We start from the raw sequence: 57671 nt of genomic DNA on the forward strand, positions 1-57671 counted from the left end.
CCAGAGAAGCCAACAGAACCGGAGAAGCCAACAACTCCAGAGAAGCCAACAGAACCGGAAAAACCAACAGAACCAGAGAAGCCAACAGAACCAGAGAAGCCAACAGAACCGGAGAAGCCAACAACTCCAGAGAAGCCAACAGAACCGGAAAAACCAACAGAACCAGAGAAACCAACGAATCAAGAAAAGCCAGTTCTGAAACAAAATGAAAAGATGGTAGCGAGTAAATAAAGAAAAATGATTAGAAATAATAAAGTCTTTTAAAAACAAGGTCTAAAACCTTTGATACCACGATTAATTGGAACTAAAATAAAAAATAAAGTTATTCAAAAAGGAGGATTTACAATGAAAATTCCGTTTAATACCCATACTATTTATGTTACTTTGGATGATGATAAAATTTATGAATTAAAGAGTGATTATACAAAAGTTGAAGTCTCGAAAATTCAAAATCCTAGTAGAGAAAAACCTGTAATGGTGCTTTATAAAAGCCAATTTGACTGTGCAAAAGGTTATTTATTAAATAAAGAAAATCCTTTCAAAATTGATAAAGAAGATGCAAAAATTTATCATCAGATTGGCTTCATAAGTGTCGAGGAATTAAACGACTTTATTATTTTTTAAAGAACTTTATTATTTGTCTACAAAAAAATCAACTGATATTGCCAAAAAGGTACTCATAAAAAGAGTACCTTTTTAATTTGAAAGGGGTCATATAGATGTTTGTTAATAGTGCAAATTTAGTACAAATTTCAAGTCTAGATAAAAGTTTAATGGTGGTAGGTCGAGTGGGAACAGGGAAAACGAGGGAACTGAAGAAAATGGCTTTAAGTTTATCAAAAGTTTTAGTGTTAGATCCAACGAGAGAATACGAAGACGAAGAATTTGAGAAGAAAACGGGTCATGTGACTCTACAACACTTGGAATGTGAATCGAGTGAAGGGTATGGGAATTTTAAAATTACAGAAGATGTAATAAATAAAGCTAAACAATATGAATATGTAATTGTAGATGAAACCAATTATTTAAGTCAGGAAGATTTTATATACTTTCTTCAACAAATGAAGGATTCCGATATAAAAGTAATAGCAAGTTTTCAACAAATGCCAACAGATGAACAAATTACTAAGAAATTTGGATATGTCATATCTTTAGATGTAACGAATGACTTCGATAAGATAATAGAATATGAGAAATATAATTATGATTCGGGCTTCGGCTTAAAGAAGTAATACGTGTGGCTAGATTGAACAGAGGTGATTCTTTGATATGTATAGTGAAAAGATATCAATCAAATATAAATTAGCTGAAAAAGAAGTACTCATTCCATTGAGTGCTTTTTTGTTTGTTGGCATGTTTTTGATCGCTAATTTTTTACTCAACTTATCTTTAGAGCTGATAGAAACAACATTTAGTGATTTATTACATCCTAAACCATTTCATGTGGAGGTAGGATTTCTTTTTCGGATGCCAATTGCAGAGCATCCAATATACTACTTGCTTGTTTTCCTTGTAGTGATTGGAACTATAGCGAGAACAGTGTATAAATTGAAATCTTCCTTTAAAAACTTAAATAATCATGAGAAAGGATCTAGTCGTTTTACAACAGTTGAGGAGCTGAAAAAGCAGTACCGAGCTGTACCAGATCGAGAGGAATCATTTAAAGGTGGCGGTGGTGTAGTTATCTCCCGATTAGGTGACAAGGTATTTATTGATGATAGCCCGGTAAACAATTTAATCATTGGTACAACACGCTCTGGTAAAGGAGAAACCTTTGTATTTCCTACAATTGATGTCTATTCTAGAGCGGAACATAAGCCATCTTTAATTTTTAACGATCCAAAGGGGGAATTGTTCAGCGCATCAAAAGAAACGCTGGAAGAACGAGGGTATCACATTGAAGTTTTGAATTTATTAACTCCACTTGATTCTATGAGTTATAACTTATTGCAGCTTGTCAAAGATGCTTATAAAGATGGAGATTATTCAACAGCGCAAGCACTATGTAAAACACTCTCTCACACTTTGTATTATAAACCAGGTGTTAAAGATCCTTTTTGGCAAGATTGCGCTATGAGCTTATGTAACGCCATGATTTTAGCCATAACAGATAAATGTATTGCAGAAGGAACGGAAGAAAAAATAACGATGTATGCAGTAGCTAACATGCTATCGGAACTTGGTTCGAAAGAAATAATTATAGATCCAGAGGAACCGCCGAAAAATGCTTTAGATTTATATTTTGAGAATTTACCATCAGACAGTGTTGCGAAAATGCAATATGCAACTTCTAATTTCTCAAAAGGGCAAGCTAGAGGTGGTATTTTTACACAAACAATGAACGGTTTATCTATTTTTACATTTGATGAAATCGCTAAAATGACCGCAAAAAATAGTGTGGATTTAAAACGTGTAGGTTTTGGAAAAACAATAAAAGGAAAAGTGACACCTAGAAAACGAATAGAAATTGTATTTCCGGATGGCTCAAAGGAGTCTATCAAATCAGATATTACGGGACGTTTTGCATTAGATTTTAAGAAAGTAATAAAAGTTGGGGATACCATTCAATTTAATGAAAAAGGAAATAAGAAAAAGAAAACATCTATTTCTATTATGAAAATAGATGAAAAGACAGGTGATACAGAATTTAAAGTAGTAGAAGAAAATGAAGATATACAAGTAATAACAGTGGACTATTTCGATAAACCAGTCGCTATTTTTATGATTACACCAGACTTTGATTCTTCAAATCATGTGATTGCTTCTATTTTTGTAAGGCAGCTTTATTTTATATTGGCAAAGGGTGCATCCCTCGCTCGTGGAGGGAAATGTCACCGTGAAGTGGTTTTTTGCTTAGATGAGTTTGGAAATATGCCGAGTATTGAAGGAATGGCAAATATTATCACGGTTTGTCTTGGTAGAAATGTTCGCTTTAACCTTGTAATCCAGGCATATGCACAATTGAAAAATAAGTATGGTGAGGATGCAGATACGATTGATGGAAACTGTGGGAATACAATTTACATTCTAACTAACGATCAAGAAACCGCCGAAAAAGTTTCTAAAAAACTAGGGAATCAGACGATTAATCTATCTTCCCGAAGTGGGAAAGGTCTTTCTACTGATAAAAATAAAACGGAAAGTCTAGATCAACGACCATTGTTAACAGCAAATGAACTTATGAATTTTAAAGAAGGTGAAAGTGCCGTTATTCGTGTTATAAAACGTCAGGATAATAACAGAAAACGGATTAGACCTCGCCCAATTTATAATACGGGAGAAACAGCCTTAAAATACAGATGGGAGTACTTAGGCGTAGAATTCGATACAGATAAATCTATTTTAGATATAGATATTGATTCTCTACATGATGATGTAAATCCAAAATCACTTATTGTAGATTTTCTAGGACAGAGAAAAGCAGAACAAATTGAGAAAAAAACTTCAGAACCAGAAAAAGTACAAAAACAAGAAGCTTCTTCCCAAATAGAGACACCGCAGCCAGTAGAAGAACCAACAATGATGGGAATTGATGAAGAGATTCCGGAAGAGGCGTTTCAGCAGGAAGATAGCCCGTTTGATTCTCTCTCCATTGAAAATTGGAAGGAAAAAACGGTTAATGAATTTTTTGAATCTGATTTAGCGGTTTTGAAACTAGTTGATAAGTTCTTTTTAGCGCAATTAGGTAAATCAATAGATGAGGTTGAAAATCAAGAAATGGGCGAGTTTTACAGTGAATTTCAAATGTTAGCTCACAATGACCACATCGACAAAAGTGTGTATCAAGCAGTCGAAAACAAGATTAATCGAATCTTACGGGATTTAGAAGAAAAAGTAACAAGTTAGAAAGCACTCAAATAATTGAGTGCTTTTTTGATTCCAAACATAAAGGAGGAAGAGGGAATGTGTGTACCGACAATAACGGATAAAATGCAATTGATTTTAGATAGCTACTCGCCATTTGTGACAGAAGAAAATGAGGTAATTCTTGGTCTAGAAGATGCGGTTCTTTTCCTTTCAGTAGATCGGGAACAAAAAGGGAAATTGATTATTCGTATCGACAGATTAAATGAAAGAGTGAGTTGGACAGCAAAAGAAGTATTGGGACAATAGCAAGTATGAGAGGAGGGTAAATCGTGAAAGATGAAGAGATTTTAAAGGTTTTAGAAACGTTCTCGGATTATCTTCAAGTAGGAGACATCGTGAATTATGTATTACGTTGGCTAGGATGGTTTCTAATTGTAGGCTTATCTTTAGTTGTAGATGCTTTAGAAGGTGTGACAGATGCCATACTGGGGATTAAAGGATTCTTTAATTCACCGGAAATACAAAATTTTGTTGATATGTTATATCCATTGTTTGTTGTTCTTTTAGCCATATCGTTTTTATATATTGGCTATATGTTCATTATGAACAAACAAATGAACCGTTCTCAAATTATCATCAATATTTTTATAACATTGAGTGTACTTTGTTTATTAAGTACTGGTATGACAAAGGTTGATAAGTTCACCGATGATGCCATAGCAGTTGTAAAATCAGAACAAAAAGGTTCCTTAAGTGATGAAATTATTAAGAAGAACATAACGGATATTGCAGTAATAGACCAAAATGGATGGAAAAAGAAAGAAGATCTGAATCCGAAAAATAATATTCCAGAAAAAAATATTAGACAAATAGATATTACAGAAAAAATTGATTCCGATTTCAAATTTACAAAAGACAAGGATTTATCAGATGGTGGTCAAAAAATCCTACAGAATAAAAGGGTGATGGATGCGTTAGGAGTTGCATCTTTAGCTGAATTGAAGGATGGATGGTTTGATTTCTTTCCAGAAAAGTATTATCGCTGGCACTGGAACTTTTGGAATATATTCTTTACTTTACTGATAACAGGATTAACTTTGTTATTGGTGAGTATTAAACTAGCTAGGTTATTTTATGAATTAGCATTTAACTACTTGTTAGCGAACATATTAGCACCAGCCGATGTTGCGAATGGTCAAAAGTTAAAAGCTGTATTATCTAATATCCTCAATATATTTATAGCAACGATTATGATATTCCTATCTTTGAAGCTATATCTAATTGGGACGGGATTTGTCCATGACAAATTAAATGGTGTACCGTATCTGATTGCATTAGCGGCATTTAGTATGGCAGTTCTAGATGGTCCGGCAGTCGTAGAAAGGTTATTTGGAATAGATATTGGATTAAAGAGCAGTTGGGGCATGTTAGTAGGTGGTTTCGCACTTGGTAAAGGAATTGGCAGTCTCGCAAATTCAAAACCTATGAAGAGTCTCGGAAATATGATTGGAAAAGGAGCGAAAGGTGCAGCAGAAGGAACGGGTGTTGCAGCAGTTAAAACAGCAAGTGCGGCAGCGATGGCAACAGGTGGCGTGGCTGGTCTTATAAGTGGTTTGAAAAAAGGGAATGAGTCTGAAAATAAAGAGTCCTTGCAAGATCAAATGAAAAAAGCGGATCAGAAAAAAGTAAATGGTAATGATTTAGCAAAAAAAGAAAAAGAAAAAGGTAACTTAAATAAGGAAAAAGATAAAAAGAATGGTGGTACGCCATCTATTCAAGAAGACATGAAAAAAGGAGGGAACGAAACCCCTGGGGTAGCAAATGGGCAAGAATCAGGAACAACAAGTCTTCAAGATGAAATGAAAGAGGCTGGAAAATCAAATGGAGCAAGTGAAGGAGTTCAAACACCAGAAACAGTAAGACAAGGAGCAAATGAAGGAAATCAAACATCAGGAACAGTAAGACAAGGAGCAAATGAAGGAGTTCAAACACCAGGAACAGTAAGACAAGGAGCAAATGAAGGAAATCAAACATCAGGAACAGTAAGACAAGGAGCAAATGAAGGAGTTCAAACATCAGGAACAGTAAGACAAGGAGTAAATGAAGGAAGTCAAACACCAGGAACGGTAAGACAAGGAGCAAATGAAGGAAGTCAAACACCAGGAACAGTAAGACAAGGAGCAAATGAAGGAAATCAAACACCAGGAACAGTAAGACAAGGAGCAAGTGAAGGAAGTCAAACACCAGGAACAGTAAGACAAGGAGCAAGTGAAGGAAGTCAAACACCAGGAACAGTAAGACAAGGAGCAAGTGAAGGAAGTCAAACATCAAGCCCGGCACCAATGGAAACATCAAGACCAGTACCAAGCGGAAGTAGTCCGGCACCAGTAGAAGCATCAAGACCAGTACCAAGCGGAAGTAGTTCGGCACCAGTAGAAGCACCAAGATCAGTACCAAGTGGAAGTAGCCCGGCACCAATGGAAGCGCCAAAATCAGCATCAAGCGGAGATAGCCCGGCACCAATGGAAACACCAAGATCAGTACCAAGTGGAGGAAGCCCGGCACCAATGGAAACACCAAGATCAGTACCAAGTGGAGGAAGCCCGGCATCAGTGGAAGCACCAAGATCAGTACCAAGTGGAAGTAGCCCGGCACCAGTGGAAGCGCCAAAATCAGCATCAAGCGGAGGAAGCCCGGCATCAGCCGACATCGTAACGGTGACACATAGTAGCCCAATTATTCCTTATGAAAGTGATAAAGAAGTGGCAGCAAGTAGAAGCCAGGAAACACGGACATTAGGACAATATACAACCGAAAAGGTTAAAAATACTACATCATCGGTAAAACAAAAAGTAAGAGGAGTACAAGAACGAATTAATACTTCTGAAACGGTACAAAATACAAAGCGTTTTTATCAAATGGGTCAAAATACGGGTAAAAGTTGGAGAGATATTGTAAACAAAAATAAAAAGAATACGGATAAAAAATAAGCGTAATCGTACGCTTATTTTTTATTGTCGAAAAGGAGGGAATCCCGATGAGAAGCTATCGGATTCCGAAGGAAATCAGTACAGAATTACGGATTAATAAAGTGCTTTATTTAATAGATTTCTTTTTATTAATTGGTTTATTAGTTGTAACGATGATTCTTAGGAACTTCGTACATGAGTCCTTTCAGTTACCATTTATTCTTTTCATGGTAGCTATTGCAATTATCATGATTTGGCGACCAAGTACGAATCCTCAAAAACGAATGTATGAAGTATTGATTATTACTTTGCTAAGAAGGAAAGGTGCATATTGCGCCATTGATAACGATCAATAAGGGAGGGATCACATATGGCGTTATTCAGCGAAAAAGATGTAGAGAAAGAAGAGCCAAAACAATTAGAAAAACCGAAGAAAAATGCATTTCGATTTAACGAAAAAAACGTAAAAGAATCAATTTCTGAACCAAAAGAAATTGTGAAGGTGGTACCCGACAAAAAGAAAGAAGAAAGAACAAAGGCAGAACCAAAAGTAAAAAAACAGAAGAAAGAAAAGCCAAAGAAAGACACTTCGAAAAAGAAAAATCCAAAACTGTTAGGTTTTTTATCTAGAAAAAAGAAAGAAGCGCCACCAAAGGTAAAGAAAAGTATTGCGGAAATTATGCAAATTGTAGACATGACGGAGGATGGCATATTTGAACTGAAAAATGAGGAGTTTTTAGAAATTCTTCAAGTCGAAGGTGACGATATGTTCTCTAAGAATAGCGATGAACAAGCATTTGTCATTTTCTCACATGCGTATTTTTATCAAGCCTACAAACAGTCCATTAAACTCGTTTTTTTAAACTTTCCATGTCAAACAACCGAACAACAACGTTATATAGAGAAGAAAATTAAAGAATGTACCAGTCCTTTGTATGAACGAATTTTAAATCAAAAGTTAAAAGAACTTCAGTTTTTAGAATGGGGCAGAACCAATCGTGAAGCCTTCTTATTTATTTATGGAGAAACGGAATTAATCGTAAAAGAACGTGTAGATGCAGCAAAACGATATATCAAGCGCTCTACTGAACTATTAGAGGTGGATGAAGAGAAAAAGTTAGAGCTTATGTTTAAATTGTTTAATCAAAATGCAAAATTAGGAACGAAAAATATATGGTAGTAAGGGGGCAATAATATGTTTGCGTTCAAGAGTAAAAAATCTAAAAAAGAAAAACAAGAGGAACTAAAAAAGAAGAAAGGCTACAACCCCTTTTTAGTGGCTAGAGTTCAGCCACAAGGGGGAATTAGTTTTAAAGAAAGTTATTTTCAAACAGGTGATGGATTAGGTACTTGCATTCATGTCTATGATTATCCAACAGAGGTAAATGATTTTTGGTTAGAACAAATTATGAATATGCCGAATGTGATCACAACATTAGATGTCATGAGTGATAATCGAAATGAAGTTGTTGAATCGATTAATAAATCTATGAGTGAACAAAGTGTTCGGCATGATACAGCGAAGGATAATATAGATCGGATCGATGCGAAAAATGAATTTTTAGAGCTGGAAGCTCTCTATACGGATTTGAAACAAGGTGAGGTCATGAAACGTATTCACATTCGTATTTATGTTTCCGCTAGAACAATAGATGAGCTAGAAAAACAAGTAAAAGAAATCCTGGAAACATTAGAATCTTATAACTTTCGAGGAGCTGTCTTTTTAAACGAACAAGAGTATGAATGGGATGCACTCGTAACGAGCTTTGATACACAAAAAAATTATGTGAACCGAAGAAAAGGGAAAGAAATTCCGGCAGTCAGTTTGGCTGGTGGGTGTCCGTTTCATTATTCTTATTTGCATGATCCATACGGTACGTATTATGGAACAACGAAAACAAAAGGAAATGTTATTTTTGATATCTTCCATAAAGACAATCAAAGAAAGAGTTATAACGGTGTAATGATTGGGAAGTCTGGTGCGGGGAAATCAACATTGTTAAAAAAGAAAAGTGTGGATTATGCAAGTAAGGGTCATTTTGTTCGGATATTTGATGTTGTAGAAGAGTTTACAGATACAGTGAAAGAACTAGGAGGAAAGACCATCTCATTAGACGGTTCTCAAGGTCAAATTAACCCACTTCAAGTGTACAAAACAGCAGAACTTGAAGAAGTTAGTTTCACTCAACATCTATCTAAATTGACAATTTTTTATCGTTTCATTGCGCCAGAAGCAAAAGATGATGAAATTAAAGAATATGAAAATTTGCTTCGTAAATTATATATTCGTATAGGATTATGGAATGACGAAAAAGGAGCGAAAAATGAAATTACAACAAGAAAATCAAAAGAATATCCGATTTTCTCTGACTTTTTAATGTTTGTTCGTAAAGAATTATATCAAGATGTAGAAGCTAGAAAGCATCATGATAATTTAGGAGACAGTAGAATTCATCGTTTAGAATTAATTGAATTAAATCTTACAAATTTAGTAGAAGCATATGCAGAATTATTTGATGGTCATACTTCAATTGAAGATTTCAAGAAAGAACAAGTTGTATCCTTTTCCTTACGGAATATATCCAGCTTTAAACCAGAAGTATTCCAGGCACAGATCTTTAATGTGTTAAATCTCCTTTGGGATGAAATGATTTCAAATGGTGCGCCTCAATTAAAAGCCTTTAACAAAAAGCAACTTGCTTTTGAAGATGTAACTCGTTATTTTATTATTATTGACGAGGCGCATCATATCATCAACACGAAAAAAGAAAGCGCTCATGCGCTACAATTTTTAACAAAACTTAGTCGTGAAGATCGAAAATACTTTGCAGGTCTTTTATATGCAAGTCATACAATTCGAGATTTTGTACCGGAAGGATCTTCGCAAGAAATGATTGATGAAATTAAAAAGCTATTTGAACTTACACAGTACAAATTTATTATGCAGCAAGATAATAACAGTTTAGATATGTTGAGAAAAGTATTCGCAGGACAGTTAAGTGAAAGTGAAATTGCAGCGATACCACATTTGCCAACAGGGGATGTCATCTTAAGTATTGGGGCTGTAAAAAACATTCACTTCCATGTAGAGGTAACGGACGAAGAATTAATGTTATTCGGGGGAGGTGCTTAATACCATGCATCTAGTTTTGAAGGTTATACCAAAGAAATGGCTCATCACTTTAGCGCTACTTGTGATGGGTCTTTTTTCTTTTCTTTTACTTGGAGTGGTTAGTATTTTCATAGCAGCAATGGGGAGCGATAGTGGAACAGACACAGGTGATATTACGTATACAGGTGAAGGGCAAGTCATGAATGTTTCGCCCGAAGTTTTAAAATGGGAGCCAACTATTCGGAAGCATGCGAAAGCCTTTGGTGTAGAACCGTTTGTTGCTTTAATGCTTGCACAAATGATGCAAGAAAGCGGAGGACGTGGTAGTGATCCGATGCAGAGTTCCGAAGGCGCATTTAATACGAAATATTGTAAATCACCAAACTGTATTACAGATCCAGATTACAGCATATGGGCTGGCGTACAGGAGTTTAAACATGCGATAGAAAGAGCTGGTGTAACGAGTCCTGGTGACATGGATCATATCAAAACAGCCCTCCAAGCGTACAACTTCGGAACAGGATTTTTTGATTTTGTGAACTCAAATGGTGGTAAATATACAAAGGAATTAGCGATAAAATTCTCACAGGAACAATACAAAAAAGTAGCCCACACGGGTATGTATCATTGTCTTAGACCAGAAGCCGTACCGTATCAAGCGTGTTATGGCGATATCCTGTACGTCGATGCGGTTTTGAAATATTATCAACCGGGTTCTGTCGTTTCTGGTGGTGGAGGAAATCCAGGAAGTGGAGGAAGTAGCGGTTCAAAAGTTGCCGATGTAGGTCGTCAATGGATAGGACGTTCTACATATGTATTTGGTGGAGGACGTAACACAAATGACATTGCAAGAGGGATTTTTGATTGTAGTAGTTTTGTACGCTGGGCATTCGAACAAGTAGGAATGTATACCAGCCCAATAGGAGAGGTAAGTACGGAAACATTAAATAGAATCGGTACAAAAGTATCAGCGAATGACATGAAACCGGGTGATGTTATTTTCTTTGATACCTACAAACATGACGGACATGTGGGCATTGTAATTGATAAGAATACTTTCATTGGTTGCCAAACAAATAAAGGTGTTTCTATTGAAGATTTAAATAATCCGTATTGGAAAAAGGTCTTTTCTGGTCATGTAAGAAGGTTCTAAAAACCGAAAGAATAGGAGACTAAAAGAATGAAAGATAAACGGAAATCCTTGTTTATTGTGTTTGTCATTTTAGTTGTAGGTGTAACAGCTTTTAATATCTATTTGAGCAAAAAATCAATGAGTGATGGCAAAGAAAAGCAGTTAAAACTTTCAAATGAATTACTAACAAAGCAAAATGAAGACTTAAAAAAACGATTGGATAAGGTACTTCCTTCCGCACAAGAACAACAGAGAAGGGCGTATTTATCGACAGCCGAAACGTTTATACAATTATCATTTCATCGAGAAAAAGAAGGCTACAGTGAGCGAAAAGAAATAGCAAAATCCATTATGAGTGAAGAACTATTACAACAATTTTATCCAACTGATAAATACGAATTAGGAGATACGTATAAAACGAAACCAATAGAAATGAAGTTTTATTTACAAGAAAATGAACCCGATAAAGAGGAGGTAAATGTGTTAGCAGAATTTATAAATGTCACGACAGATTCAACGCAAAATCGAGAAGAAAAAGTAAACAGTGTGTTACGAATCATCATGAAAAAAGAAAATGAAACATGGCGAGTTACAAGTGTGGAAGAGTTAAATATGAAAGTTTTATAACCAAAAAGGTGGGGTGAGAATGTGATAGGAGCGATTGGTAAGAAGAGTGAAAGAATCAATCTAAGAAAAAATAAGTCGTGGATCTACTTAACAATTATCAGCTTTCTATTTTTGGGTTTTTTCGCTTTCTTGACATCAAAAATTTACATGCCAAACGATGAAAAACTATTCCATACAGAGACAAATAAAGTAATTAAGTTGTCGGGTATGGGGAAATTGATTGTAGAGAAAAGGGAATACAATCCACATAAAAACTTTATACAAATTTACTTTCGATTAGAAGGATATGAGGAAACAGGATATACATTTAAAGCACAGCAAAAAGCAAATCCAGGTGTTCAATTACCTGTCAAAGTATTGTACGAGGAGAACGGAAAATACGTAGTAGAAGTGAAAGACATATCTCCGAATTGGGGAGCGTTAGCATTCGATATTTACAATAAAAATGGTGAGAAAGAACAAATGGATATTCGTAAATTTACACTAGATGTGAACGAATATGAAGAAGAAAATGCAGCAACCAAAAGCCCGAATAAATTAGTTCAGACGATTTTTACCGATCAAAGAAAAACAAAAGCGAATGACGAATTGATAGCTGAAGATAAAAAAACATATGAGCTAGATTTTATAGAAAGAGACAAAAAGGATATCGAAACAAAGATAAAAAATTATGGGAAAGCAATTAAACTGGAAGAAGAAAATGCGAAGACAGTTTATGAAAAAGTAAAAGAATTACAAGATGAAATGAAGTACCAAACGGAAGCAGAAAAAACGGAAACACAATCAAAAATAGCATCCTTAGAATCAAAAATAAAATCATCAGAAAAGAACGTTGAATTGTTTAAAGGCGAACAAAAAATTGCACGAGAAAAGATCGAAAAATTAGAGCAAAAGGCACAAGAAATAAATAAAAAGTGAAAAAAGTCATGTCGTCAGTGAGTACTCACCAGTGAAATTTGAGTACTTATTGAGTGCTCATCTGTTGGTTTTTGTATCGTCAGTGAGTACTCATCAGTTTAATTTGTGTCATCAGTGAGTACTCACCTTGCAGTTTTTCTTGTTCCCATCGTTTTGCTAGGCTCCGCCTAGCTTCACACCTTAGGTGGGAACAAAAACCCCTTATGCTCTTCTCACTATTTTTTGATCTCTACCCAGAATTGCAGAAAGGAGAGGGAAAAGTGGAAATTAGAATAAGAGAAGTAGATCCAATTGCCGTAAAGAAAATAGATGAAATGGCAAAGCGGAACGGATTATCCCGGCAAAAATTTTTGAAAGCTCAAATTGAAATGTTGGCATTTTTTCAGCAACAAAATAAAAGGGAAATGGAATTGGAAAATCTGATTGAAAAGAACATCCATATGATGAGTGATTGTTATAGCGCAATGGAAAAAATGAATGAGTTTATTCAAATGATGATGCAGGATGTTGAAAATGAGTAATACCGTCCCTGTTCAATCATCAGTCACACCAGGTGTTGTTTTGAAAACGAAATTTGTGTTACCAAGTTCCGATGCGTTTCAGAACTATATCGAGTATGTAGATCGAGAGGAAGCGAAAGGTGAAGTGAAGCTGAATCCGAAAATGTTTGAAACGTATCAAGATTATATGGGGAATCCAGAAAAGACATCGGCACTGTTTACAGAACATGCAAACCGTTTAACAGAAAGGGAGAAAAAATCCTTAAAGGAAATGTTTAAAACCGCTCACGAAAATGGAAGTATCATGTGGCAAGATGTCATTTCTTTTCATAATCCTTGGTTAGAAGAACAAGGCATTTATGATGAGAAAACAAAAACATTGGATGAAAAAAAGTTGATGGATGTAACACGGCTTGCGATGAAGGAAATGCAAAAAAGAGAGGGATTGGAAAAGAGCTCTATTTGGTCGGCAGCCATTCATTTTAATACAGATAATATTCACATACATGTAGCAACTGTTGAACCATTCCCAACGAGAGAACGTGGTAAAAGAAAGCCGAAAACATTAGATGCGATGAAGGGAAAAGTCATAAATAATTTGTTAGATCGTAAGCTGGAACAAAAACAAATTAACGATTTAATTCGAAATAACATGGTGGGAAGTAAAAAAGAGGATTCCGTTTTTAATTGGCGCAATCAACATTTGAAACCGTTGTTTTTACAAATCTATAAACAGTTACCAAGTGATAAAAGACAGTGGCAATATAGCTACAATACCATTCAACCATTAAAGCCAGAAATTCATGAATTAAGCAGGCGATACATTCAACATCATCATAAAAAAGATTACGAACAGTTTCTCCAAAAGTTAGATAAAGAAGTGCAAGTTTTTAAAGAAGCATATGGGGAAGGGAAGTATGATAAGAAACAATATGAAAATTATAAAACGAATAAAATCAATGACCTGTATAAAAGAATGGGGAACGCTTTTTTACAAGAAATGAAAGCATATGATAAAGAACAAAAGAGAATCCATCACATGAAAAAATCAAAGCCGTTTCGAAAATTTCAGCAGAATGTATCTATTCAGTACTCTATGAAAAAAGTGGAGGGTGCTTTTAAAAGTGAATATGAAAGTTGGAAGAACCAAAAGTACTACGAACGTATGCAAAAAGAAAGTGCATATCAAAACGAGAGGGGTTATTAAATGAGTACAATTAGAAGGCAAGTAACGATGGATCAAGCGACAGAAGATTATATAAAGGATTATATGGAAGAACACGGAATTCGATATACAGGCGAAGCGATGGGAAGAATTTGCAAGGAACATGAAGCAGCCAAAAGTACAGAATGGTCACTAAATTATATAACGGAAGTAGTATCGAATAACTTACACGATGTGTTAAAAAGTGAGCTAACAAAAATACGTCTTGGTGCAAATAGTGCGGATAGAAATACACAAGTTTTAATTGAATTATTAAATGGTTATTTCTTTTTAGAGGGTGTAGATAGCATTATTACGACTGATAAACAAGAGATGGAAAGTGTGAAGATGGCAAAAGAAGTCGTAGCGGAACGCATCAGTAATGCACGACAAAAACGTTTAGATCATGAGGCATCAAAGAACAATGTAACGTAAGCTACATTGTTCTTTTTTATAAAAAAAATAGGAGGTTTTAAGGATGTTATTATTCCATGAAGATATCGCATTAGGAGTCATTAAAGAAATTGGAGAAGATGATATTGTGTTGCTTGTAAAAGAGGAAGAATTAACAATTAAAATTACAAGAAAACAAGTGAGAGAACTAGCAATCCATGTTATGAATCAAGAAAATATGTTAGTTCCGGTTAATGTAAAAACTCATGAGCTGTTCTTTGATACATCTGAAAGATGGAATGAAGAAGAAATGGAGGAATTGCAAAAAGTGAGTGAAAGGGTAGGCGAAGTACATGGGTGAAAATTATAAGAATAAGTATCAAACAAAATCATCGGAAGAAAAGAACGAAGAGGTGCAAACTTTAACAAAAAAGATAGGGAAAGCACAAGAAAGTACATTAGAAAAATCGAAAGAAACACCTAATCATTTAGTTACAATTGAAGTGTTAACGAAGTATATGCAAGATGAAGAAGTTGCAAGAATCCACATGATGGATGCTGTTACGAAAGATATAAATTATTTGTCTGTATGGAATCAAGATAAAACAGATTGGAACGATTTATATGTTTCCCTAATGGAGAAGAACGGGAAGCGTGAAAATGTCTATTTAGATAACATTTTGAAACCAGATTTATATGAAAAGGTTCAAAGTTCTATTTTTGATGGAAGAGGAAATTTATCATTTGTTATTCATGAAAAGGATGCAAATATGAGTCTAGATGAACTCGTAAAAGGTGAACGATATGGAATCTTAGCTGATAAAGAGAAGGAACAAAAAGATCACTCATTTAATGAAAAAGCCGTGGAATTGTATAAAGAAATGAAAAAGGAAGGATATGCACCTATTGCCTCTTTAGATCAACAAATTCAGCCTTCAAAAGAAAAAGAATCAACTACATTAGATAAGGATTTAAGCCGGAAATACGAAGCATACAGACGTTCACAATATGAAGAAACACCAGATAATATTGATAGTATTGTCACTCGTGTAAAAGCTGAAGAGCGATATTATACAACAAAGTATGTTTCCATTGATAATGAGTTGGTAAGCCAGGAACACGTAGTAAAATTAGAAAGCCAGGTGGATGAGAAGCTTGGAAAAGAAGGAATAACGGTGAATCAGTCAATAACTTCAAAGGACATGGATATAGATAAAAAAATTCAGCCATTGAGCGGAAAACAAACGAATAAGAAAAAAGAGGAAAAGAGCCTGGAGTCCGGTAGTGTAGAGCAATCAAAGGCTACAAAGAAATCAAGTAGAAAAAGAGAAACAATGGAAATGGAACGATGAAAAATTTTATAGCTAGAAGAACAGATTAAATCATTTTTTGTTACTCAATTGAGATAACGGAGAGTAATTTTTTTATATCTAAAAATGAAATGTATCAACTATACGTAGCAAAAGAGGACTAGGAAACGGAATAGTCCTCTTTTTTATTTCATTTTATAGAGTAAAGGGGGGATTCCGTAATGGCATATGTCAGTGCGGAGGATGCGATGGAAGCAAGAAAAGTTGACTTGATTTCATATCTGGAAGCAAAAGGAGAAACGTTTAAGAAAGAAGGAAACTATTATCGCCATACGGAGCATGACAGTCTCATCATCAAAGGGAATCAGTACGCTTGGAATAGTCGAGGGGAAAAAGGATATGGAGCGATTAGCTTTGCAATGATGTACTATGACATGACATTTCCACAAGCTGTGATGGACATTCAGAAGGGGGACTACAAAGAGTTTGATCGTTCAAAAGCTGAAGAGGAGCGTAAAAAAGAGCAACAGCCATTTAGTTATCCAAAACACTTGGAAGTAAATAAGCAAACAGAGATAAAGGAATATCTAATTCATGAACGGAAAATAGATCCTCGCCTGGTGAATTGGCTGATTAAAAAGGATTTCATCGCCCAGGATAAGAAAAATAATGTGGTGTTCAAATGGAGGGAAGAAGGAGGCAAAGGGCAAGTCATTGGAATGAACCGTCAAGGTACGGTCAAAATGGAGAATAAAAGGGGTAGTTTTAAGCAAATTGTCCCGAATTATGAAAAAATCAATGCCGGTTTTACGGTTGATGTAGGTAAACCGGATAAGATTTATTTTTATGAAGATCCAATCGACATGTTATCTCATTGGAGCATTAAACAAAATAATATCCAAAACGCTCGCTTGGTTTCTATGCATGGATTAAAGTCAAAAACAGTGATTCAATCTTTAATGGATGCGAAAAAAGAAGGACACGATATTAAAGAGGTCATCATGGCAGTTGATAACGATAAGGCTGGAAAAGACTTCATTCAGACAATGAAATGCTTTGTAGATCTTAAAGAGGATATTCCAACAAACGAAAAGGATTGGAACGATGTCCGAAAGAAACAAATGAGTGAGCAACAGGCAAAAGAAACCGCCCAACCAAAGAAAATGAAACCAATTAAAGAGGTGGAGCGAAGTGTCTAATCTACCAGAAATGCCAAACATATTACAAATTTTGATGTATGGTTTTATCCTTTATGTTCTTTTTCGTATTTGTAAATTTATGTACCGGAAGATTCAGCAGCGAAGAATATTAAAGCGAATGGCTAAGTCCGGTATTCGCTATATAGACAAAATGGACGGCCATCAATTCGAAGTATACCTAAAATCTCTCTTCCGAGAGTTGGGTTATTCTCCAACAGTCACAAAGCAATCAAATGATTTCGGAGCGGATCTGGTATTGAAGGGGAAGAATCGTATTGTAATCCAGGCGAAACGCTACGGAATGAAAAATAGAGTCGGCATCAGTGCCGTACAGGAGATATATGCAGCGCAAGCCTATTATAAAGCACACGAGGGCTGGGTTGTAACAAACAGTGTGTATACAAGGCAGGCGAAAGAATTAGCGGAAGCTTGTCATATAAAACTTATAGATCGTGTAGAACTTCAGAAATTGATTAATAAAATCAATCCCGAATATTCGGCTGAAGATGTGTATCAAGGGATAAAACCTGCAGAACGGAAATGTCCCACATGTAGACATGATTTAGTGGTTCGTAATTCAAATAAAACAGGAAATAAGTTTTTTGATTGTTCTCAATATCCTACATGTACATATACAGAACCAATTAATACATGAGCTGTGATGAAAATCCAGCTCTTTTGTTATTTTTAGGAATTAACTTGAAAAAATCATACTCTCATCAAAAAACGGCTTCTCAGATTTCGATATAAACAATGTTTATTTAAAAGATAATGACATAAGACCTAAATAACAAAGGATACGTTGTAGGCGAAAATAATCAGTTTAAAGTGAGTTAGGGATGTTATAAAGAATTTTTTATAAAACATCTGAAAAATAAATAAATAACCTTGTAAGGTTGATTGTTTTGCTATAAAATAACCTTATAAGGTTATTTTATAAAGGTAAGGAGTGAGAATATTGGAGAATACAGTAAAAGAAATCATTGATGATTTAGAGTATCTGTTTAAGAATGGAGAAATTGGCATGGAAGTAAGTAATTCGGCTTACTATCAGAGGTTTTGTAAAGTACTGGATGCAACAGAAATACACTATGATTTACACATTCATGAATATGATGAGGATTCCCTAGTTGTTAAATTAGTATAAAATACAAATGTTTAAGGGGTTAATGTTCTTAAAGTATAAAAAGGGAATAGGGAGGAAAAAGATATGAAAATCGGTGCATCTGAATGGCTTTCTCTTAGTAAGGATATTAAACTGAAGTTGATCCGTTTGGCTGTCATAGATAGTAAATATAAACAAGCAAAATAAAAACCCTTCATTTGCTTAACAGCAAACAAAGGGCTTAGTTAATGAGTGACTGAAGAAGAAGGAAATCTAGTCCATTTCCTTCTTTATTTATTGTAACATAAAAGGAAAAGCACAAACAAAGGAGGTTTCCCATGAAAGAAATTGATAAATACATGACACCATCTGAAGCAGCTTTTTATTGGGGGATTCCTCGTGAGACAATTAAGAATAAATATAGCCCCTCTCTAATGAACGAGAAGCAATTAGATGAATTAGAGCGCATGCTACAAGAAGGGTTAGTGAAGTACTTTTTGCATCCTGAAGGGAAGCGTAAGGAATGGATTATAAGCCGACAGGCAATGTATGAATGGTTTGGAGAACCAAAGGACAAATAAGAAGGGATGATAAAAATGTAAGGAGAAACATTTTCGCTGTGGGAGGATTTAAGAGTACATTTCTTTTAATTATTTGGTTTTGGATCGTTATGTTTTTGCTATTTGGTGAAAGCTTGCTACAATAGAAGCAAGTCCAATAAGAAATACCCTTAGGCAGCTCTCATAGATTTATGGTCTATGGGGGCTTTAAATTACAACCCATAATAATTTCACGTACCGTATTAAATAATTAAAAACATACCAAAACTTAACAAAGGCGTCACTAGTATCTCGTTTTTACTAACTCTCTAAACAAATATTAATCAAAAACTTAGAAGTATCATGAATATGTTGTATATGATTAGGCGATAATGTCTACTACACCATTTCCTGATAAAATTCAAGGTTCTCTTCATTATTTTTTTTCAATTCGCTTGAACTCTTTGAAGTTCTTTGTTATATTTAACGTAGTTGTTATGTTGCAGACTAGCAACTACATATGCACAGACAAGCTCACGAGTTAACTAACAAGGATACTTTGTAGTAAACTGACCTACAAGGTTAACTAACGAGGATGTTCTGTTGTCAGCAGACTTACACAGTTAACTAACAAAATTCAAAAAGAATACCCTCCGCAAGCGGAAGGTATAAAATCAAAGGCCGGCAAGCCTTACAGACTATACTTATTATCTTTATCTTTATTATTAAATATTCGCTTACAAATGCCGGCAAGCATTTGAAAAGCGAAAGTAATCATTACAAACAGAAAGCAACCAATTACAAACCAGATAGTTGTTTTCAAACCAAAACAGAGATATAAACAAAATGCAATCCAACCTAGCAATATACCGATTACACCAAACAATTGAAAACGGGCTTGACCCCAAAATATTGGTACTGTAATCACACACCCAGTGTTCCATACTGGGCACAATGCATTATAAACTGAATACATACTCGTAAATGTTAAACCCAGAAGCGTAGAGAATAAAGCTTTTAACACATCAAATTCGGTAATTGTAGCAAAAAACAATGAAATTTTTGTAATAATCATTTGCAAAACCCTTTCTAAGTGAATTTTTTTAAGCTTTGACCATTTGCATCTATATAAAACGGACGGCAATCCGTGAATTTTAGTAACACAAAAAGCCCGCACAATAGGCTTTATTTTTTTTGCCTTCGAATGGAAAATTATTCATATGTAAAAAATGCTGTCTCTATAAATAGACCAAATTTCATCACCATTCGTCAATAGTTTTTTTTATTTTGCGAGAAAAATGTCTTCTTCTTTATTATAGACGATTCGATTTCTATTTTCAGAAAAAAATATCTATTTCTAGAAAAAATATTCTTATCTATAAGTATAAACAATTCTTCCAAAAAATTAACACTGCTTTAGTAGTACCTTGTTCTACTAATACTACGTTAAATAATTTATTAAATTATCCTTTATTGTCTTGAAAAAAATTGATGTTCCTTCGGTTAACTATCTTTCTACTTACTATTACTACCTAATTGTGTTACTTTTTCCTTAATTTATTCCTTCCATCAAAGAAAAACGTATTGTTTCTGTATATAACCCTACTAATCATGTGAAAAACAAGTGGTACAATAAAAATATTTAATATACTTTCCTAGAACGTGAAAGATTAAGCCGTTTAATATTCTTTCATTATAACCAAAAACACAGGTAACACACACGTCCATTCCAACATCTTCTTCAAGATAATCTTGAAGAAAAGAGTCCTTGTTTTTCTAAAGTGGATTGTTAAATTATATTTAAAAATAAATACATATGTACTTAATTAGAAATATTGAGTATGTTGAATTTAGCTAACCCCTTGTATAGGGTTATTTTATGGGGGATTAAGTAATATACCGTACACCCAATCTAGGAGCGCATATATGTTTAAACTAAGATAATGCCTCTACTTCTTTACGAGCAAAAACAAGGGGTTAATCGAGAAGCGTGTAAAAACGTCCATATTTTAGACTCTATCTCTTTTAAACAAACTTACCATCTTTTCCTTAAAATATTCTACATCGTTATTTGTTCCTGATAACTCAAATTTTGATACAATAGGCACTTCATATTTAGCAGAAATTTTGTCAGCACTTGCACCGAACATGTCTCCCCAGTTACGATTGCCGCTTGCAGATACACCTTTTAATTTTTCATTATTGCGCTCTAAAAATTCTAAAACACGTTCTGGTACATTGCCAAAACCTGTTGTATACGTAATTAAAATAAAGTCTTCATCTATTACTAGATCTTCACCAATTTGAACGGCCGGCATATTTAATTTGTGAATGAAACGCTTCACGTTTCCTGTCATAGAATCATATGCAACTAACATTTCCGACCCTCCCTTTTCAATCTATACTCTCTGTATGTTGTTTCTTGATTTATCCATATATTGTATTACGTTTCAAAATAAGACACAAGATATATGTATAAATTCTTTCTTTTTTTAACTTTTACTTTTCGACAAGACCGTCGATTTTTTTCAATACAATGACTATGAAACATCATTCTAAAACTCATGTAAATAAAGTGCTTTTCAAAAAAGTTGTCAACGAATTTAACCTTATTTTTAAAAAAGTTACCAATATATTTTGTCATAAAACGGCAAATGCTGGAGGAATATATTTCTCCAGCATCACGCAAAAAAGAACAGACATGAAACGATAATCTGTTCTAAAAAACGATTACATTTATCAATTTTACTTTATTAAATATTATACATATACTTCCGGTTCGCGTTACATACTAAAAGATAGCTATTATAGAAAAAGATTATTATTATGGAAATTCAACTTATTTATGAAAAGTTTATTCAGAGTGCTCAAAACGCAAAATATCTTTTACAAATATGTGATGCGAATTCTCATCTTTCCTTCTATCTACTCATATGTATGTTGAACTTGTACAGTTACTTTAATTTCTACCGCTTGTGTGTAGAGATAATAAAGTTGTTTAATTTATAATAAAGTCCTTTAAAAAATAATTAAGTTGTTTACTTCTTTTAGGATTAACGAAGTAGTTTAATGGAAGAAGAATTTATAGTAAGTGTTATAATAATCAATAACTTAAACAAAGGGGGAAGCATTTTTGCACAAACTCAATGCATTAATACCAGAGCTATCAGTTTCAGATATAGAGCAAAGTTTAAATTTCTATTCGGAAATTCTCCTGTTTAAAATTGAATATCAAAGACCAGAGGATAAGTTTGCTTTACTGTCTTTAAATGACTGCCAGATTATGATTGAAGAAGTAAATGGTCATTGGAGTACTGGGGAGTTATCTTATCCCTACGGAAGAGGAATTAATTTTCAAATTATCATAAATGATATTGATCCACTATATAATAGTTTGAAAAAGAACGAGTATCCAATTAAATTTGATATTCAAGAGAATTGGTATAGAGCTGATACTAAATTAAAGGGACAAAAAGAATTTTTAATTATGGACCCTGATGGTTATCTATTAAGATTTGTTCAAAATTTAGGTGAAAAAGATGTTGAGGCAGATTAAGCTATGTAAAATAGGATGAAAATTTAGTAAATGGAGCAAGCTACTTTTTTCAATAAGAGGCATTAGTTGAAGAAGAATTAACCAACTTTATTATTTTTATAAATTACAGGCTACAACAATTAAATTTAATTTTAAATAACTTTAAAACCACCTACAATTTAATTTAGTAGGTGGTTATTACATTTCTTAGACTAAAATTAAACAACTTTATTGTCACTGAACAGCTTGCTCATAGGGCTCACCATACATGCCCATCAACTTAAGCTCAAAAATAAGATAAACTTACATTTACATAAATGAAGAAATTCTTAAAATGTGTGTTTTCTTTAAAAATAAGCATACGAAATAAACCCTAACGGGTTTCATTTTTTTACTTATGCAGCTTTCTTTTGCTTTTTCAATCCACTATATTCATAGATAACACCCATGATATCAAAGACAGTCTTCTTCTCATATCGATGAGATTTCCGCCCATTTTTCTGTAGAAGGTAGAACAAGCGAATCAGAAGATTTGTTATCTCTTGGGGTTCTTTTTGTATGGCTTGATATAAGAGAAATAGATGATCTTGTATCATCCCTATCGCTTTATATTCATTTAATTCTTTTTTCTTCTTTTGTAAAAGAAGTTGGCGCATTTTAAACATTGTAGAGGAACATAGGAAAATAGCGATTAGCTTTCCATATAGTTGGCACTCTAATCGCTCCTGTTTTACATTACGATAATGGTCTATTTTAAAGAGTGATTTCCACGTTTTAAAGACAATCTCTATTTGCCAACGTAAAGTATATAACTCATGTACCTGTTCCATCGGAACCCATTCCCAAGGTGTATTCGTCACGTACACGTTTAATCCCGCTATCATTTTACTTTTCTCTGAGTACGTTCTATTTTTAGATTTTTCTTTTTCCGCGATCTTCGCTCGTCGTTTTTGGAGTTGTTTTTCTGTTAATCGATTAAAAATAACGCGTGCAAACAGTTGTTGTTTATCACCAATATAAGCATTTTCTAATTCAAATGTTTCTCCAGGCTGTAGTTGTTTCAAAATCTGTTTCACATCAATTTGTATGTATTCCGATTGTTTCTTAATTGTACCGTTTTTAAAGTATTCTGGGTTTGGATTTTTCACATATACATTCGTGTTTAATTTCAAACGAGAAATATAGTATGTACCTCGTTGATCCATTTGATCTAAGTCCTCCAATGAAAAGTAACCTAAATCGCGAATACATAACTCTCCTGGTCGTAAGGTATCTAAGCACTCCGTACCAAATGTTTTGTCATTATTTTTGCCTGGTCCCACTTGAAAATTAAGAAATTGCCCGCTATGTAAATCATATTCTAATTGAATTTTGATGCCCGCTGTTTGGGCGCATCCTCCAGAGCCCGGATATATATTCTTTAAAGCATTTGGCACTTGAAATACGGTGGCATCTAGGATACGGATTCGCTCAAAATAAGAGAAAAGTTGGTTAGGAATTTGTGTTTGTTCACATATTTTTTGTTGTAACAGTAAAGAAAAAATATGTTTTAAAAACAAAACTGCTTTTGTATTTAAACGTTTATTTAAGCCCTCAGGGCTGAGTAAAGTTCCTGTCGCTGCATGAAGCCTACTACATAATCGAACCAAGGGATCACTTGCTACTCGTTGACTGATCCAAATGCAAATAGTAGCTAAGTCTGAACCAGAAAACTTACGTTTTCGTTTTATAAATCCGATTTCTCTTGCAAGTTCTTCTAAGAATACAGGTGTAACATATCGTTGTAATTCTTCCGCAAATGATTGTAATTTATCTTGAATCGAAAAATGCATAAGAAAACATCATCCTTTCAAATTTTAGTTTATTTAGAAAGAATAACGTTTTTTAGTATTTGAGGGTATTAAAATCTCTTAAGCTGATGCCCATGTATGGTGACCCCTAATATTAAAACGGATATATGTAAAAAGTATTTGACACATATCCGTTTTTTATTTATCATATGATATGTAAAACATATTTTACATATCATCAAAAAAGATGAGGTATTTGAGATGCATAACCAAATTAAAAAGTTTAGAGAACATAAAGGTATTTCTCAAGGGAAATTGGCAGAAATGTGTAAGGTCAGTAGACAAACAATAAATGCTATTGAAAATAATAAATATGATCCTACTTTAGAATTAGCATTCAGTATTGCATTTATTTTAGACTCTACAGTGGATACACTCTTTATTTATCAAAAAACTTATAGGAAATGAGGATAGTTTTATGAATATTATTATTGTAATAATTGCAGGGATTTTGGTTTCGTTGATTATAACATTTACTAAACGAATATCAGGTGATGAAACGGGATTTTCTAAAGAAGATGAGCGTCAAAAAATAATTTTAAAAGATGCTACACTAACTAGTTGGCAATTTATAATATTATATGCGTTCTTTAGATTAATGAATATTATCCCTTATTTTAATGAGTTAGTGAATCCTTCAAAAATACAATCTAATGTTTTTTTAGGTAACGGTGGGGATATCTTACTTATATGCTTAGTAGGATATGTTGTTGGGGCTTCCGTCTCATATTTCCGACATTCCTAATTGGGATACCGCCACATCACTATCAAGCTAACAAAATAAAATACCCCTTAAAATGAAAAAATACGCTTTCTTTCTGTAGATTTATAGGAAAGGATGGCGTTTTTTTTTACAATTGGGGGTAAAATAAATTCTTAAGTTGATGGGCATGGGCTCACCATATCAAAAAAAGAAAATTGTACGTTTAGACACACATTGGACAGATTTTAACCAGTTCCTTGTACGTTAAGGAACTGGTTATTTATTTTACAGGTGTTTTTGCCCATACTTTGAGAAAGCAAGCTACATGTAATTTAATCGGTATTCTCTGGTTCATAGTTAATTCAAATCTTCTATGTTGATAAAAGATGGGTTAAACCTTAGGAGGTAAATATATGGCCTACATGTATATTAAAATTTTTGCACCAGAACCATTTATATTGCGTGTTGTTCTTTAATTGTAACTGTTTATCTCTTCTTTCAAGAATACCTTTAATTCATCTTCTAAATTCATTTTCCTAATGAATTTATCATACAACTCAATAAGTCTTGCTACTTCCATTGACTGTTCTAATACCCGTGTATTATCAGCATTAATTTCTATAATATGATTATCCCGCCATTGTATCTCTTCTTCTAATTCTTTTATTATTGATTCTAATTCCTTTACTTTCCCCATACCCCACCACACTCCCAAATATTTAATTTGTGATTATTAAATTATAATATAAGTAATTCTCTTTATTATATATTTGTTGTTTCCTGTTACAGAATCCTTATGATAAGGATTCTTTTTTTATATGAAAAATCATAAATAAAAAAAGATAAGATCGGCGAAAACGATCTTATCTTTAGCACAAGGAGTAAACAAAAGGATAACCATCATATTTTTATTATAATTTATCTTTGGTTAATTTTGAATATTTGAACCATAATTAACAAGTATATCTATATTGAGAAATTTATTACAAAATTAGTTATAAATGATCCAAAACTCCAATGTAAACTTTTAGCCAAAAGTTTACTTTCATTTCCCCTTAAACGTTGACTTCCATTTGATTTCATTGAAATTATAAAAATAGACAAAAAAGTATACATTCAAATCATTGAAAATAAAGGAATTAAAAAACAGATGAATAAAAAGCAATATTTAATTGATGTACAACCAATTCGGAGCAAAGAACAGATCGAAGATATGAAATGGCCTCTTGAATATTTAGAAATAGAGTCCTGTTAACAGTTACAAGACTCTTATAAAGATTATGTAAATGTATACATGTAACAGAAATAATAATAAAACATATATAAGGCACCGATAGATCACTATAAAACTAAGGTTTTGCACTATCCATATAGCTAAAAAGACAGTATCCTTTCTGTATATTTTTACAAAAAGAATAGTGTTCTTTTCATTTTAAGAGTATTTTGTTTTCGTATCTTGATAACAATTTGGCTATCAGAAACGAACACACACGGTTTCAATAATTAACTTGTTTAAATATGGATGTTGAACGTTCGTTCGCTTATACTTAAAATAATAGGTCAGTTTAATGAATTATATTGATAGAGATTTATTTCATCTTACAAATTTGAGAAGTTTAAAGATTCTTAGACAATTTTATAAAGTCTACTTTAAAAATAAGGAAATCAAATGAATAAAATATAATTAACCATAATAGTTTCATGGCTGAAGAAATATAAAAAGTTTTTATGGTAAAAAAAGATAGAGGAGAAATTTTATAGGGAAGCAGGTAAATAATAATGAGTGATTATTTTGTAGAAACAAGTATAAGAAAGATTAAAGAAGCAAGTAAGAGTAATAAATTAGTCGTTTTTGTAGGTGCAGGGGTATCCGCAAATTCAGGAATCCCTACATGGGGAGAACTAATAGCTGAGATGTCTAAAGATTTAGGGGAGTTTGATAATAAAAACTCTACAGATACATATTTAAAGATACCTCAATTTTATTATAACGAGAGGGGAGAAAAGGAATATTTTGAGAAATTAAATGAAGTCTTTTTCTCTAGAAAGTATAAAACTAATCCTTTACACAATGAAATATTTAAACTTAATCCCACTCATATTATAACTACAAATTATGATACTTTACTAGAAGAAGCGGCTATTGAGGGAGGGCATTTTTACCATGTGGTAAAACATGATCTTGATTTACCCTATGATAATTTAAATAAAACAATTATTAAAATGCACGGCGATTTTGAAAACAGAAATATAGTTTTGAAAGAAGATGATTATTTAAACTATTCATCTAACTTTACATTAATTGAAAACTATTTAAAATCTTTAATTGCTACCAATACAGTCCTCTTTATAGGTTATTCTGTTAATGATCCTAATTTTAATTTGATATTTCAATGGGTTAAAAGTATTGTAAAGAATCATTTTCAACCGGCTTACCTCATTGAAAGTAGTAAAGAATATTCTAGAATGGAACATCACTATTATAAAAACCGTGGAATAAATATTATATATTATGATGAGATAAATTCTTTGCCACAAAATAATATTTTCGATGACTCAAACTGGAGGGGAAACAAACTATATGATGTAATAAAATATTGTACCACCTTTAATAACTCTAATGGCTTAAAGGGCTTAGAGTACATATATGATAAATTAAGATGCTTTGAGAAATTAAATTTTATTATGCCAGAGCAAATAATTAAAAGTTTGAATTTGAAGTCGATCAGTTATGACTTGTATGGTGATAAAACCATAAATTGTTTACATGATGAAAATATATTAACTAGCATATTTTCTAAAAGTGAACAGCTTCAAAACGATGATTTATTTAAGAAAATACGCTTAACATTTAACAAAGCAAATATTGATGGCATTTCTAAAGATAAACAAATACTATTTTATGAAAACGAAGGTAATGCATATCTAAATAAGATAATAAATGAAATAATAGCATCTGATAGTTTAATCGCACAAAAAAATCTTGAAAACCCTAATAACCTTATTTTAGATAGGGACTATTTTTCAATGCTGAAACAAGCATTTTCTTATTATGAATCGGACAACTTTTTAGAGGCATATAAATATTATAAAAGTATCTCTTTGAAATCTTTTTCTGATAAGGAATATTTAATTTACTACATATCCGAGTTTAATCGAAAGCATGTTGGGGATATGTTAACTAAATTTTATTTTGATATTATAGATCCAGAAACAAAGTTAGAAATTGAGGAACTAGATTTAGAAGAAATATATTTAAAATTGCCTTACAAAGAGAGAAAAAGTTTAGAGTTCGTAAAAGAAATACAAAATTTCAATTTGATATATAAAGTGCAAAATAGATTAACGAAAGAAGTGGAAAAATTAAAGAAAACAAAACTCACTATTAAAAATGGTGGATTTTCAATTAATAGTGCGTTGGATAGAAACTTTCATATAATCACTAATATATGGTTATTTATAAAGGCAAATTATTTGTGTTTAGAAAAATACAGTGAAGTTCAAAGTTTATACAAAAGATTTATTGAGGGCATTATTGCAAGTTACTGTACTAAATCTGAAAATAATTCAAAGGGAATTTTCTCAGATCTTAAAGTGGATAAAATCGATGAATTGAACTTATTTACAGTTTATATAATGGTAACCAAGTTAAAAACAAAAGATCTAGAAGCAATTTTTAATGAATACCATTTAAGACAGATAAATATAGAGCCAGAAGCATTAGATTATCTAATGCAACTATTAGATACAGTATTGAATAATATTATAAAAAATAAGGATAAACTCAAAAAAGCAAGTTACTTTTGTAACTTGCTGACATTGCTGTCAAAACTAAATTTAGAATTTAATCAAATAAACTTGATTGCTGAAAAGCTATTGCTGATTTTCAATGAGAAAATGCATGTGAATGAATTTAAGTACGTAAACAAATTTATAGTTTCAGGGGCCAATAGAGAATTGATAAGTCAAGAAATAGTTGTGAAGTATTTAGTTACATATTTGAAAATATATCAGCAAAATAACAGGATTTGGGAATTAGACACCGACCGTTTATATACAAATTTAACCAGGATATATACAAACAGTAACGAATATTTAATCGATACTTCTGTAATATCTGTTTATTTAGAATTAATTAATTCTAAATTTAAAGAAAAGGACTATGTTTCCCTTTATAAATTACTGAGTGAAATAATTTTGCCAATTATTAAAGGTATAACTGATACTCAACAAAATAAAGTGTTAGATATAGTACAAAATCTAATAAATGAAATAGAACATAAAAAAGATGATTTGCAACACAACGAAATTTCTTTCTACTACAGCGTACTAATAAAGGGAATTTGTTCTTCTAATGAAAAAATAAATGTTAAAATTTTAGAAGATACTGTTTTTAAAATAGAGAACCAAAAAAGTGAGTTTAGGGTATATCCAGATTCAGTTGAAATAAATTTAATTATTTTAACTGAATTGTATAGAAATGGATGTATTCAAAAAAAAGAAATTCAAGACTACCTGAATCAGTTCAAGGGATTTTCGGAGTATTTTGATTTAGTATTTAATAATATGGACTTAAATTTAACTGATATAAATTTAATTGCTAATTTAAACGATTTGGAAATTGAAGAAATAATGAATAGTAATAATGGAGTAAAAGAGCAAGTCTATAAATTGCTAGATAAAAATTTATTTGAAAACCAATCCCGGAAAATGAATACAATCTTTGAAAAGCTATATTCAAAAAAATTCACTTGATTGAACGAGTTTTAAATCAAAATAAACGGGATAATTTAAATCTTTAAATGATTAAATAACTAAAAAACCCTTCCATCAAATTAATTGCTAGAGGGTTTTTTAGTTGAGGAAAAAAATTAAAACAGAAATAAAAAACGTCATCTCAAAATTTTTTTTTATCCGTAATGTGGATTTAAAATAAAATCATACCGTTTATAAAAAGCTTTATATACTGTTTCTAATATATTTATAAACATTCATTCTCTTCTATTGAATAGAGAGTGAACTAATCCCTAATTCACTCCTAAAAAAACCTTTGAAATATTAATCATTTTATTATTAAAAATCCATTATTTTATCAAATTTATAATACAACTCTTGGTTCGCTGACATATTTCTAAAAGCTGCATTTTTTTGATAGGATTTATGAAGCAAAGCCTTTAATAAATTAAAACCTTTTTGATGATGCTCATCGAAAGAAATACACGCATTTCCGATATCATCCATAGGGATTTTCTTTATAAACTCAAATAATTTCCCTAAAATTCCTACCGTTACATCTGATAATTGAATGAAAATATTATTATGCGAATTTATAAATATATAATTATCCATCTCTACTTGATCTAGCTTTATTCCAGTCTTTTTAATTTCATTTTGTACATCAAATTCCTCATCAAATAAATGAAATGCATTTTTAAACATATATACAGACCGGGCATACAACACATAATATTCTTTAATTAGAATTTTATCCTCATTGTTAATTAAAAAGACAGGTTTTTTCTTTTTCCCATCCCTAAACGCTTCAATTAAATCTATTTTCCGCTGTAAACCATTACTACCTGGAAATTCAATAGGTAATAAAGGCTTTATACAATTAATTATCTCATCATAAAACGATGGGCTTAGATTAGCCCCTACATTTGGATAATTATACTTATCCAAAATCTCCATAAAGTTTTCTGTATTATTATAGACAAACTGATATAGAATTGTTTTTAGTTCAATGCCTTCCCAACCATTCACATCTAATGAATCAATAATATCTACTAAGGAATAGTATAAATGGTCTAACATTGAAAAGTGAATATAAATATTATTTTCTAAAAGCCATGCTATAAAATCATGCACTTTCCTATTATGAATACATTTTAAAAAATCACTTCCCTTTGGACAAATGTTATTAAATTTAATTTCTTTTAAGTTTGAACTAACTTTTAATTTTTTCTTGAGAGATTCAAATGAATCCTCTATATCTTTTATATTGTCTTTTTCTAAGAATACACCTCCCAAAATAAAATCTTTATCTTTATCATAGTTTAACTTTCCGTTCTTTATTTTTAATTTTCTACAATTATTTGTTTCATCATAATAAAAATTATAATCCACATCAAAATCCAAATTAGGATCAAAGCTTTTATAAGCTAGAATAGCCTCTTCTCTTTCCTTTGAATCTAAAAAATCCATGCTTACCTCCATATGTTTACTTTATTAAGTTATGTTACTAAATAGTTTCAATTTTTCCGTTTGCTGAATTCCAATTACTTTAGCCTCATTAGTTCTAAAGATAGGCTCAAGTTAGTCTAAAATTGTATTATCTATATTATTTGGATAACAAGAAATGGAATCTGAACAATTTAAGTATAGTACATATTGTTTATTCTGGGTTACTAATAGTTATTATGGCATCTATATAGGGGGTTATCATTTGCATTTTAGCAATAATATGAACAAAAATAGAACATTAAAATTTTATATTATAATATAATTAAATAGAATTCGTTATATACAAACAGGAGGGATTTCATTGGAAGGATTTGATGATGAGCTACGCCAAATTGATATGGATCAAAAAGAAGCAATACTAGTTATAAGGGCTTACAAAAGGTATTTAGCAAAAACAGATGAAGATAGGGAATATGGAACAGAAGTTATTGAACGTATTAGCAATAGTGATACTACTCGTGAGGATGCGGATTTTATTATAAGATGTACGGAAGTTATTGATAATCTTATCGATAAAGTTGTTGAGGAGAAAATAGCAAATAAAAGCTAATCTACTACTATAGGATAACCCTCCTAAAAAACATCTAGCATATAGACTACGGATTATCTCTAAATGAGCTTGTCGCTTTACGAATGAAACATTTGCATTTTTAGAACTATACATTATCTATTCCTGAACTAGTGACCCAATATATCACAGCGATAATTCACTCTTTGTTTTTTAACACTTTAGGTTCGGAACCTATCTTTGGAGTTATGATGAAGATGTACCAAGATTTTTCACGAAAATCTCTATTCAAAAAAATGATTAGTTTGGAGATAAAGCAAGCAAATTTGAGGAAAGGGATCTCTGCATACCATTTTCAAAATACTTTTATTTTAAAGATGATCCAGAAGCAATTAGGATTTAAAACTCACATATAATTTTTTAGTAGAAAAGGAATAAAAAAACTAGTTTGTTAGACAAACCGCTTTTTTTTACACTTCTTTCTTTTTGGTAAGTCAGGAGACTTCTTCATTGTGTCAATAGCATGCATGAGCGTGAAATATGGATGTTTTAAAATCATTTTCGGTCCGCTCTTTTTCATAATTTCCTTAACTAAACCTTTCATATCTGGTTTATAACAATGAATTTTGCAATTTTGACATGCTGGTTTCTTTTCTTGAAATGGACATTTTGATAAACGAAAATAAGCATAATCTTTTAATTTTTGACATTCTTCACATAGAGTATTTTGTTTGTGTTCGTTTTTACAATACATATCAATCATAATGCTAATTGTTTTCTCTTCACGTTCAATTCGATTCATAAATTGGCGCCTCCTGTATCAAAGTCTCTCTGCTTTGATTGTAAAACTTTTTAGAGAGTTTACTTGAATTTTTAATGACAGTTTTTCTAATGTTTATCTCTTTCCTAAGACTTAAATAGGGTTCCTTCTTTTCCTTGGGGGCTTCAGGTACCTAAACGACTCGAACAGCAAGAGTTCACTTGATTTTTCCACGTTATTAATTGATTCTATTGGAAGGTCAGGAGTATTTGAAGTTTACTGCTATATCAAATAATTCAGCCTTAGAGCACGCAATCAGCGTTTTGTTTTAGGGCCACTATACAATTTTTAAATTAATGAATATGTGGTGGTACCGCTTTTTATAAAATTGGATTTTTAGCGGAATGAATGTTAAGTTAACTTTACATTTTGTTAATTATGGTATACATTGAGGTAAGAGGTGGCGAACTTGACTATTTTTAACAAAGTAAAGGAAATTAGAGCTCGTTTTAATTTCACACAAAGTGTATTAGCTGAAAAAGTTGGAGTGACGAGGCAAACGATCGCAGCAATTGAAAAAGGGGATTACGTCCCTTCATTATTACTAGCATTGTCAATTTGTGATGTGTTTGATTTGAAGATGGAAGAAGTGTTTGTATTAAACAAGGAGGAAGAAGAGGATGAATAGATTGATGATTTCTTATGTAATTAATGTACTTATTATGGCACTAGCATGTTGGGTATTCATTGAACTTTATTACGGCATTATAGAACTTGCCAATATTATTGAAGTTAAGAAAGTAGCCTTTGAAGTATCATTAAATATTACACCAGTCTTGTTCTTATTAGTTATAGGTATTGTAATAACAATTTTTTATAAAATACAGAGGAAGAAATATAACGCCCTTTCATATCTGATGTATCCACTATTGTTTCCCCTAGAAGACGAACGTGAAAAGTTAATTACTGAAAGAGCTTGTCGTACAGCATTTGTTTCACTATGGTATGTGTTAATCATCGCAATTGGATTTTTAGTGCTTTCTCCTATTTTTAATATGTATATTCCAGGATATCCCTTATACATTGTATTTAGTGTTTTCTTTATTCAAATGACAGTTTTTTACTTATCTTTATACCGAAATAAAATAATGTAAAGTGAGACCCTCTCGTAAAAGCAAGAGGGTTCCTTTATATGCATGATTTATAGTGATTCCCTTAACAATTTTCTATTTTCTAACATATCATTTAATAGAATCTGTCCCATCATCATTGCAAAGTTATCCCTGGTTTTTGTATAGTAGTCATTAAGTTTTAATAGATAGTCTTTCCTGGGGACATAGGTGATTACAAATCCACGGTTTACTTCTTTAGGCAAAGGAATATATATATTTTTAACATCCTGGTTTGTATTGTTGGGATTTTTAAATAATAAATCATTTAGATTACTAAAAAATTCTTTTCCATTAGAGATAGGTTGAATTTTTTTAGCTATGTGAACACCATTATTATTTTTATTTGAATCTATTCCCCATAAAATTACACCACCAGAAGCATGAGAAAAAAACGATATAGCTTTTTCGTAATTCTTTTTATCATCTATTGAAAGGGTACTAGTTGTACAATTTTTTTTGCATTGAAATGTAAGGAATATATTCTCTTCTTGTTGTGTAATGATCATTTTTTGAATGTATGAAAATCCTTCTTGTTGAAGCTTTATAAAAATCTTCTTCGCATTCGCCAAATTAAACATTCTCCTTTTCTGCTTTGTAGCAAAATATTTAAAAGAGTAAATCAAAACAAGTAAACTTTGTATAGGAAATATATTTTTTAAAATTCTAATGCTTTTGATTTATTTTTTATTGTATTAATATCCTGGCATTGTTGGGAGAGCTGGGCACATTCATGAAAAGCAAAATGTTTACATCCTACACATTTCGCTTTATTCAAATGTCTTAAAGCACAGTTAATTGCTTCTCCTGTATGATCAAAAAAGTTCTCTTTTCCAATCTCAGCATATAATCCATTTTTAATTAGAGTTGTTTTCAACTCTGATTGAGCCCCTGAAATGAGAAGTACGCCACCTTGATTTTTAAAATGTTGGACAATATTCCTAAAGTAGGCTTCGCCTGTTGTGTCAATAAAAGGAACCTTGCCCATACGTAAGATTAGAATTTTGGGTCTATAATGAATTGTCGCTAAAATGTTTTGTTCGAATGTTTGCGCAGCTCCAAAAAATAATGGACCTTCTATTGTGTAAATACTAATTTGAGGGCAATCATGAGCATTATTTACCACATGCGGTAATAATTTTTCATTCTTTGTTGTATGATCAGGAAGCACTTTTGACATCACAAGCATATTACTCATACGTTTTGTAAACAAAATAATAGCTAAAATAAGACCGATTTCCACAGCCGTTGTCAAACTTGTAAATACAGTAAGGGAAAATGTTACTAGTAATACAAGAGAATCTCCGGTCTTCATTTTAAGTATATGAACAAAATGCTGTTGCTCACTCATATTCCACGCTACAACCATTAAAATAGGAGCCATACTAGCAAGTGGGATGTGGGAGGCGTATGGAGCTAGCAGTAGAAGCGTAAATAACACAAATACTCCGTGAATCACACCGGACATGGGTGAAACAGCGCCACTTTTAATATTCGTTGCTGTTCGAGCAATTGCTCCAGTCGCCGGAATTCCTCCAAATAATGGGGTAACAATATTAGCAATTCCTTGACCAATAAGTTCTTTATTACTGTTATGTTTACTATTTGTCATCCCATCTGCGACGACAGCAGATAAAAGGGACTCAATACCGCCCAACATAGCAATAACAAACGCAGGGCCAATTAAATGTTGGATACGCTCTATTGTGATCTCTGGTATATCAAACTGAGGTAGTGTATTTGGAATCGTACCATATGCTGTACCAATAGTAGGTACATGACCTGAGAAAAATATAGTTGCAATTATAGTCGAAATCAAAACACCTACTAATGAACCCGGTACTTTTGGCAAAATTTTTGGTGTTATGAGTATAACGAAAAAGCAAATCAAAGCAGTTACTACATTATAAAAATTAGTGGTACCGATATGAGTAAATATTTCTTTCAAGTTTGCTATAAAGTCCTCATGTTTTTTTATGCCTGTTAAACCTAAAAAACTAGCAATTTGTCCAGTGAATATAATAACAGCAATACCTGAAGTAAAACCAATTGTTACAGGACGTGGTATGAACTTAATTAACGAACCTAATTTAAAAATTCCCATAAGGCATAAGATAATTCCAGCCATCAAACCAGCGAGTAGTAAATTTTCATACCCATAAGTAATGACAATCCCTAAAAGAATGGGAACAAAAGCCCCTGTAGGCCCTCCAATTTGATACTTTGAACCGCCAAATAGAGAAATAAGTATCCCGGCAATACACGTTGTATAAATTCCATACTCTGGTTTTACACCAGAAGCTATGGCAAAAGACATAGCAAGAGGAATCGCAACAACTCCAACAATCAGTCCTGAAAGAAGATCTTTTTGAAAATGCCCTAATGAATATCCTTCAAACCTTCCCGTAAATAAACCTCTCATTACAAACCCTTCTTTTCTCTTTTTAATAAACTCGGATTACAACTATGTGTCGCATTCGTTTTATACAGGAGGATTTAATTTTTATCAAAGAAAACGACATCCTAATACTTACTATAAGTTTTGCTTAAATGACGTTCTAATTTTCCTATATCTCCACCTTGTTGTACATGGAATTGTAATCTTTCCGCTAGAAGTTCTCCAGCTCGACTATCTAGCTTCTTCGTATCAATAAACGTAGTGACTTTTACTTTATCTGGAGTAATATCTCTACGAAACATCTGTCCTGGAATTTCAGTCCAAAAACGATTCCATTCTTCTAATAATCCTATTTGATCAAACAAAAAGTTCTGAATGCCGCATAACCATGCTGTACAAGCTGTATTCCTTTTTTGACATCCAATACCATCTTGTAAATGTTGACATGAAAAGCAACAAGAATATCCACTTTTAATGCAAACATTACAAACGTGATGAGCTCCTATAGAGTGAAATATCTCAATTCCATGTTGGATGATATCTTCTCTTTTAGCCTCATTGCTCAATTTATTCCTCCTTTACCATTTCGTTTTCTGCTTCATCTAGCTCTTCTAACATAGAAATTGTATCAATTAAATGATTGTTAAAAATTTTCCGCGCAACCACTAATAAATTCATAATCATAGGATCTCGAAGGGAGTATAATACTCGTTTTCCATCTTTAGTGCCAACAACAATATTTTTCGCGCGTAATACACTTAATTGTTGAGAAACTGCAGAACCTTCTTTTTTAAGAATGCTTTGAATTTCATTTACACTTTTTTCACCTTCTGATAGAAGTTCCAAAATACCTATTCGTAAAGGATGCGATAAAGCTTTAAAGAAATCTGCTTTAAATTGTTGCATTTCGGTTCCCATTAAAACACCTCAAGTATATATTTACATTTAACATTTCAGAAGTATCCTATACATCTTCAAATGTTTGAATATGTATAGGATACTTCTAAAGCCAAGAATTATCAATACAAATTTAGAAACTTAAAATAGGTAAATAAATGGTTTTTGGTTGAAATTACGATTCTTTCTTTCGTACACAAAAATCCTATGTGTCCTAGACTATATTTCTAGATAAACCTTATACCTACAGGTTCAGAGGCTATTGAATAAGGGAGAAATAATGAATTTACATGAATAGACTCAAATAACATAAAAGCATTAAAGGAAAGAGGATTTACGGATTTATAAGAACGGAATATTTATGCAAGTAAAGGTGAGCTGTGAAAAAATGTAACAATCTAGTTATAGTATGACGAATAAAGAAAAGAACCCGTTAGTAAAAAACGGATTCTTTTCACTAGGTGTGCAAGAAATTCAAGGTGACTAGAATAAAATCACTTGTATTTTTTTAGGGCACGCACAAGTTTGAAAAAATATTTATTTGAACGTAAAAAGGGTTTATTCAAGATAAAGAAGCTTTTTGAAAAAGTAGGTGGACACCTAAAGGGAATTATTGAAAGACAAATTAATTTTGGTGGGTTACTTGAAGATTCGAGGGCAATTGTTATGCTACACATTGATAAATAGTAGGTTACTTATAAATTTCCTGAATTAGTAATTTTAGAAATTAAAGAAGATGTATAGACTTCATATCCCTAATTCGGATTCACTATATTTGATAGATTACCTGTATTTGTAAAAGAAATATTAAATACAAAGAGGTATTAAAACTACAAAAATAGAATATATAAATTTAAAGATAATTTTAAGGTAAATAAATCCATTAAAAGGTGATAATTTAGTATGTTTACAAAAAATTAGTAGAAATTAATAGTAATATTTTGTTTGTTGATGTGTATAGGTGGGATTAATGTTAAGAATATTCAATATTAATAATATTAATTTACTATAGTTTACAATTATGTAAAACTATAACCAGGATGAATTTTCTTTAAAACTTATCACTAATAAAGATTTAAAGAAGTTTTTGTTTCATTTTCCATCAAGAAAAAAGCCAATTTTTATATTCATTGGCTTCTTTTAAATCCATACTCTTTTTCATTTATAATTTTACCACATCATCAAAATTTGTATAGAAAAATAATTTAAAAATTCAGACTAAAACACCCGTTGTTATGAATGGAATTGTAGGATTGTTTGGAGTTGGGTTCAAAAATGAATAGACTTGTTCAAATGGGATGAATCAAATCTATTAGAATTAGAAAGCGTTGTCATTAGTGGTGTAATATTGGCAACTATTATACCGCAGAGATTGGAATTATGAATAATAGAGAAATGAGAATTTGTATTTTAGATTTGCAAGATCATCATACTAGTTGTGTACATAAATATTGTATTGATGATTGAAAAATTGGAAAAGCAGCATGTCAAATAGGAACGGAATTGATTTTTGATGAAAAGGCCGCTAAAAGAAAAATAAAATTGAAGTGGGATTACATTTGCTAGCAAGCGCTGGTGTTAAGAAGGAATGGATATGTATAAGAAATGTACATCAATTTGAATGTCAAATAAGTAGTTTACGTAAACAGCAAAATCAATGTGGCTTGTAAATAATTAATTAAAAGTTGTAATAGAAGTGATAAGGATAGAAGTATTAATGGCCTTATTATAAGTATTATCTGAGAAACTAGCAAGAATTGTAGATAACGTAGTAGGATGCGAGAATTTATCAAATAAAATGAGGTGAATGAAACATGAAAGTAATTACGAAAAAAGCACAAGTGATACCCTTAGAGGGGGAGGAGTTTTGTAATCTTCAAGCGGACGCAGAACAGTATAATGCGGAGAAGTGTAATATAGAAAGAGAGTATATCAAGCTAGAAAAAAAATCAGTTAAAAATCGAACGACAGAAGAAAAATGGGATGAAAGATGCAAACAAGCAGTTCAATTATTTAATCAAGGGACCGAATATCCAGACATTGCGAAAATAGTAGGGTGCAAAGTGAGTAGTTTGTATAGAGAGCTCAAGAAACGTGGAGTATTAGAAATGCCAAAGCAAGCGGCACCCTCTAAAACATTAAGGTCACCCATAATACCAGCAAAAACAAAAAAATCTAAGTTTGAACGATATAAAGAGTATTATATGTATAAGTAGAAGGATTAAAGGTTATATAGTTATGTATCTGAATAATAACTGCATCTTAGATTCTCTATTTTTGATTTTTCATAAATTACACTTTTAGACGTTACATTTAAATTCTTATCAACTCAGTTTTGGGGAATTAGCAAAGATATCAAAATATCAAAAACATACATTTGGATAAATATTAAGGAATTTTTGAGCACTTGCTCCTTAATTGTCGCTAATATGGTTAGTGCTACACACTCTTATGAAATGTATTAATCAAGCTGTACACCATATATAATTAATAGTTTTAATATATAGGTAAATATATATGATTTCTGCAAATGGAGGAGATATATAATGTTAACTGAATTACAAAAAAAGTTTTTCTTAAAATTAAAAATTCCCCCAAGAGAAAATGTGAAATTTGAAGATTTACATAGAATTCTTTTGCAGATGGGGCACTTATTACCTTATGAAAACTTAGACATCATGGAAGGAAATACGAAAGAATTTTCTAGAGAAAATATTGAAGAAAAGCTGCTTTTAAAGAATCGTGGTGGATTATGCTATGAAATTAATTCTTTATTATATTATTTTTTGTGTGATTGTGGATTTAATGTGTATCGAATAGCTGGAACTCTATATGATCCAAAAACAAGAAAGTGGAACCCTGATGATGGCCATGCACTTATCGTTTTACAACACAAATATGAAAACTATATTATAGACGCCGGTTTTGCATCCTATCTCCCTTTACATCCTGTTCCTTTTCACGGTGACAGCGTGACTTCTGTAACGGGTGAATATCGTGTTCGTAAACAAAATACGGAGAAAGGAACCCATGTATTAGAAATGAAAAAAGGAAAAAATGGAGAAACTTCACATTTTTTTGATTCGGATCTTAGTGATACCTGGTCTATCGGTTATGCTTTTTATTTAAATGCAATTAATGAAAAGAAAGTGAATGCTATACAAAACATGGTTATAGAGCATCCAGAATCACCAGTAAATAAGGCGAATATTATTTGTAAATTAATTGAACACGGGCATATTGCACTTACTAAGCAAAGTTTTACAGAAACCCGGCATGGAAAGAAAATTAAAAAAGAAATAACAGAGAAACAATATCATCAAATACTTAAAAATGAATTCAATATTTTTTAGACAAGTAAGATGTAGAAAGTAAACTATAAGATTTTCAACGCATTACGCCCTCATTTGTAGAAAAATGGGGGTTTTTAATTAATAAGTGCTTAAAAAGTTCTAAAATATTTTTATTTTTATGAATTTTTCTATTGTTAATAGGATAAATTCAGCGATATATAACTTAAATTTATAACGAAATACTATAAATGCTTATTGAATAACAGTGAAAATAACATCAAATATATCCATTTTATTAAAATAGTACTACATTCATGGAGAATTTGTTCAATTGTATATAGAGAGATATTATTTTAAATAGTTATTAATAACGAAAGAGGAGAGGGAAAATTATGTTCAATCAAAGAACAAGAAATGGCGTCAAAAAAATCCTAGCAATTACAGCAGCTAGTACGGTGTTTTCGATGTTTGGATCATCAATTTCTATCATAGAGGCGGCGTCTGCTCCAGGAGTTTATGTTACACCTAAAAATAGTGTTTCTTCAGATATTATTAGTATAGACTGGTCTCCTGTTCAAACAGCACCTTATACATATTGGGCTGTACATAACTGGAACCAGGGGGGAGAAGCTGGTGGGTATGCTGGATTCCAACAACAAAGCGGTTTTGATGAAAATGGAAAGCGTACTTTGCACTTTGCAGTTTGGGATCCTATTTCTTCTAAGGAAGCAATAAAAGCAGAATATGTATCCCCTACATCAGTTGCAAGTAATTTTGGTGGAGAAGGAACAGGTCTTAAAATTCAGACGACATATGATTGGAAGAATTATAATTGGTATCGCATGACAATGCGTTCTTGGCAAGAGAATGGACACACAAAATTTGGACAGTGGTTAAAAGATGTTTCAAAAAACCAATGGAAGCTTATTGGGATTATGGACTTTCCAGTTCCTAACGTTACATTTAACTATGGACAAACGCTGTTTCAAGAAGACTGGCTTGGTAATGGACAAGATGTAAGAGAGGCACGTGTAAAAAATGGATATGGAAGAAATATCTCAGATAAAAAATGGACATCTTGGAATACTCAATCAATAGAGGGGCAAGAGCCATTGAATAATAATTGGGATGGGGGAGCTACTTCAGAATATCTTTGGTTTAAGGCTGGGGGAGACTCTCGATCAACTATTGGAACAGGAAAAACATTTACGTTAAATCAACCTAGCCAACCTGAAATAGGAAAACTAGATTATGATGTAAAGTCTATGTATTATGAAAATGAAAAATTAAATATAACTTGGCAATTAAAAGATAGTAGTACACCTCAATTTAAGGGGAAAATTGAAATTTATAATAATGAAAATATGACGGGCCAACCGATTAACGTAATTAATGATATTAAATCTTACCAAAATGGAATCAGTCAATCTATATCATTACCAACAAATACTTATGCAAAAATTGTATTAACAGATATATTTGATCAAACTGTGGAAAAAAAGGTGAAAATCAAAAATGAATCTCCAAACATTTTAGAAGGGGATCGGTTTGCATGGTCGATGAAGGGTATAGGAGATTTTGAATTTGCAAAACTTGATTTAAATAAATCAACAGAAGAATTGCAAGTTAGTTTAATAGCAGGTACACCACACAATTATTTTGATAGCACGTATGCAAGTATTAAAGTACAGGATACATCAGGTAAAGTGGTATATAACAAAGAGATTTATGGGAATAACAAACAAAATGCTGAATCAAAAACAGTCCCAGTAAAAGTAGGCAATTTTATTGAGCTTACACACCTAGAAGGTGGAGAGAGAGCGACATTAACAAATCTGGATAATAATAAATGCGAAAGCTTTGATAAAAAAGTAATATATGAAGTTACAAAGGATGGCCTGAAGAAAGTAAATCAAATTGTTAATCCGAAACCGGACACAGAAGCTCCAACACAGCCACAAGGATTATATGCAAGCAATGTTGCATCAGACAGTGTAGAGCTAAAATGGAATCCTTCTACAGACAATGTGGGTGTAAAAGAATATCAAGTGTTACGTGATGGACAATTAATTCAAACAGTACAAGAAACACAGTTTACTGATCAAAACCTTACAGCTAATAAAGAATATAAATATACTGTAAAGGCTGTAGATACGGCTGGAAATATCTCGGTTCAAAGCAACATCCTTACAGTAACAACAAAGAGTCAAAATGTAACGTATGAAAAATGGGATCCTAAAAAGGCATATACAAAAGGAGATAAAGTAGAGTATCAAGGGAAATTTTATGAAGCGGTTCAAAGCTATCAAGGAAATGGGGATCCTACTTGGATATTTGCCTTGTCTTTATGGCAACCATTTAAACTAATATAAAAGTCTTTTACTTAAATTTTATATATTAATTAAGTGTTCGCAAAAATATGTTTAGATTTTAGCAGAAGATTTCAAAATTGTAAGGGAAAAACTTAAAAACTGTATATAAAGTAAATGGTAGTAAAAATACCAAATCTGAATTTTGTTAAGAAAATGTACTGAAAAAATTGATTATATCAAATGGGAAATAGCTTTATCACTGAGAGAAAAAAACTGTACACAGGGCATCTAAAAAGATACCTTAGCAATAACGACAATTAGGGAGAAGTATTAACTAAGGTATCTGGGTGGATGGTTGCATAGTAAATATGCAATTTTGAGCATTGTTGAATGTATTGGGATATTCAACAAGTTCAGAGTAACACAAAGTTTCTGTTAATTCAGCCGGTAAATTTGTCCAAAAATACGGGTCTATAAATCCACTTTTTATCTCTAGTGTGGATTTATAGATCCTAACAAACGTGTGATTTGAATTTAAAGTAATACCTTTAGAGACTTTTACTTGTCTATTATGAAAATTACACGATTTAGGGAAGTTTCTGAGCATATCGTTAAGATTAGACCACAGGATAAATATAATACTTAAATCATGAGAATCGACAATATCTATGCATATCTTGTCATAACACCAAGACTTTTGGTAACTCTTTATTAATTAGGGGAGAGGTCGTGTTTGATGAGAATGATAATCTGATTAGGAGGCATAGAGATGGAACTAACTAAATTGGAAAAGGTAATTGTTATTAGTACATTTGTTCAAGGGTTAGGTGAGGAATTCCTGGAAAATAGCAAGGAAACCCATTCTTTAAAACAACTACTTAGGGAGATAGAAAAGGTGTTTAATGATTCAACACCGGATCAAATGCGAGAAGCAGCTGAAAGTGTGTTAGAAAAATTCATTTATGATTTAATAAAAGAAAACAATCTTCCACTACTAAAAAATTAATTAAGGCTTAGTGCGAGAACGAGAGGGCAGTAAGGCAATGCCTATAAGGAATCGTTACCGTATCCCTATAAAAATTAATATCAAGCTTGCATAAGGAATGATATATAAAGAGTTTATTCTCTTTATATATGCCAAAAGTCAGTTACTTGTTTTCGAGAATCATGTTTTCTAACAATCTTCATTATTTTTTGCATTGTATTTGGTGATGGTACATAATCCTTGTCATTACACAGTTGGCCTAATGTATTTCTGTTTACTTTACTAGCTTTAGAAAAATCCTGAATTGAGTAATCGTAGCTAGCTAAAAATTTAGCTAGCTTTGTTCTATGTCTTCCAATACCTCTACCCCACACGCTAATCTCCTCCATAATCTTTTTTAATCATCCTTGTCCAAAATGCAAAAAACTATACGCAATTGCAAAGAAAAATTTGCATATTGTACAAGCTATTCACAATAAGATGTATCAAGGTTGCTACCAAATTAGCTATCAAGGTAACTCTACCAAATTTCTAAGTTTGTAAGCCCATGTATCATCAACATTCAAAATTCTGTTTATAAAGGGGGAATTTATATGTTAACTACATTTATCTCTTTAGGAGCTTTAGGAGTAACGACAATTGGAGGGGCGTTGTTAGAAAAGCATCTTGTGAAAAATGATCATGTTGCAGCAGCGAAACTTGTAAGTGATGGAATATATCATGGAATGAGGATAGGTGGAGTTTGTTTCATTGGGTATGTATTCATTCAAATTGTGGAGATGTTTTAAGGAGGAAATTACATGGGGATTTTAAAGGATTGGCTTCATAAACAAAGTTTGAAGAATCGACTTATAGAGGTATTTACAAAGGCAGGTTTATATGTAGACCATCAAACAAGAGGTGGAAAAGTACCCATTTATCCGAAGATACATGACATTTTTTCCTCGAAAGAAAAGGTTCGATACATATTTACCATTCCAAACGGATTAGATCCGAAAAATATTGAAAAGAAGTGGTTTTGCTTTCAACAAATATTAGGGCGTAATGTAGCAATTGAAGGTGATATTAAAAGGTTTGTACTTAATGTGTTTCTTTCGGATGCTGGGCTACAAGCATACAATTACAGTTATAAGAAGTGGCAGCCATTACTTATACAACATCATCTTCCTGTAATTGTGGGGCGTGACCAATTTGGAAATATGATTACGTATGACATGATTGCTTCAAACACGCCGCATCTTCTAATTGCAGGAGAGACGGGGAGCGGGAAAAGTAGTATGGTACGCGTTGTACTGTCTACACTTATTCAATATATGTCTCCTGATAAATTACATTTGTACCTGGGCGATTTGAAGAATTCCGAATTTCATTTCTTGCGAAGGGTGAAACACGTAAAAGAGGTTTGCATGGAAGAAATAGAAATGAAGATTATGCTGCAGAAAGTGTGGAAGGAAATACGCGAACGTAGAAAATTGATGGAAGAGTATGAAGTAGATCATATTGACGAATACAACAAATTAAATCCTGATAATCAGAAACCATATATCTTACTTGCTATCGACGAAGTGGTTATGTTGCAAGATGAAAAGGAATGTATGTCTATAGTTGAAAAAATATCGGCAGTCGGAAGGGCACTTGGAGTTTTTTTAATGCTAAGTATGCAACGACCTGATGCAAAAGTGTTGGATGGTAAGTTAAAGCTCAATATGACGGTTAGAATGGGCTTTAAATGTGATAGTACAATTAATAGTAATATTATGGGTACTCCTGGTTCAGAACGCTTGGAGCAATCTGGCCAAATGATATTAAAGTTAAATGGATTAAAGAAAGTACAATCTCCTTATTTAGAATTAAGTAAAGCCAAGAAGATAGTTGAACCTTATCGCGTTCCGAAAGAGAATATAAAGTTGCAAAACCTACCACAAGAAGAAAATCAATTATTCGGGGTGTTAGATTATGAGGAATAGAGACAAAGCCATACTAAACAATTTGAAGCGTTTTAGATGTATGTCTCGTGATGATATTATTGATTTGCATTTTCAAGGATTAAAGAACGCGGTTACATGCTGTAATACGGTGATGAAGCGATTAAGAAGAGATGGTCATGTGAATGCCAATATCTCGCAACAGCCATACATTTACTTCCCTCAATCCAGCACACTTCGCAAAACTAGCCAAAAGATTCCCCACTTTCTAGGCATATTAGATGTGTATAAACAGCTTATCTATTATGAAAAACCTAAACTGTTTAAAGTGGAGCCAAAGTACGGTAAAGAATTCATGGAACCAGATGCATTTACAATTTGGCGTAGATCTCCATTTTTCATTGAAGTCCAGAAGTCAGTTTACAGCAAAAAAGTTATGCAAGATAAAATAAATAGGTATGAATTATACTTCCACAGTCAGGAATGGCATAACGAATCTTGGCAGCCAAAAGAATCTAAATTCTTTCCATCAATACTTATAATTACTGAAAAGTATTATAATATCAGCTCTTTTAGCCTACGCATTTTTCAAGCTTCTTCAATTAGTAATTTCTTGAATAGCCTTGCTGTAAAAGCACAGTAACAGTCCCTAATTAGGTTTTTCTTTCTAAAGAGGTTTCTTAATTTACATCTACGTTTATTAGGTCATCATTGACTGAATTAGTTCATATATATTTTGCCAATGTGAATTCTAATACAGTTTCTGTTATTAATACAAGTAGCAATGCTGTTATAGCAACAATTTCAGTATATACATTCCTTAGTGGTATTTCTATAACACTAAATGGTTAAAAAGCTTTTGTAGTAATAGAAGTATTTTTCGGAATCTATTTCTTAACGATTCGCCTCTCATCAATAACATATGATAATTGATATTAATCAGTATCTTTTATTTGATACAATCGTTTGATTAGGCGTTCTTAAGTAGTGTTTGTTAACCTTCCGGGAACATAGTTACTTTCAGCGCATCGTCTCTTTAGTTACCGAATCAATTCCACATACTTTTGGTAGGAGGAATATTACCTGGGATTTCGAAAAATGTTTACATATCCTTATAACAATAATTGATATTGGATGTTTTCTACCTTAAAAGCTAGTTAGGCGATAAAAATAACATGAATGGACATAATAAGTTTGGTAAATTCATGTATTACTTTTTTAATCCTAGGTATTATATTGCTTATAAAAGGATGTGTTAGAAGTGAGAATTGGAGTAGTTAAAGAGATAAAAAAGGGAGAAGCACGTGTAGGAATGACCCCTGAAAATGTTCGGAAGTTAGTTGAAGAAGGGCATCAAATCTTAGTAGAAAAAGATGCAGGTATTGGATCAGGATATACAAATGATGAATATACAGGCGCAGGTGCAAATTTAGTAGCACAAGGAGAAGCTTGGGAAGTCGATATGGTAGTTAAAGTAAAAGAACCATTACCTGAAGAATATCGTTACTTTAAAAAAGATCTTATAATCTGGGGTTTTTTACATCTGGCTGCGTCGAAAGAGTGTGTCGAAGCACTGAGAAATGCTGGTACTACTGCAATTGCAGGAGAAACAATTAGCGAAGATGGTGTTTTGACATTATTAAAGCCAATGAGTGCAATTGCTGGGCGTCGTGCTGTATTCATGGGAGCATATTATTTAGAAAAACAACATCAAGGAGAAGGGATTTTATTATCAGGTATTGAGGGAATTCCTGCCGGAAATGTAGTTATTTTAGGTGGAGGAAATGCTGCAACTAATGCTTGTGATATGGCAATTGGAATTGGATGTAGTGTTACAATCCTAGAGGTTAATCAAGAAAGAATTGCATATTTAAGAAAGCAATACGCAACAGAAGAAGTAAATATAATTGAATCTAATACTGAAAATCTAGAGCGAACGATTAAAGAAGCAGATTTATTTATTTCAACAATTTTAATACCAGGATCTCGCCCTCCTAAAATTGTTAAAGAGTATATGGTTCAATCTATGAAGCCAGGAAGTGTCATTGTGGATATTGCAATAGATCAAGGTGGTACGGTAGAGACAGTCGATCATTATACAACTCATGATAATCCTATATTTATTAAGCATGATGTAATCCATTATGCAGTACCAAATATGCCTGGTGCTACTCCACGTACTTCAACTATGGCCTTAGCAAATGGAAATATTGAGTATTTACTAGAAATAGCTAAAAATGGATTGGAGAATGCAATCCAAAATAAACCGGGTTTAGCGACGGGGGTAAATATTTACAAAGGGACAATAACTTATGAGAATTTAGGTACAACACTAGAATTAGATTATAAGCCATTGAAAGAAGTGTTAATATGAGTAATGAGATTTTACCACTTAACATTGGGAATATAAAAAAAGCAAAAAAAATTTTAGATGGAAATGCTAGAAAAACGCCTTTGGTTAAATCTTTCTATTTAACCAGTAAAACCGGTGGAGAAATTTATTTGAAGTTAGAAAATATGCAGTTAACGGGTTCATTCAAGTTTCGTGGTGCATTTAATAAAATTTCCCAACTAACAAATGAAGAAAAAGAACGTGGTGTAATCGCTTGTTCAGCTGGAAATCATGCACAAGGTGTTGCATTATCTTCTCATTTACTTAAAATTCAAAGCAAAATTGTGATGCCAACCTCTGCACCGCAAGCTAAAGTGGATGCGACGAGAGGATATGGTTCTGAAGTTATTTTATACGGTGATACATTTGATGATGCAAAAGCGAAATGTGAAGAAATTATAAAAGAAACAGGCGAAACATACCTACATCCATATGATGATGTAGAAGTAATGGCTGGCCAAGGGACAATTGGGTTAGATATTCTGGATGATATGTGGGATGTTGATACTGTTATTGTACCTATTGGTGGAGGAGGAATTATTTCAGGAATTGCTGTAGCGCTGAAATCATTTAATCCCTCCATTAATATTATTGGAGTTCAAGCTGAAAACGTACACGGTATGAAAGCTTCTTATGATGCTGGAGAAATTGTATCACATTATAAAGCTCCAACAATAGCGGATGGTTGTGCAGTTAAAATACCTGGAAATTTAACCTTTGAAATTGTAAAAAACCTAGTAGATGAAATTGTGACTGTATCGGAAGAAGAATTAGAAGTAGCGATGAAAGACTTATTGCAACGCGGAAAGGCTGTCGTAGAAGGTGCGGGAGCATTAGCAACAGCCGCTCTTCTTGCAGGCAAAGTTGATAAATATGTACAGGGTAAAAAAGTAGTAGCGGTTATTTCAGGTGGCAATGTGGATTTAAAACGTATTTCAAGTGTATGTGAGCATTTCTTTGTTGCCAATGAAGTAAAATAACGATTGATGAATGTATATAATAAGTTGATATTGCTAAAAAGGAGCTAGGATGAAACATCTTAGTTCTTTTTTGTAATATCAGGATACTATTTAGACAGAGTTTGTTTAAAAACAAACTCTTATACAAGGGGTACAGCCACATCGCTATCAAGCTAAGCTTACGCAAAGTCAATTTTAAACGAGATTATTTCTTTTTTCTAAAGGACAAGTGTAGATGATTGAAAGATTTGCATACGAAATAAACCCTAACGGGTTTCACTTTTTTGAATTAAGCGGCTTGATTTTCAGACATGGTACAATTGTAAACGACACCTAATATATCAAAGACCGTTTTTTTCTCATATCGATGAGATTTCCGCCCGTTTTGCTGCAGGAGATTGAACAGGCGAAGTAACACCTTTGATAGCTCTTGGGTGTTTTTTTGTATAGTTTGGAATAAAAGAAGAAAATAGTCTTTAATCATATATATGGCTTTATACTCACTAAGCTCTCGTTTTTTCTTTATGAGAAGCAATTGGCGCATTTGAAACATGATAGAGGAACAGAGTAGAATTGCAATCAATTGACCATATAAATGGCACTCTAATCGTTCTGGTTTTATCTTTTTACAATGATGAATTTGAAAGAATGACTTCCACGTTTTAAATAAAATTTCGATTTGCCAACGCAAAGAATACCAGTCATGTACCTGTCCCATCGGGACAATATCTGTAGGGGTGTTTGTCATATATACATTGATACTACTGAGTCGTTTACTACGAGGAGAATACTTCATTCCTTTCTTTTTTTCTCTTACAGCTTGATCTTGTAATCGTTTTTGTTGCTGTTGTTTTGTTAATCGATGAACAATTACACGAGCGGGCACTTTGAATCTCTTGAGCAAATAATTGTAATTCGTTAGACACAGAAACAGACATAAAAAACGCCATCCTTTCCTATAATTCTACAGAAAGAATAGCGTATTTTTTCATTTGAAGGGAAAACTTTGTTTTATTAGTTTGATAGCGATTGAGTAGCACCAAAGCGTTTAAGAATAAAACTGTACAACAGTTACTTGTTAAGTATTCTATATTTCAGTTAAAAAGAATTTTTAAAAATCAGTACGTTTATAAATTCTCACCGTTAAGAAGTAAGAACAGATAAATATAAGCATGGTAACGATTGAAGCAAGTGCAATTAGTTGATTAATAGTAAATTGTGTAGTAACACTATATACAAGGTCAGTAATATGCACATATGCCTCAAGTGGTCTCCATAAAACAACACATACAGGGAAAATAATGGTGACAGCAGCCATCAAATATTTATTGGTGAAGCGATAGAAAAATGGTAAGTAGATAGACGTAAACAACATGACAGTAAGAACACTAACCATAATTGTCTGTGGAGTTTCAATTTCAACTCCATAATTCGGGGATGCAACTTGAATTACTGCTTGAATCAATAATGAAAATAGAACTACTAGAATTGTAAACAACACTGTACCGATATATTTTGACATAATAATTTTATTTCTACTATAAGGTAGGCTATTAATAAATTTGTGACTATTATTCTTTTCGTCGTAATAATGTAGATTTATCATATAAGAACCAGCCACCAAAACGACTATGAACCCAAAACTTCCAAACGTCCCTATAAAAAAGCATATACCAAGTAGATAGAATAAGATCATTAATTTTTGCAATCGAAAATCCTTTAATATTAAATTATACATATTGAATATTCCCCTTTTTTGTATAGTACATAATATCGTCTAATGTCGCTTCTTCAATTAATACATCATTTCCTAATTGCGTACGTGAACGGCTGGCGTTACTTGTGAGTGCTTCAAATCCCACGTTTGTTTCACGAATCCCGATTAATTGTTCTCTGATTTTCGGCGTAAGCAAGGATTTATCCCCTTTTACAGTTGCATATTCTTCAGAAATACTATGTATATCTTTCTCAAATACAATCTCTCCATTATGAATAAATACAATAAAATCAGCAATACGATCTAAATCGGTGGTAATATGTGTGGAGAAAAAGATTGTTTTATCCTGATCGACCATTAAATCATAAAGGATGTCTAAAAGTTCTCTTCGAAATACAGGATCGAGTCCAGATGTCGGTTCATCCATAAGTATAAATTCGGCATGGTGTGAAAGTGCAAACGCAAGGGAAGTCTTCATTTTCATCCCTGTAGACATCTCTTTCATTTTTATGTTAGTCGGTAACTCAAAGCGCTGTAAGTAGGATTGGAACTGATTTTCATCCCATTTTTTATACGCTGGAGCAATGAATTTTTTCAGTTGATGAATTGTCATATCTTCATAATAGATATTGTCATCGTATACGAATCCTATACGCTCTTTAATAGAAACTTGGTCCTTTTGATGATCTTTACCAAACACTGTGATTTCTCCACTATCCTTGCTAATAAGATCCATAATAAGTTTAATTGTCGTACTTTTCCCAGCACCATTTGCACCAATAAATCCCGTTACAAACCCCTTTTTGATGTTGAACGATGCATTTTTTAAAGAAAATTCCTTATATGTTTTTGAAACATTTTTCACTTCTACAATGTTCTCCATATTTATTCCTCCTCATAAATACGATTAATAATTTGTATTAACTCATCCCTTAATAAATGATTAGCCTTACTCTCTCGAACGATTGTACTGAACTTTTCACGTATTGGATCACTTGGTTCACCCGCACGTTGTTTCTTTGTTTGTTTTGCAACAAACGAGCCTTTCCCTACTATAGAGTAGATGTAACCCGCTTTTTCAAGTTCTTCGTACGCTCTTTTTGAAGTAATAACACTTACCTTCAAGTCTCTTGCTAATGAACGCATAGAAGGTAACGAATCATCTACTTTCAATGTTTCATTTGATATTTGTAATATAATCTGATCAATGATTTGTTGATAAATAGGCGACTTAGACTTATTAGATAGTAAGATTTTCATGATTCAACTCCTTGCCTCTTAAATGCTTATGAACACATTATACACAATGTGTACAATATATACAATATATACATTCGGAACGATGTTAATTTTTCATATAGGATACAGTCATATTGATATAAAGGCGTTATCCTTTCCTATGATTTCTCAGAAAGAATAACGCCTTTTTCATTTTAGGGGGGATATTGTCTTGTTAGCTTGATAGCGATGTGGCGGTACCCCTACAATTAAATTTAAGAAGGTATTGCAAGGTTAATAATTTATCTACAATGAGTTATTAATGTGGATTTAGCCCATTTTTTACATGTAGCTGGTTATTTTTTGATTGTTGTCGTACTTCGATTTGAATTACAGTGAGTTGCATTCATCCAAAAAACACCCCTGATTTCCTATAAATAATGGAGGTCATCAGCGGTGTTTATCGGTGTATAAAACTTCAATATTATTAATAAGTCTTCTTTTAAAATATAAATGGTTAAACATATGAAAAAACTTCGATTGTTATATCATCTTTTATTTTTGAAATACAGGTGCTATTTTATCAATGCGGTTTGTCCAAATTCCACCTGTATAATCGTCAGGAAGACGTTTTATATCTTCAAGCGAGTCAAATCCACTTGAAAATCCAAATCCATTTCCTCCTACAACAATAACTCGAGTATCAGCTTTATCCATTCGATTAAGAAAACGATTTGGCCATCCCCAAAGCCAAGGAGCTACTTTGTCTGGTATATGTAACTCCCCATGCTTCAGGCTTGAAGGCATGTAACCAGTCCACCCTAACGCCATATAAGTAAGAAGATCCTTTTTCATGGTTGCTTTAGACATTAATCGTAAACTAGGGATGCGCTCTTTTATCGCAGCAATTGGTTTATCGCCACCATATACAGTTAGTTGCTCAAGGCGTTTTGCTGGTAGTTTCTTAAGGTAAGCAGCCAATTGGATTCCTTCATTTTCATCATCACTTTTAATATGAATAAGAAAAGAGCGATCTGGAAAATGGTTAAGTACTTCATCAAGTGTTGGCATAAGATTAATCCCTTGACCACGAAAAGGGAATGTTTTACCACCATCAGCTGTATAACCATAACCAATATCAAGTGCTTGTAATTCTTTTGTTGTAAAATCTCTTGTAACACCTTTACCATTTGTACGACAATCAAGAGTCCAGTCATGAAAAATAACAAAATTATTATCTTTAGTTGGTTGAACATCAAACTCTACTAGATCAGCCCCAGCTTTAAATGCCGCTTCCATAGATGGAATTGTATTTTCTAAATAAGGATATTCAGGTTTATTTATACGTTCAGCTGTACATGTATCACCCTCAATCCCTTCCATGCTAAATGTTTGCGAAAGCCCTCGGTGAGCAAGAAGAAGAGGAGTCCTATCGGCCCTCTCAGCAAAAAAAGAACTGTTATTTACATAAACAAATACGAATAGGATAAGAATTATCCAAGTCGTTTTACGTTTTAGTAACCTTTTTATTTTATTCATTGTATTCTCCTCTTAAATATTAGTTGAAATGATTTAAACAATGTTCGTCATTTAAATACTGGTAGATGTTACAACCTATTTTATTTTATTGCAATGGATAGGATTGGTAATTGAAGGTTAGTAATTATATATCAATATAACTCTTCAGCGAATAAAGATAATTCTTTTTTATCCAGATTCTACATCCTTAAGTTAATGGATGTGTGGTGGGCTCCTATAGGGGCGTAAAGTACTCAAAACTATGAACGTTTCCGCAACATTCCCCTTTTCCTCTTCCGAATAAAATTTATAGGAAGATATAATAAAAGTATAACGATATAAGGGGCGTCTTTTATGAGAAAAGAGAAAAGACAAAGGCTAATTAAACAAGCGGTGAGAGAGTATGAAATAGATACACAAGAAAAGTTAGTAGAGCTGTTAGCAAAAAAGGGGGAAATTGTAACACAAGCTACTATTTCGCGAGATATTCGCGAATTAAATATAATAAAGACAGTTTCTTCAAACGGTTTAACTATATATAAAAACTTCACAGGAGATAATATACAAACTGATATGATGTTAAAGAAAAAGCTGGGAGAAGTTGTCGTAAAGATTGATTATATAAATCAATTAACTATTATTAAAACTTTACCGGGTAATGCACATGTTATAGGGGTGTTATTAGACTCTGTAGACTGGAAAGAAAAAGTAGGGTGTATTTGTGGGAATGATACATGTCTTGTAATTTCAAAATCACAATCAGATAGGGAGATTCTAGAAGAGAGATTAAAATTAATTATGTAGATAAAAAAACTACTAATACAGGATTTTATTTTGGTACAGAAATAAAGCAGCTTTTCCGGAGCCTTGGTAATAAATTAAACTTTTAATTAGGATACTTTACGGTATATTGAAATTAATTGTCTTCTTAGTTGTTGAAGATACTTAATATAGAAATGATGTTGGAGTATCGAGAAAAATAATTAATTCTAAATAAGAATTTTTAACGTAAGGTAGCTAAAATTTGAAAGTGAGTACAATTAATCGAAATTGCTAGTTATAAGAGAGGGTAAAAGTATCTTGTAAAGTAATGCATATAACATAGAAAGATATAAGAGATAGGTGAAATTTATGAATACAAGACAAAAAGAAATTTTATTTCTACTATTATCTGAATCTAACGACTATTCATTAGTACAAGACCTTGCGGATAAGGTGAATTGCTCTGAAAAAACAATTCGTAATGACTTTAAAATAATTGAGGAGCATCTTGCGAATTATTCAAGTGCGCTTCTTGTTAGGAAACCGGGATTAGGTGTGTACTTAGAGATTGAGGAATATGAAAAGGTGGACTTGTTTAATAAACTTTATTGTATTAATAATCGCACAAAGTATGAATCAGATGAAGAAAGAATTCTACAAATTGCATACAACTTATTAATGAATGTAAAGGCAGTTACTGCACAGGAAATGGCATCCCAACATTTTGTAAGTCGAACGACTATAAAAAAAGATTTAGATAGAATTGAAAAATGGTTACATCATTTTGATCTAACCATTGTTTCAAAACAGCGAGTTGGACTTATTATTGATGGAATTGAAAAGAAAAAAAGAAGAGCATTGGCTAGATTATCAGATTTGATTCGTAATTCTGATCTTACGAATCAATTTATTAAAGAACAATTTCAATATCATGAGGTTGAATTTGTTACGAACGAATTGAAAGCGTTACAAAAACGAAATACATTGTTTTTTACAGATGATACATTTGAAAGTTTATTAGTGCATACATTGCTCATGGTACGGAGAATGAAACTTAAACAACCTATTTTAAATGCTGAAAAGGAAATTAAAATACTGAAAGAAACAAAAGAATATATATGGACATTGGAATTTTTAAAACAGTTGGAATGTGTTTTTTCAGTTCATTTTACAGAAGAAGAAGTTACGTATTTAACAGCTCATATTTTAGGTGGGAAAATTCGTTATCAAGATAAACCAATGCAGGACAGCACACGTACTGAAAGTAATCCAATTCTTTCTATGGTTATACAGCAATTAGTTAAACGTATGTCACAGTTATATGAAATTGATTTCAGTAAAGACGAAATTTTAATTGAAGGGTTAACGATTCATTTATATACTGCATTGAATCGCTTAAGCTATGATCTTTCTGTCTCTAATCCGATGTTACACGATATAAAGAGAATGTATCCCTATGTGTTTAATGTATTGATACAAGTATTAGAAGAGATAAATGAATCTCTAAATATATATATTCCAGAAGAAGAAGCGGCTTATCTTACTCTACACTTTGAAGCATCTGTTGAACGGTTAAATCACCAGGAAAAATCTAAAAATGTAATTATTGTTTGCCATATGGGCATTGGCATGTCGCAGTTGTTACGTACAAAAATTGAGCGTAAATTTCGTCATATCCATGTTATGGACTGTATTTCAAAAGCTGATTTACAAAGTTATATAATGAAACATCGTGATGTGGATCTCGTTATTTCAACTACTAGTCTTTCAAGATTAAACATTCCTCATATAGTAGTATCCCCATTATTAGAGGGGCCAGAAGAAAAGAAGCTAGGGGACTTTATACAAAATTATGATGAGCCAAGTTATAAAGAACAAAAAGACTTTGTTATGCTCAATTATACATCTCCATTTTTAGTGTTTTTACAACAGGATATACAACATCCATATGAGTTAATTGAAAAATTAGCATATGCTTTGCATAGTAAGGGTTATGTAGATAAAGAGTATGCAGAAAATGCAATTATAAGAGAAAAAATGTCAGCAACAACGATTGGGGCAGGAATCGCAATTCCCCATGGCAACCCAAAATTTATTCAAGAATCAGTAATTGCAATTGCTACATTAAAGGAACCAATTGATTGGGGAGCAGAAAAGGTATCACTTGTATTTATGCTAGCAGTTAAAAGTGATGGACAAGAGGTAACGAAACAATTGTTTCAGGAACTATCCTTTATAAGTGAGCAACCATCCTTTATTCAAAAGCTTACGAAAGAAACAAATGTAATGAAATTTTTATCCTTTTTACATAATTAACCGAAGAGTGGAGGATCAAATAACCTGTTGTTTGCTTAGGTAAAAGATTTATTTTCCGGAAGTTACGGTAAAAAATGAAACTTTTGACGTCTTAATATTAATTTATAGTAAATGTAGGCGCTTAGTAAAAAGTGTGAGGAGGATTAAGAATGAAATTGTTGGCGGTTACATCATGTCCAAATGGGATTGCCCATACTTATATGGCAGCTGAAAATTTGCAAAAAACAGCGGATAAATTAGGAGTCCAAATGAAAATTGAAACCCAAGGTGGAATAGGGGTAGAAAATGAGTTGACGGAACAAGATATTCGCGAAGCAGACGGCATTATTATAGCTGCAGATAGAGTCGTAAATAAAGATAGATTTGTAGGGAAAAAATTGTTGGTTGTTGGGGTACAAGATGGTATTCGTAAACCAGGAGAATTAATTCAAAAAATAATCAGCGGGAATGTACCTCTTTATCATTCACAGTCAAAAATAGTAGAAAGTAACCAACAGGAAAGAAAGCAAAATCCGATATATCGTCATTTAATGAATGGTGTATCTTTTATGGTCCCATTTATCGTAGTCGGGGGATTATTAATTGCAATTGCGTTAACACTTGGGGGAGAAAAAACACCTGGGGGTTTAGTGATTCCGGAGGGTTCTTTCTGGAAAACTATTGAACAAATTGGTGGTGCATCATTTACGTTCATGGTTCCAATACTAGCTGGATATATTGCATATAGTATAGCAGATAAGCCTGGACTTGTTCCTGGTATGATTGGTGGATATATTGCAGCAACAGGAAGCTTTTACGGAAGTGAAAGTGGTGCTGGTTTTCTTGGTGGTATTATCGCTGGTTTCTTAGCTGGTTACATAGCGTTAGGAATCAAAAAATTAAAAGTTCCAAAAGCGATTCAACCAATTATGCCGATTATTATTATTCCGGTATTTACTTCTCTTATTGTAGGTTTAGCATTTGTATTTATTATTGGTGCCCCTGTCGCACAAGTTTTCGTATCATTAACAGCTTGGTTAGCAGGTATGCAGGGATCAAGTTCAATTCTCTTAGCATTAATTTTAGGGGCAATGATTTCATTTGATATGGGTGGTCCGGTCAATAAAGTAGCATTCTTATTTGGTTCAGCAATGATTGGAGAAGGAAACTATGAAATTATGGGTCCAATTGCTGCATCAATTTGTATTCCACCAATCGGGATGGGACTTGCTACTTTCATAGGTAAGGGGAAATTCCAAGATTCAGAGAGAGAAATGGGTAAAGCATCATTCACAATGGGGCTATTTGGTATTACGGAAGGTGCGATTCCCTTTGCAGCACAAGATCCACTTCGTGTTATTCCGAGTATAATGGCTGGTTCGATGACGGGTGCTGTGATTGCAATGATTGGTCATGT

General features: G+C 32.5%; 54 protein-coding genes and 5 pseudogenes (1 of these 59 only partly in view). 43 read left to right on the top strand and 16 right to left on the bottom strand.

The annotated features are described in order from the left end of the window. The 21 genes and pseudogenes from AC1Q8L_RS26795 to AC1Q8L_RS26895 all read left to right on the top strand — a co-directional run. Positions 1-231: pseudogene (locus AC1Q8L_RS26795) on the top strand (hypothetical protein); the annotation flags it as partial. A gap of 114 nt (positions 232-345) precedes the next feature. Next, positions 346-624: a hypothetical protein gene (locus tag AC1Q8L_RS26800; RefSeq protein WP_081144037.1), complete on the top strand. Its 279-nt coding sequence runs from the start codon at positions 346-348 to the stop codon at positions 622-624. Between the two features lie 95 nt (positions 625-719). Then, positions 720-1232: a DEAD/DEAH box helicase family protein gene (locus tag AC1Q8L_RS26805; RefSeq protein WP_098312024.1), complete on the top strand. Its 513-nt coding sequence runs from the start codon at positions 720-722 to the stop codon at positions 1230-1232. 37 nt (positions 1233-1269) lie between these two features. Then, positions 1270-3846, top strand: a complete 2577-nt coding sequence (locus AC1Q8L_RS26810; protein WP_098312025.1) for a VirD4-like conjugal transfer protein, CD1115 family — start codon at positions 1270-1272, stop codon at positions 3844-3846. Between the two features lie 57 nt (positions 3847-3903). Next, positions 3904-4113, top strand: a complete 210-nt coding sequence (locus AC1Q8L_RS26815; RefSeq protein WP_016128119.1) for a hypothetical protein — start codon at positions 3904-3906, stop codon at positions 4111-4113. A gap of 23 nt (positions 4114-4136) precedes the next feature. After that, positions 4137-6797 carry a pLS20_p028 family conjugation system transmembrane protein gene (locus tag AC1Q8L_RS26820; RefSeq protein WP_492339519.1) on the top strand — a complete coding sequence of 887 codons (2661 nt, stop codon included), beginning with the start codon at positions 4137-4139 and terminating at the stop codon, positions 6795-6797. Between the two features lie 47 nt (positions 6798-6844). Then, the gene (locus AC1Q8L_RS26825) at positions 6845-7132 is read left to right on the top strand and encodes a DUF5592 family protein (RefSeq protein WP_001258281.1); all 288 of its coding nucleotides are present in this window, start codon (positions 6845-6847) and stop codon (positions 7130-7132) included. A gap of 14 nt (positions 7133-7146) precedes the next feature. After that, a complete protein-coding gene (locus AC1Q8L_RS26830) occupies positions 7147-7956 on the top strand; it encodes a TraC-like domain-containing protein (RefSeq protein WP_492339520.1) in 810 nt (269 codons plus the stop codon). Positions 7957-7971: 15 nt separating this feature from the next. Next, positions 7972-9909, top strand: a complete 1938-nt coding sequence (locus tag AC1Q8L_RS26835) for a VirB4 family type IV secretion system protein (protein WP_492339521.1) — start codon at positions 7972-7974, stop codon at positions 9907-9909. A 4-nt stretch (positions 9910-9913) separates the two neighbouring features. Continuing rightward, on the top strand, positions 9914-11041 hold the full coding sequence (locus AC1Q8L_RS26840; protein ID WP_492339522.1) for a bifunctional lytic transglycosylase/C40 family peptidase: 1128 nt from the start codon (positions 9914-9916) through the stop codon (positions 11039-11041). Between the two features lie 27 nt (positions 11042-11068). Continuing rightward, positions 11069-11647, top strand: a complete 579-nt coding sequence (locus AC1Q8L_RS26845) for a YddI family membrane protein (protein ID WP_492339523.1) — start codon at positions 11069-11071, stop codon at positions 11645-11647. Between the two features lie 21 nt (positions 11648-11668). Then, positions 11669-12565 (top strand): hypothetical protein, encoded by an 897-nt coding sequence (locus AC1Q8L_RS26850; RefSeq protein ID WP_492339524.1) that lies wholly within the window; start codon positions 11669-11671, stop codon positions 12563-12565. Between the two features lie 260 nt (positions 12566-12825). Next, positions 12826-13086, top strand: coding sequence for a hypothetical protein (locus AC1Q8L_RS26855; RefSeq protein WP_086424292.1), 261 nt, complete (start codon positions 12826-12828; stop codon positions 13084-13086). Continuing rightward, entirely contained in the window at positions 13079-14272 is a 1194-nt protein-coding gene (gene mobP2, locus AC1Q8L_RS26860) for a MobP2 family relaxase (RefSeq protein ID WP_431170709.1), read from the top strand. Before AC1Q8L_RS26855 ends, mobP2 begins: the two co-directional genes overlap by 8 nt. Further along, complete coding sequence (locus tag AC1Q8L_RS26865; RefSeq protein WP_097947073.1) at positions 14273-14704, top strand: hypothetical protein; 432 nt, start codon at positions 14273-14275, stop codon at positions 14702-14704. It begins immediately after the preceding gene. Between the two features lie 43 nt (positions 14705-14747). After that, complete coding sequence (locus tag AC1Q8L_RS26870) at positions 14748-15023, top strand: hypothetical protein (protein ID WP_097822491.1); 276 nt, start codon at positions 14748-14750, stop codon at positions 15021-15023. Beyond that, positions 15016-16014, top strand: a pseudogene (locus AC1Q8L_RS26875) (LPD25 domain-containing protein); the annotation flags it as partial. The gene AC1Q8L_RS26870 and the pseudogene AC1Q8L_RS26875, both read left to right, overlap by 8 nt. A 179-nt stretch (positions 16015-16193) precedes the next feature. Continuing rightward, entirely contained in the window at positions 16194-17171 is a 978-nt protein-coding gene (locus AC1Q8L_RS26880; RefSeq protein WP_098566834.1) for a DUF3991 and TOPRIM domain-containing protein, read from the top strand. After that, positions 17164-17826 (top strand): restriction endonuclease, encoded by a 663-nt coding sequence (locus tag AC1Q8L_RS26885; RefSeq protein WP_098566835.1) that lies wholly within the window; start codon positions 17164-17166, stop codon positions 17824-17826. Before AC1Q8L_RS26880 ends, AC1Q8L_RS26885 begins: the two co-directional genes overlap by 8 nt. Before the next feature lie 303 nt (positions 17827-18129). Further along, positions 18130-18318: a hypothetical protein gene (locus tag AC1Q8L_RS26890; RefSeq protein WP_097822494.1), complete on the top strand. Its 189-nt coding sequence runs from the start codon at positions 18130-18132 to the stop codon at positions 18316-18318. A gap of 296 nt (positions 18319-18614) precedes the next feature. Continuing rightward, positions 18615-18857, top strand: coding sequence for a helix-turn-helix domain-containing protein (locus AC1Q8L_RS26895; RefSeq protein ID WP_097822495.1), 243 nt, complete (start codon positions 18615-18617; stop codon positions 18855-18857). A gap of 649 nt (positions 18858-19506) precedes the next feature. On the opposite strand, the gene AC1Q8L_RS26900 is transcribed toward AC1Q8L_RS26895, so the two are convergent. Next, on the bottom strand, positions 19507-19890 hold the full coding sequence (locus AC1Q8L_RS26900; protein ID WP_097822496.1) for a hypothetical protein: 384 nt from the start codon (positions 19888-19890) through the stop codon (positions 19507-19509). Positions 19891-20824: 934 nt separating this feature from the next. Then, positions 20825-21193: a class Ib ribonucleoside-diphosphate reductase assembly flavoprotein NrdI gene (gene nrdI, locus AC1Q8L_RS26905; protein ID WP_097822497.1), complete on the bottom strand. Its 369-nt coding sequence runs from the start codon at positions 21191-21193 to the stop codon at positions 20825-20827. A gap of 755 nt (positions 21194-21948) precedes the next feature. Here nrdI and AC1Q8L_RS26910 point away from each other — a divergent pair. After that, a complete protein-coding gene (locus AC1Q8L_RS26910) occupies positions 21949-22371 on the top strand; it encodes a bleomycin resistance protein (protein ID WP_063259545.1) in 423 nt (140 codons plus the stop codon). A 374-nt stretch (positions 22372-22745) separates the two neighbouring features. Here the strand turns inward: AC1Q8L_RS26910 and AC1Q8L_RS26915 are convergent, their stop codons facing one another. After that, a complete protein-coding gene (locus AC1Q8L_RS26915) occupies positions 22746-24182 on the bottom strand; it encodes an IS4 family transposase (protein ID WP_492339525.1) in 1437 nt (478 codons plus the stop codon). Between the two features lie 219 nt (positions 24183-24401). Between AC1Q8L_RS26915 and AC1Q8L_RS26920 the strand changes: the two genes are divergently transcribed. After that, positions 24402-24608, top strand: a complete 207-nt coding sequence (locus AC1Q8L_RS26920; RefSeq protein ID WP_492339526.1) for a helix-turn-helix transcriptional regulator — start codon at positions 24402-24404, stop codon at positions 24606-24608. Between the two features lie 10 nt (positions 24609-24618). After that, complete coding sequence (locus tag AC1Q8L_RS26925; protein WP_001021365.1) at positions 24619-24945, top strand: hypothetical protein; 327 nt, start codon at positions 24619-24621, stop codon at positions 24943-24945. 430 nt (positions 24946-25375) lie between these two features. On the opposite strand, the gene AC1Q8L_RS26930 is transcribed toward AC1Q8L_RS26925, so the two are convergent. Then, on the bottom strand, positions 25376-25600 hold the full coding sequence (locus tag AC1Q8L_RS26930) for a hypothetical protein (RefSeq protein ID WP_000521112.1): 225 nt from the start codon (positions 25598-25600) through the stop codon (positions 25376-25378). A gap of 453 nt (positions 25601-26053) precedes the next feature. On the opposite strand from AC1Q8L_RS26930, the pseudogene AC1Q8L_RS26935 reads away from it, so the two are divergent. Together AC1Q8L_RS26935 and AC1Q8L_RS26940 are read left to right on the top strand one after the other, a co-directional pair. After that, positions 26054-26134 (top strand): annotated as a pseudogene (locus AC1Q8L_RS26935) (tyrosine-type recombinase/integrase); the annotation flags it as partial. 548 nt (positions 26135-26682) lie between these two features. Next, a complete protein-coding gene (locus AC1Q8L_RS26940; protein WP_492339527.1) occupies positions 26683-29658 on the top strand; it encodes an SIR2 family protein in 2976 nt (991 codons plus the stop codon). Between the two features lie 318 nt (positions 29659-29976). On the opposite strand, the gene AC1Q8L_RS26945 is transcribed toward AC1Q8L_RS26940, so the two are convergent. Then, complete coding sequence (locus tag AC1Q8L_RS26945) at positions 29977-31107, bottom strand: DUF3800 domain-containing protein (protein WP_327887242.1); 1131 nt, start codon at positions 31105-31107, stop codon at positions 29977-29979. 340 nt (positions 31108-31447) lie between these two features. Here AC1Q8L_RS26945 and AC1Q8L_RS26950 point away from each other — a divergent pair, with 340 nt between their 5' ends. Together AC1Q8L_RS26950 and AC1Q8L_RS26955 are read left to right on the top strand one after the other, a co-directional pair. After that, on the top strand, positions 31448-31696 hold the full coding sequence (locus tag AC1Q8L_RS26950; protein WP_029442958.1) for a hypothetical protein: 249 nt from the start codon (positions 31448-31450) through the stop codon (positions 31694-31696). 41 nt (positions 31697-31737) lie between these two features. Further along, positions 31738-32070, top strand: a pseudogene (locus AC1Q8L_RS26955) (integrase); the annotation flags it as partial. Positions 32071-32105: 35 nt separating this feature from the next. Here AC1Q8L_RS26955 and AC1Q8L_RS26960 read toward each other — a convergent pair. Beyond that, the gene (locus AC1Q8L_RS26960) at positions 32106-32456 is read right to left on the bottom strand and encodes a nitrous oxide-stimulated promoter family protein (protein ID WP_097853806.1); all 351 of its coding nucleotides are present in this window, start codon (positions 32454-32456) and stop codon (positions 32106-32108) included. Between the two features lie 427 nt (positions 32457-32883). On the opposite strand from AC1Q8L_RS26960, the gene AC1Q8L_RS26965 reads away from it, so the two are divergent. Both AC1Q8L_RS26965 and AC1Q8L_RS26970 read left to right on the top strand, forming a co-directional pair. After that, entirely contained in the window at positions 32884-33102 is a 219-nt protein-coding gene (locus AC1Q8L_RS26965; protein ID WP_000151822.1) for a helix-turn-helix transcriptional regulator, read from the top strand. Further along, the gene (locus tag AC1Q8L_RS26970; RefSeq protein ID WP_098235838.1) at positions 33095-33568 is read left to right on the top strand and encodes a DUF2178 domain-containing protein; all 474 of its coding nucleotides are present in this window, start codon (positions 33095-33097) and stop codon (positions 33566-33568) included. Before AC1Q8L_RS26965 ends, AC1Q8L_RS26970 begins: the two co-directional genes overlap by 8 nt. A gap of 47 nt (positions 33569-33615) precedes the next feature. Here the strand turns inward: AC1Q8L_RS26970 and AC1Q8L_RS26975 are convergent, their stop codons facing one another. From AC1Q8L_RS26975 to AC1Q8L_RS26990, 4 genes are all read right to left on the bottom strand, one after another. After that, positions 33616-34155: a hypothetical protein gene (locus AC1Q8L_RS26975; RefSeq protein ID WP_029442954.1), complete on the bottom strand. Its 540-nt coding sequence runs from the start codon at positions 34153-34155 to the stop codon at positions 33616-33618. An 86-nt stretch (positions 34156-34241) separates the two neighbouring features. Continuing rightward, positions 34242-36005, bottom strand: a complete 1764-nt coding sequence (locus AC1Q8L_RS26980) for a SulP family inorganic anion transporter (protein ID WP_492339528.1) — start codon at positions 36003-36005, stop codon at positions 34242-34244. A 101-nt stretch (positions 36006-36106) separates the two neighbouring features. Continuing rightward, positions 36107-36547: a hypothetical protein gene (locus tag AC1Q8L_RS26985; protein WP_000064031.1), complete on the bottom strand. Its 441-nt coding sequence runs from the start codon at positions 36545-36547 to the stop codon at positions 36107-36109. 1 nt (position 36548) lies between these two features. Further along, positions 36549-36899 carry an ArsR/SmtB family transcription factor gene (locus AC1Q8L_RS26990; RefSeq protein WP_000536397.1) on the bottom strand — a complete coding sequence of 117 codons (351 nt, stop codon included), beginning with the start codon at positions 36897-36899 and terminating at the stop codon, positions 36549-36551. Between the two features lie 1793 nt (positions 36900-38692). Here AC1Q8L_RS26990 and AC1Q8L_RS26995 point away from each other — a divergent pair. From AC1Q8L_RS26995 to AC1Q8L_RS27010, 4 genes are all read left to right on the top strand, one after another. Beyond that, complete coding sequence (locus tag AC1Q8L_RS26995) at positions 38693-39094, top strand: hypothetical protein (protein ID WP_016513382.1); 402 nt, start codon at positions 38693-38695, stop codon at positions 39092-39094. A 330-nt stretch (positions 39095-39424) separates the two neighbouring features. Beyond that, the gene (locus AC1Q8L_RS27000) at positions 39425-40231 is read left to right on the top strand and encodes an arylamine N-acetyltransferase family protein (protein WP_097982017.1); all 807 of its coding nucleotides are present in this window, start codon (positions 39425-39427) and stop codon (positions 40229-40231) included. Positions 40232-40563: 332 nt separating this feature from the next. Beyond that, on the top strand, positions 40564-42543 hold the full coding sequence (locus tag AC1Q8L_RS27005) for a DUF3472 domain-containing protein (RefSeq protein WP_098312233.1): 1980 nt from the start codon (positions 40564-40566) through the stop codon (positions 42541-42543). A 709-nt stretch (positions 42544-43252) separates the two neighbouring features. Beyond that, positions 43253-43489 (top strand): hypothetical protein, encoded by a 237-nt coding sequence (locus AC1Q8L_RS27010; RefSeq protein WP_097925372.1) that lies wholly within the window; start codon positions 43253-43255, stop codon positions 43487-43489. Between the two features lie 122 nt (positions 43490-43611). On the opposite strand, the gene AC1Q8L_RS27015 is transcribed toward AC1Q8L_RS27010, so the two are convergent. Further along, positions 43612-43842, bottom strand: coding sequence for a helix-turn-helix domain-containing protein (locus AC1Q8L_RS27015; protein ID WP_000264559.1), 231 nt, complete (start codon positions 43840-43842; stop codon positions 43612-43614). Positions 43843-44061: 219 nt separating this feature from the next. Here AC1Q8L_RS27015 and AC1Q8L_RS27020 point away from each other — a divergent pair, with 219 nt between their 5' ends. The 6 genes from AC1Q8L_RS27020 to tdcB all read left to right on the top strand — a co-directional run bounded on the left by AC1Q8L_RS27020 (position 44062) and on the right by tdcB (position 48765). After that, positions 44062-44256 (top strand): hypothetical protein, encoded by a 195-nt coding sequence (locus AC1Q8L_RS27020; protein ID WP_097925370.1) that lies wholly within the window; start codon positions 44062-44064, stop codon positions 44254-44256. A gap of 12 nt (positions 44257-44268) precedes the next feature. After that, entirely contained in the window at positions 44269-45435 is a 1167-nt protein-coding gene (locus AC1Q8L_RS27025) for an FtsK/SpoIIIE domain-containing protein (RefSeq protein ID WP_097961226.1), read from the top strand. After that, positions 45425-46036, top strand: coding sequence for a replication-relaxation family protein (locus AC1Q8L_RS27030; RefSeq protein WP_016513387.1), 612 nt, complete (start codon positions 45425-45427; stop codon positions 46034-46036). The genes AC1Q8L_RS27025 and AC1Q8L_RS27030 overlap by 11 nt, the downstream gene beginning before the upstream one ends. Before the next feature lie 68 nt (positions 46037-46104). Then, positions 46105-46245 (top strand): hypothetical protein, encoded by a 141-nt coding sequence (locus AC1Q8L_RS27035; protein ID WP_369812842.1) that lies wholly within the window; start codon positions 46105-46107, stop codon positions 46243-46245. 409 nt (positions 46246-46654) lie between these two features. After that, positions 46655-47767: an alanine dehydrogenase gene (gene ald, locus AC1Q8L_RS27040; RefSeq protein WP_327887245.1), complete on the top strand. Its 1113-nt coding sequence runs from the start codon at positions 46655-46657 to the stop codon at positions 47765-47767. Beyond that, the gene (gene tdcB / locus AC1Q8L_RS27045) at positions 47764-48765 is read left to right on the top strand and encodes a bifunctional threonine ammonia-lyase/L-serine ammonia-lyase TdcB (protein ID WP_098312199.1); all 1002 of its coding nucleotides are present in this window, start codon (positions 47764-47766) and stop codon (positions 48763-48765) included. Before ald ends, tdcB begins: the two co-directional genes overlap by 4 nt. A 268-nt stretch (positions 48766-49033) precedes the next feature. Here tdcB and AC1Q8L_RS27050 read toward each other — a convergent pair. From AC1Q8L_RS27050 to AC1Q8L_RS27070, 5 genes and pseudogenes are all read right to left on the bottom strand, one after another. After that, positions 49034-49636, bottom strand: a pseudogene (locus tag AC1Q8L_RS27050) (IS4-like element ISBce7 family transposase); the annotation flags it as partial. A gap of 219 nt (positions 49637-49855) precedes the next feature. Next, the gene (locus AC1Q8L_RS27055; RefSeq protein ID WP_098312200.1) at positions 49856-50482 is read right to left on the bottom strand and encodes an ABC-2 transporter permease; all 627 of its coding nucleotides are present in this window, start codon (positions 50480-50482) and stop codon (positions 49856-49858) included. After that, positions 50475-51344, bottom strand: coding sequence for an ABC transporter ATP-binding protein (locus AC1Q8L_RS27060; RefSeq protein WP_098312201.1), 870 nt, complete (start codon positions 51342-51344; stop codon positions 50475-50477). The genes AC1Q8L_RS27055 and AC1Q8L_RS27060 overlap by 8 nt, the downstream gene beginning before the upstream one ends. A gap of 2 nt (positions 51345-51346) precedes the next feature. Next, positions 51347-51721 (bottom strand): GntR family transcriptional regulator, encoded by a 375-nt coding sequence (locus AC1Q8L_RS27065; RefSeq protein WP_000698389.1) that lies wholly within the window; start codon positions 51719-51721, stop codon positions 51347-51349. A 513-nt stretch (positions 51722-52234) separates the two neighbouring features. Further along, complete coding sequence (locus AC1Q8L_RS27070) at positions 52235-53218, bottom strand: glycerophosphodiester phosphodiesterase family protein (RefSeq protein ID WP_071714054.1); 984 nt, start codon at positions 53216-53218, stop codon at positions 52235-52237. Positions 53219-53551: 333 nt separating this feature from the next. On the opposite strand from AC1Q8L_RS27070, the gene AC1Q8L_RS27075 reads away from it, so the two are divergent. The 3 genes from AC1Q8L_RS27075 to AC1Q8L_RS27085 form a co-directional block, all read left to right on the top strand. Beyond that, the gene (locus AC1Q8L_RS27075; protein ID WP_001224401.1) at positions 53552-54001 is read left to right on the top strand and encodes an arginine repressor; all 450 of its coding nucleotides are present in this window, start codon (positions 53552-53554) and stop codon (positions 53999-54001) included. Positions 54002-54328: 327 nt separating this feature from the next. Then, positions 54329-56275 (top strand): BglG family transcription antiterminator, encoded by a 1947-nt coding sequence (locus AC1Q8L_RS27080; RefSeq protein WP_098282829.1) that lies wholly within the window; start codon positions 54329-54331, stop codon positions 56273-56275. A 149-nt stretch (positions 56276-56424) separates the two neighbouring features. Continuing rightward, positions 56425-57671, top strand: the 5' portion of a protein-coding gene (locus AC1Q8L_RS27085) for a fructose-specific PTS transporter subunit EIIC (RefSeq protein WP_071714052.1). 709 nt of this gene lie beyond the right edge of the window; the window shows 1247 of its 1956 coding nt (coding positions 1-1247); the start codon lies at positions 56425-56427; its stop codon lies off the right edge, out of view.

The organism is Bacillus sp. GW823-FHT06A11 (assembly GCF_058795355.1).

Excerpts from the sequence above, each read along its gene's own strand:
- AC1Q8L_RS27055 (WP_098312200.1), bottom strand. The coding sequence starts at position 50,482 with ATGTATAATTTAATATTAAAGGATTTTCGATTGCAAAAATTAATGATC.
- AC1Q8L_RS26960 (WP_097853806.1), bottom strand. The coding sequence starts at position 32,456 with ATGAATCGAATTGAACGTGAAGAGAAAACAATTAGCATTATGATTGAT.
- AC1Q8L_RS27000 (WP_097982017.1), top strand. The coding sequence starts at position 39,425 with ATGTTAACTGAATTACAAAAAAAGTTTTTCTTAAAATTAAAAATTCCC.
- AC1Q8L_RS26925 (WP_001021365.1), top strand. The coding sequence starts at position 24,619 with ATGAATATTATTATTGTAATAATTGCAGGGATTTTGGTTTCGTTGATT.
- AC1Q8L_RS26835 (WP_492339521.1), top strand. The coding sequence starts at position 7,972 with ATGTTTGCGTTCAAGAGTAAAAAATCTAAAAAAGAAAAACAAGAGGAA.
- AC1Q8L_RS26915 (WP_492339525.1), bottom strand. The coding sequence starts at position 24,182 with ATGCATTTTTCGATTCAAGATAAATTACAATCATTTGCGGAAGAATTA.
- AC1Q8L_RS27060 (WP_098312201.1), bottom strand. The coding sequence starts at position 51,344 with ATGGAGAACATTGTAGAAGTGAAAAATGTTTCAAAAACATATAAGGAA.
- AC1Q8L_RS26840 (WP_492339522.1), top strand. The coding sequence starts at position 9,914 with ATGCATCTAGTTTTGAAGGTTATACCAAAGAAATGGCTCATCACTTTA.
- AC1Q8L_RS26815 (WP_016128119.1), top strand. The coding sequence starts at position 3,904 with ATGTGTGTACCGACAATAACGGATAAAATGCAATTGATTTTAGATAGC.
- AC1Q8L_RS26995 (WP_016513382.1), top strand. The coding sequence starts at position 38,693 with ATGAAAGTAATTACGAAAAAAGCACAAGTGATACCCTTAGAGGGGGAG.
- mobP2 (WP_431170709.1), top strand. The coding sequence starts at position 13,079 with ATGAGTAATACCGTCCCTGTTCAATCATCAGTCACACCAGGTGTTGTT.
- AC1Q8L_RS26865 (WP_097947073.1), top strand. The coding sequence starts at position 14,273 with ATGAGTACAATTAGAAGGCAAGTAACGATGGATCAAGCGACAGAAGAT.
- AC1Q8L_RS26970 (WP_098235838.1), top strand. The coding sequence starts at position 33,095 with ATGAATAGATTGATGATTTCTTATGTAATTAATGTACTTATTATGGCA.
- tdcB (WP_098312199.1), top strand. The coding sequence starts at position 47,764 with ATGAGTAATGAGATTTTACCACTTAACATTGGGAATATAAAAAAAGCA.
- AC1Q8L_RS26880 (WP_098566834.1), top strand. The coding sequence starts at position 16,194 with ATGGCATATGTCAGTGCGGAGGATGCGATGGAAGCAAGAAAAGTTGAC.
- AC1Q8L_RS26900 (WP_097822496.1), bottom strand. The coding sequence starts at position 19,890 with ATGATTATTACAAAAATTTCATTGTTTTTTGCTACAATTACCGAATTT.
- AC1Q8L_RS26945 (WP_327887242.1), bottom strand. The coding sequence starts at position 31,107 with ATGGATTTTTTAGATTCAAAGGAAAGAGAAGAGGCTATTCTAGCTTAT.
- AC1Q8L_RS26930 (WP_000521112.1), bottom strand. The coding sequence starts at position 25,600 with ATGGGGAAAGTAAAGGAATTAGAATCAATAATAAAAGAATTAGAAGAA.
- AC1Q8L_RS26805 (WP_098312024.1), top strand. The coding sequence starts at position 720 with ATGTTTGTTAATAGTGCAAATTTAGTACAAATTTCAAGTCTAGATAAA.
- AC1Q8L_RS26800 (WP_081144037.1), top strand. The coding sequence starts at position 346 with ATGAAAATTCCGTTTAATACCCATACTATTTATGTTACTTTGGATGAT.
- AC1Q8L_RS27010 (WP_097925372.1), top strand. The coding sequence starts at position 43,253 with ATGGAACTAACTAAATTGGAAAAGGTAATTGTTATTAGTACATTTGTT.
- AC1Q8L_RS27030 (WP_016513387.1), top strand. The coding sequence starts at position 45,425 with ATGAGGAATAGAGACAAAGCCATACTAAACAATTTGAAGCGTTTTAGA.
- AC1Q8L_RS26870 (WP_097822491.1), top strand. The coding sequence starts at position 14,748 with ATGTTATTATTCCATGAAGATATCGCATTAGGAGTCATTAAAGAAATT.
- nrdI (WP_097822497.1), bottom strand. The coding sequence starts at position 21,193 with ATGTTAGTTGCATATGATTCTATGACAGGAAACGTGAAGCGTTTCATT.
- AC1Q8L_RS26980 (WP_492339528.1), bottom strand. The coding sequence starts at position 36,005 with ATGAGAGGTTTATTTACGGGAAGGTTTGAAGGATATTCATTAGGGCAT.
- AC1Q8L_RS26895 (WP_097822495.1), top strand. The coding sequence starts at position 18,615 with ATGAAAGAAATTGATAAATACATGACACCATCTGAAGCAGCTTTTTAT.
- AC1Q8L_RS26810 (WP_098312025.1), top strand. The coding sequence starts at position 1,270 with ATGTATAGTGAAAAGATATCAATCAAATATAAATTAGCTGAAAAAGAA.
- AC1Q8L_RS26845 (WP_492339523.1), top strand. The coding sequence starts at position 11,069 with ATGAAAGATAAACGGAAATCCTTGTTTATTGTGTTTGTCATTTTAGTT.
- AC1Q8L_RS27080 (WP_098282829.1), top strand. The coding sequence starts at position 54,329 with ATGAATACAAGACAAAAAGAAATTTTATTTCTACTATTATCTGAATCT.
- AC1Q8L_RS26940 (WP_492339527.1), top strand. The coding sequence starts at position 26,683 with ATGAGTGATTATTTTGTAGAAACAAGTATAAGAAAGATTAAAGAAGCA.
- AC1Q8L_RS27005 (WP_098312233.1), top strand. The coding sequence starts at position 40,564 with ATGTTCAATCAAAGAACAAGAAATGGCGTCAAAAAAATCCTAGCAATT.
- AC1Q8L_RS27025 (WP_097961226.1), top strand. The coding sequence starts at position 44,269 with ATGGGGATTTTAAAGGATTGGCTTCATAAACAAAGTTTGAAGAATCGA.
- AC1Q8L_RS26990 (WP_000536397.1), bottom strand. The coding sequence starts at position 36,899 with ATGGGAACCGAAATGCAACAATTTAAAGCAGATTTCTTTAAAGCTTTA.
- AC1Q8L_RS26920 (WP_492339526.1), top strand. The coding sequence starts at position 24,402 with ATGCATAACCAAATTAAAAAGTTTAGAGAACATAAAGGTATTTCTCAA.
- AC1Q8L_RS27070 (WP_071714054.1), bottom strand. The coding sequence starts at position 53,218 with ATGAATAAAATAAAAAGGTTACTAAAACGTAAAACGACTTGGATAATT.
- AC1Q8L_RS27065 (WP_000698389.1), bottom strand. The coding sequence starts at position 51,721 with ATGAAAATCTTACTATCTAATAAGTCTAAGTCGCCTATTTATCAACAA.
- AC1Q8L_RS27075 (WP_001224401.1), top strand. The coding sequence starts at position 53,552 with ATGAGAAAAGAGAAAAGACAAAGGCTAATTAAACAAGCGGTGAGAGAG.
- AC1Q8L_RS27020 (WP_097925370.1), top strand. The coding sequence starts at position 44,062 with ATGTTAACTACATTTATCTCTTTAGGAGCTTTAGGAGTAACGACAATT.
- AC1Q8L_RS26825 (WP_001258281.1), top strand. The coding sequence starts at position 6,845 with ATGAGAAGCTATCGGATTCCGAAGGAAATCAGTACAGAATTACGGATT.
- AC1Q8L_RS26830 (WP_492339520.1), top strand. The coding sequence starts at position 7,147 with ATGGCGTTATTCAGCGAAAAAGATGTAGAGAAAGAAGAGCCAAAACAA.